This is a genomic window from Stutzerimonas stutzeri, assembly GCF_024448895.1.
Lineage (GTDB): Bacteria > Pseudomonadota > Gammaproteobacteria > Pseudomonadales > Pseudomonadaceae > Stutzerimonas > Stutzerimonas stutzeri_Q.
Map to the genome: position 1 here is coordinate 115,344 of NZ_JAMOIC010000009.1, position 57,671 is coordinate 173,014.

General features: G+C 58.4%; 52 protein-coding genes and 3 pseudogenes (2 of these 55 cut by a window edge). 34 read left to right on the top strand and 21 right to left on the bottom strand.

Annotated features, from left to right (window positions below; translation table 11 throughout):
* Both pqqF and NA619_RS12965 read right to left on the bottom strand, forming a co-directional pair.
* Positions 1-1,724: the 5' portion of a pyrroloquinoline quinone biosynthesis protein PqqF gene (gene pqqF, locus NA619_RS12960; protein WP_255962258.1), read on the bottom strand. The gene continues 814 nt to the left of window position 1, outside the view; the window shows 1,724 of its 2,538 coding nt (coding positions 1-1,724); its start codon is at positions 1,722-1,724; its stop codon lies off the left edge, out of view.
* A 104-nt stretch (positions 1,725-1,828) separates the two neighbouring features.
* Positions 1,829-2,788 (bottom strand): MerR family transcriptional regulator, encoded by a 960-nt coding sequence (locus tag NA619_RS12965; RefSeq protein WP_255962259.1) that lies wholly within the window; start codon positions 2,786-2,788, stop codon positions 1,829-1,831.
* Between the two features lie 93 nt (positions 2,789-2,881).
* Here NA619_RS12965 and NA619_RS12970 point away from each other — a divergent pair, with 93 nt between their 5' ends.
* The 5 genes from NA619_RS12970 (at position 2,882) to NA619_RS12990 (ending at position 8,008) form a co-directional block, all read left to right on the top strand.
* Positions 2,882-3,283 (top strand): thiol-disulfide oxidoreductase DCC family protein, encoded by a 402-nt coding sequence (locus NA619_RS12970; protein ID WP_255962260.1) that lies wholly within the window; start codon positions 2,882-2,884, stop codon positions 3,281-3,283.
* Positions 3,284-3,531: 248 nt separating this feature from the next.
* Entirely contained in the window at positions 3,532-4,089 is a 558-nt protein-coding gene (folE, locus tag NA619_RS12975; RefSeq protein WP_255962261.1) for a GTP cyclohydrolase I FolE, read from the top strand.
* Positions 4,089-4,460, top strand: a complete 372-nt coding sequence (gene folX, locus NA619_RS12980; protein ID WP_255962262.1) for a dihydroneopterin triphosphate 2'-epimerase — start codon at positions 4,089-4,091, stop codon at positions 4,458-4,460. Before folE ends, folX begins: the two co-directional genes overlap by 1 nt.
* 250 nt (positions 4,461-4,710) lie before the next feature.
* A complete protein-coding gene (locus NA619_RS12985; RefSeq protein ID WP_255962263.1) occupies positions 4,711-5,157 on the top strand; it encodes a PAS domain-containing protein in 447 nt (148 codons plus the stop codon).
* A 214-nt stretch (positions 5,158-5,371) separates the two neighbouring features.
* Positions 5,372-8,008 carry an EAL domain-containing protein gene (locus NA619_RS12990; RefSeq protein WP_255962264.1) on the top strand — a complete coding sequence of 879 codons (2,637 nt, stop codon included), beginning with the start codon at positions 5,372-5,374 and terminating at the stop codon, positions 8,006-8,008.
* A 46-nt stretch (positions 8,009-8,054) separates the two neighbouring features.
* On the opposite strand, the gene hemH is transcribed toward NA619_RS12990, so the two are convergent.
* Positions 8,055-9,080 carry a ferrochelatase gene (gene hemH, locus NA619_RS12995; RefSeq protein WP_255962265.1) on the bottom strand — a complete coding sequence of 342 codons (1,026 nt, stop codon included), beginning with the start codon at positions 9,078-9,080 and terminating at the stop codon, positions 8,055-8,057.
* Positions 9,081-9,151: 71 nt separating this feature from the next.
* Complete coding sequence (locus NA619_RS13000; protein ID WP_255962266.1) at positions 9,152-10,051, bottom strand: TIGR01777 family oxidoreductase; 900 nt, start codon at positions 10,049-10,051, stop codon at positions 9,152-9,154.
* A 198-nt stretch (positions 10,052-10,249) separates the two neighbouring features.
* Between NA619_RS13000 and NA619_RS13005 the strand changes: the two genes are divergently transcribed.
* The 7 genes from NA619_RS13005 (at position 10,250) to NA619_RS13035 (ending at position 17,010) form a co-directional block, all read left to right on the top strand.
* Positions 10,250-10,465 carry a TIGR02450 family Trp-rich protein gene (locus NA619_RS13005; RefSeq protein WP_255962267.1) on the top strand — a complete coding sequence of 72 codons (216 nt, stop codon included), beginning with the start codon at positions 10,250-10,252 and terminating at the stop codon, positions 10,463-10,465.
* A 138-nt stretch (positions 10,466-10,603) separates the two neighbouring features.
* Positions 10,604-11,566, top strand: a complete 963-nt coding sequence (locus tag NA619_RS13010) for a YbgA family protein (protein WP_255962268.1) — start codon at positions 10,604-10,606, stop codon at positions 11,564-11,566.
* Between the two features lie 2 nt (positions 11,567-11,568).
* Entirely contained in the window at positions 11,569-12,510 is a 942-nt protein-coding gene (locus NA619_RS13015; RefSeq protein WP_255962269.1) for a MerR family transcriptional regulator, read from the top strand.
* The gene (phrB, locus tag NA619_RS13020) at positions 12,507-13,934 is read left to right on the top strand and encodes a deoxyribodipyrimidine photo-lyase (protein WP_255962270.1); all 1,428 of its coding nucleotides are present in this window, start codon (positions 12,507-12,509) and stop codon (positions 13,932-13,934) included. The genes NA619_RS13015 and phrB overlap by 4 nt, the downstream gene beginning before the upstream one ends.
* Entirely contained in the window at positions 13,931-14,362 is a 432-nt protein-coding gene (locus NA619_RS13025; protein WP_255962271.1) for a nuclear transport factor 2 family protein, read from the top strand. Before phrB ends, NA619_RS13025 begins: the two co-directional genes overlap by 4 nt.
* 171 nt (positions 14,363-14,533) lie before the next feature.
* Positions 14,534-16,045: a methyl-accepting chemotaxis protein gene (locus NA619_RS13030; protein ID WP_255962272.1), complete on the top strand. Its 1,512-nt coding sequence runs from the start codon at positions 14,534-14,536 to the stop codon at positions 16,043-16,045.
* Between the two features lie 206 nt (positions 16,046-16,251).
* Complete coding sequence (locus NA619_RS13035; RefSeq protein ID WP_255962273.1) at positions 16,252-17,010, top strand: SIR2 family NAD-dependent protein deacylase; 759 nt, start codon at positions 16,252-16,254, stop codon at positions 17,008-17,010.
* Positions 17,011-17,038: 28 nt separating this feature from the next.
* Here the strand turns inward: NA619_RS13035 and NA619_RS13040 are convergent.
* Positions 17,039-17,356: pseudogene (locus NA619_RS13040) on the bottom strand (ATP-binding cassette domain-containing protein); the annotation flags it as partial.
* Positions 17,357-17,483: 127 nt separating this feature from the next.
* On the opposite strand from NA619_RS13040, the pseudogene NA619_RS13045 reads away from it, so the two are divergent.
* Positions 17,484-17,633 (top strand): annotated as a pseudogene (locus NA619_RS13045) (winged helix-turn-helix domain-containing protein); the annotation flags it as partial.
* A 19-nt stretch (positions 17,634-17,652) separates the two neighbouring features.
* Here the strand turns inward: NA619_RS13045 and NA619_RS13050 are convergent.
* From NA619_RS13050 to NA619_RS13060, 3 genes are all read right to left on the bottom strand, one after another.
* Positions 17,653-18,273: a glutathione S-transferase gene (locus NA619_RS13050; protein ID WP_255962274.1), complete on the bottom strand. Its 621-nt coding sequence runs from the start codon at positions 18,271-18,273 to the stop codon at positions 17,653-17,655.
* Positions 18,274-18,354: 81 nt separating this feature from the next.
* Positions 18,355-20,370, bottom strand: a complete 2,016-nt coding sequence (locus NA619_RS13055; protein WP_255962275.1) for a DEAD/DEAH box helicase — start codon at positions 20,368-20,370, stop codon at positions 18,355-18,357.
* Between the two features lie 116 nt (positions 20,371-20,486).
* Positions 20,487-22,379 (bottom strand): sigma-54-dependent Fis family transcriptional regulator, encoded by a 1,893-nt coding sequence (locus NA619_RS13060; protein ID WP_255962276.1) that lies wholly within the window; start codon positions 22,377-22,379, stop codon positions 20,487-20,489.
* 423 nt (positions 22,380-22,802) lie between these two features.
* On the opposite strand from NA619_RS13060, the gene NA619_RS13065 reads away from it, so the two are divergent.
* Together NA619_RS13065 and uvsE are read left to right on the top strand one after the other, a co-directional pair.
* Positions 22,803-24,632: an NAD(P)/FAD-dependent oxidoreductase gene (locus NA619_RS13065; protein WP_255962277.1), complete on the top strand. Its 1,830-nt coding sequence runs from the start codon at positions 22,803-22,805 to the stop codon at positions 24,630-24,632.
* A 145-nt stretch (positions 24,633-24,777) separates the two neighbouring features.
* On the top strand, positions 24,778-25,800 hold the full coding sequence (uvsE, locus tag NA619_RS13070) for a UV DNA damage repair endonuclease UvsE (protein WP_255962279.1): 1,023 nt from the start codon (positions 24,778-24,780) through the stop codon (positions 25,798-25,800).
* 13 nt (positions 25,801-25,813) lie between these two features.
* Here the strand turns inward: uvsE and NA619_RS13075 are convergent, their stop codons facing one another.
* Both NA619_RS13075 and NA619_RS13080 read right to left on the bottom strand, forming a co-directional pair.
* A complete protein-coding gene (locus NA619_RS13075) occupies positions 25,814-26,656 on the bottom strand; it encodes an ion transporter (RefSeq protein ID WP_255962320.1) in 843 nt (280 codons plus the stop codon).
* 725 nt (positions 26,657-27,381) lie between these two features.
* The gene (locus NA619_RS13080; RefSeq protein WP_255962280.1) at positions 27,382-28,452 is read right to left on the bottom strand and encodes a GGDEF domain-containing protein; all 1,071 of its coding nucleotides are present in this window, start codon (positions 28,450-28,452) and stop codon (positions 27,382-27,384) included.
* A gap of 1,005 nt (positions 28,453-29,457) precedes the next feature.
* Between NA619_RS13080 and NA619_RS13085 the strand changes: the two genes are divergently transcribed.
* The gene (locus NA619_RS13085) at positions 29,458-29,763 is read left to right on the top strand and encodes a DUF736 domain-containing protein (RefSeq protein ID WP_255962281.1); all 306 of its coding nucleotides are present in this window, start codon (positions 29,458-29,460) and stop codon (positions 29,761-29,763) included.
* Between the two features lie 66 nt (positions 29,764-29,829).
* Here NA619_RS13085 and NA619_RS13090 read toward each other — a convergent pair whose 3' ends face one another.
* The 3 genes from NA619_RS13090 to NA619_RS13100 are packed head-to-tail and all read right to left on the bottom strand — an operon-like array spanning position 29,830 to position 33,199.
* Positions 29,830-30,735, bottom strand: coding sequence for a plasmid partitioning protein RepB C-terminal domain-containing protein (locus NA619_RS13090; protein ID WP_255962282.1), 906 nt, complete (start codon positions 30,733-30,735; stop codon positions 29,830-29,832).
* Positions 30,735-31,649, bottom strand: coding sequence for a plasmid partitioning protein RepB C-terminal domain-containing protein (locus NA619_RS13095; protein WP_255962283.1), 915 nt, complete (start codon positions 31,647-31,649; stop codon positions 30,735-30,737). The genes NA619_RS13090 and NA619_RS13095 overlap by 1 nt, the downstream gene beginning before the upstream one ends.
* Entirely contained in the window at positions 31,646-33,199 is a 1,554-nt protein-coding gene (locus tag NA619_RS13100; protein WP_423836834.1) for a recombinase family protein, read from the bottom strand. Before NA619_RS13100 ends, NA619_RS13095 begins: the two co-directional genes overlap by 4 nt.
* Before the next feature lie 119 nt (positions 33,200-33,318).
* Between NA619_RS13100 and NA619_RS13105 the strand changes: the two genes are divergently transcribed.
* Both NA619_RS13105 and NA619_RS25225 read left to right on the top strand, forming a co-directional pair.
* A complete protein-coding gene (locus NA619_RS13105) occupies positions 33,319-33,675 on the top strand; it encodes a hypothetical protein (protein WP_255962284.1) in 357 nt (118 codons plus the stop codon).
* Between the two features lie 133 nt (positions 33,676-33,808).
* Entirely contained in the window at positions 33,809-34,054 is a 246-nt protein-coding gene (locus NA619_RS25225; protein ID WP_423836832.1) for a DUF1652 domain-containing protein, read from the top strand.
* Between the two features lie 109 nt (positions 34,055-34,163).
* Here NA619_RS25225 and NA619_RS13110 read toward each other — a convergent pair whose 3' ends face one another.
* Positions 34,164-37,262, bottom strand: coding sequence for an error-prone DNA polymerase (locus tag NA619_RS13110; protein WP_255962285.1), 3,099 nt, complete (start codon positions 37,260-37,262; stop codon positions 34,164-34,166).
* A gap of 95 nt (positions 37,263-37,357) precedes the next feature.
* On the opposite strand from NA619_RS13110, the gene NA619_RS13115 reads away from it, so the two are divergent.
* From NA619_RS13115 to NA619_RS13125, 3 genes are all read left to right on the top strand, one after another.
* Entirely contained in the window at positions 37,358-37,780 is a 423-nt protein-coding gene (locus tag NA619_RS13115; protein ID WP_255962286.1) for a hypothetical protein, read from the top strand.
* A gap of 348 nt (positions 37,781-38,128) precedes the next feature.
* Positions 38,129-39,583, top strand: coding sequence for a cytochrome-c oxidase, cbb3-type subunit I (ccoN, locus tag NA619_RS13120; RefSeq protein WP_255962287.1), 1,455 nt, complete (start codon positions 38,129-38,131; stop codon positions 39,581-39,583).
* Positions 39,580-39,795, top strand: a complete 216-nt coding sequence (locus tag NA619_RS13125) for a hypothetical protein (protein WP_255962288.1) — start codon at positions 39,580-39,582, stop codon at positions 39,793-39,795. The genes ccoN and NA619_RS13125 overlap by 4 nt, the downstream gene beginning before the upstream one ends.
* A 106-nt stretch (positions 39,796-39,901) precedes the next feature.
* On the opposite strand, the gene NA619_RS13130 is transcribed toward NA619_RS13125, so the two are convergent.
* Positions 39,902-40,609 (bottom strand): GntR family transcriptional regulator, encoded by a 708-nt coding sequence (locus tag NA619_RS13130; protein WP_255962289.1) that lies wholly within the window; start codon positions 40,607-40,609, stop codon positions 39,902-39,904.
* 155 nt (positions 40,610-40,764) lie between these two features.
* Here NA619_RS13130 and NA619_RS13135 point away from each other — a divergent pair, with 155 nt between their 5' ends.
* The 5 genes from NA619_RS13135 (at position 40,765) to NA619_RS13150 (ending at position 46,883) form a co-directional block, all read left to right on the top strand.
* Positions 40,765-42,522 (top strand): IlvD/Edd family dehydratase, encoded by a 1,758-nt coding sequence (locus NA619_RS13135; protein WP_255962291.1) that lies wholly within the window; start codon positions 40,765-40,767, stop codon positions 42,520-42,522.
* Positions 42,523-42,599: 77 nt separating this feature from the next.
* Positions 42,600-43,952, top strand: coding sequence for a gluconate:H+ symporter (locus NA619_RS13140; RefSeq protein WP_255962293.1), 1,353 nt, complete (start codon positions 42,600-42,602; stop codon positions 43,950-43,952).
* A 243-nt stretch (positions 43,953-44,195) separates the two neighbouring features.
* Positions 44,196-44,420, top strand: a complete 225-nt coding sequence (locus tag NA619_RS13145) for a DUF2188 domain-containing protein (protein WP_255962294.1) — start codon at positions 44,196-44,198, stop codon at positions 44,418-44,420.
* A 144-nt stretch (positions 44,421-44,564) separates the two neighbouring features.
* Entirely contained in the window at positions 44,565-44,927 is a 363-nt protein-coding gene (locus NA619_RS25230; protein ID WP_423836833.1) for a DUF6968 family protein, read from the top strand.
* Between the two features lie 243 nt (positions 44,928-45,170).
* The gene (locus tag NA619_RS13150; RefSeq protein ID WP_255962295.1) at positions 45,171-46,883 is read left to right on the top strand and encodes a potassium/proton antiporter; all 1,713 of its coding nucleotides are present in this window, start codon (positions 45,171-45,173) and stop codon (positions 46,881-46,883) included.
* Positions 46,884-47,544: 661 nt separating this feature from the next.
* Here the strand turns inward: NA619_RS13150 and NA619_RS25125 are convergent.
* The gene (locus NA619_RS25125; RefSeq protein ID WP_255962297.1) at positions 47,545-48,276 is read right to left on the bottom strand and encodes a hypothetical protein; all 732 of its coding nucleotides are present in this window, start codon (positions 48,274-48,276) and stop codon (positions 47,545-47,547) included.
* An 87-nt stretch (positions 48,277-48,363) separates the two neighbouring features.
* Between NA619_RS25125 and NA619_RS13160 the strand changes: the two genes are divergently transcribed.
* The 5 genes from NA619_RS13160 to NA619_RS13180 all read left to right on the top strand — a co-directional run bounded on the left by NA619_RS13160 (position 48,364) and on the right by NA619_RS13180 (position 51,293).
* Entirely contained in the window at positions 48,364-48,612 is a 249-nt protein-coding gene (locus NA619_RS13160; protein WP_255962298.1) for a hypothetical protein, read from the top strand.
* Positions 48,613-49,167: 555 nt separating this feature from the next.
* Positions 49,168-49,674: a RadC family protein gene (radC, locus tag NA619_RS13165; protein ID WP_255962299.1), complete on the top strand. Its 507-nt coding sequence runs from the start codon at positions 49,168-49,170 to the stop codon at positions 49,672-49,674.
* A gap of 216 nt (positions 49,675-49,890) precedes the next feature.
* Positions 49,891-50,151, top strand: a complete 261-nt coding sequence (locus NA619_RS13170) for a type II toxin-antitoxin system Phd/YefM family antitoxin (protein ID WP_255962300.1) — start codon at positions 49,891-49,893, stop codon at positions 50,149-50,151.
* Complete coding sequence (locus NA619_RS13175; protein WP_255962301.1) at positions 50,148-50,537, top strand: type II toxin-antitoxin system VapC family toxin; 390 nt, start codon at positions 50,148-50,150, stop codon at positions 50,535-50,537. The genes NA619_RS13170 and NA619_RS13175 overlap by 4 nt, the downstream gene beginning before the upstream one ends.
* Positions 50,538-50,747: 210 nt before the next feature.
* Positions 50,748-51,293 (top strand): DUF4256 domain-containing protein, encoded by a 546-nt coding sequence (locus NA619_RS13180; protein ID WP_255962302.1) that lies wholly within the window; start codon positions 50,748-50,750, stop codon positions 51,291-51,293.
* 118 nt (positions 51,294-51,411) lie between these two features.
* On the opposite strand, the pseudogene NA619_RS13185 reads toward NA619_RS13180, so the two are convergent.
* Together NA619_RS13185 and NA619_RS13190 are read right to left on the bottom strand one after the other, a co-directional pair.
* Positions 51,412-51,579, bottom strand: a pseudogene (locus tag NA619_RS13185) (VOC family protein); the annotation flags it as partial.
* 159 nt (positions 51,580-51,738) lie between these two features.
* A complete protein-coding gene (locus tag NA619_RS13190; RefSeq protein ID WP_255962303.1) occupies positions 51,739-52,398 on the bottom strand; it encodes a glutathione S-transferase family protein in 660 nt (219 codons plus the stop codon).
* A gap of 431 nt (positions 52,399-52,829) precedes the next feature.
* Between NA619_RS13190 and NA619_RS13195 the strand changes: the two genes are divergently transcribed.
* The gene (locus NA619_RS13195; RefSeq protein ID WP_255962304.1) at positions 52,830-53,333 is read left to right on the top strand and encodes a hypothetical protein; all 504 of its coding nucleotides are present in this window, start codon (positions 52,830-52,832) and stop codon (positions 53,331-53,333) included.
* A gap of 82 nt (positions 53,334-53,415) precedes the next feature.
* Here the strand turns inward: NA619_RS13195 and NA619_RS13200 are convergent, their stop codons facing one another.
* Positions 53,416-54,771, bottom strand: coding sequence for a PBS lyase (locus tag NA619_RS13200; protein ID WP_255962305.1), 1,356 nt, complete (start codon positions 54,769-54,771; stop codon positions 53,416-53,418).
* Positions 54,772-54,919: 148 nt separating this feature from the next.
* Positions 54,920-55,240 carry a hypothetical protein gene (locus NA619_RS13205; protein ID WP_255962306.1) on the bottom strand — a complete coding sequence of 107 codons (321 nt, stop codon included), beginning with the start codon at positions 55,238-55,240 and terminating at the stop codon, positions 54,920-54,922.
* Between the two features lie 240 nt (positions 55,241-55,480).
* Between NA619_RS13205 and NA619_RS13210 the strand changes: the two genes are divergently transcribed.
* Together NA619_RS13210 and NA619_RS13215 are read left to right on the top strand one after the other, a co-directional pair.
* A complete protein-coding gene (locus NA619_RS13210) occupies positions 55,481-55,921 on the top strand; it encodes a hypothetical protein (protein WP_255962307.1) in 441 nt (146 codons plus the stop codon).
* Between the two features lie 77 nt (positions 55,922-55,998).
* Complete coding sequence (locus NA619_RS13215) at positions 55,999-56,823, top strand: hypothetical protein (protein WP_255962308.1); 825 nt, start codon at positions 55,999-56,001, stop codon at positions 56,821-56,823.
* A gap of 810 nt (positions 56,824-57,633) precedes the next feature.
* On the opposite strand, the gene NA619_RS25130 is transcribed toward NA619_RS13215, so the two are convergent.
* On the bottom strand, positions 57,634-57,671 hold the 3' portion of the coding sequence (locus tag NA619_RS25130; protein WP_255962309.1) for a polysaccharide deacetylase family protein. 1,828 nt of this gene lie beyond the right edge of the window; only the last 38 of its 1,866 coding nucleotides appear in the window; its start codon lies off the right edge, out of view; the stop codon is at positions 57,634-57,636.

Below are 57,671 nucleotides of genomic sequence, written 5' to 3' on the forward strand. Positions count from 1 at the left end.
AGCATTTCGTCACCCCGCAGCGAGGCCTGTTTGTCGGCGTGACGCCTGCCCTCAACGATTGCTCGGGCAGGTGGTGCAGTGAAGAGCCCAATGATCTCGTCGAGAATGGACGGTACGGCCTCGGCATAGCCTTCCAGACGTAGCACCCAAGCGCTGCCAAAGTCTTCGAATCGCAGCGACACACCAGCCTGCCGCGCCGCCCAGATGCTTGGTTGGAGAGTCTGGGAAAGCGCATGCCACAGACCCGTTGGCGGTTGGCCATCGGTGAATTGCCATTTCAGGAACAGTGCGCCCTGCCCGCTTTTGTCTTGCGGCCCGCTCCAGCGCAATGCAGTCGGGAAATCGCGCGCCTCGTGGCGCTGGACGTCCAGGTTTAACCACGGATTACGCGCCGGCCTCTGCCACGCCCAATCGACCGGGCTCGACTGCTGCGGAGATTCGACCCCCAGCCGCAGGGAAAAGCCGCTGGTGTCGACGGGGTCCAGATCAATTCCGTCTGCCGTGAGGACCAGAGGAGCAGAGTCAAGCATCCCGGCCATGAGTGCCACAAAGGCTTGCCGAATCGCCGCCTTATCGCTGCTAGTGCTCCAGGCGAGTGGCTCTACCCAGTGCCGCAGCTGCGCTAACGGCTCGGCACCCTGCAGGCTGCGGAGACAGACGCGTCGATACTCATCGAAGCACGGCACCCAGTGTGCTTCCGAGGAGAAGAAGCGAAGCCAGTCGAGAACCGCATCGACGAGGGTGGCTCGTCTGCTCAGCCCCTCCTCTGTCGGCAACAGTTCGATCACCGCGACGCCCTGCCCCTCATGCCAGTAGGGCATGCGCAGCTTGACCGAGCGACACAACCCAGTCTCGCGCAGCCGCTGAGCGAGCCCCCCATGTGCTTCGGATGCGAGCCAAAGGCCCAGATAATCCAGAGCAAGCGCCGAGTGGCCCGATAGACCGTCAAGAACGAACGCCAGCAACAGCCGCGGTTGTGCATTGTCGAGCTGCAACCGAAGCCACTGATTACTGCTGCGACGCAGCGGTAAGACGCGCTGCGAAAAGCTGCTGCCTGATGAAAGCGTTGCATCAGCCCGTTCTGCCAATTGCAGCAATTGCTCGGCCGTCTGAGGCCCGGCCAGTAATAGCTCGATCTCACTGGCCTGATAGAAGCGTCGGTGATAGCCCGTCAGCGCCTGCTGGAATGCTGGATCCTCGACCGGCAAGGTATCGCGGTTGCCAGCGTGGAAACCGCTGAAGGGATGTGACGCCTCGATTCCGAAGCCGAGCGCGGCATCACAAAGCGTTTCGGCATCCTGGGCGCGCGCCTGGAATTCCGCATCCAGCACCTCGCGCTCACGTAGCTGAGCGTCTGGGTCGAGCAGAGGATTGGCAAGCATGTCCAGCAGCCGGAGCATCGCTTCCCGAAAATGGCTGGCGGGCAGTTGGAAGAAGAAGTCGGTATGTCGCTCACGCGTCGAGGCATTCAGCTGGCCCCCGCAACCCTGCACAAACGGCATCAGACTTTGCGCAGCGTGATAGTCCCGGCTACCCAGAAACAGCAGATGTTCGAGAAAGTGGGCCAGACCTGGGTAGGCTGTCGGCGCATCATGCGAGCCCGCATGCACGCGGATCAGCGCTGCCGATTGCGAGCTGGCCGTTAGCGGTAGCAGTCGCACCCGCAATCCATTGGTGAGGATCAGCTGGGCTGGGCGCTGAGCGGGGTCGGCTGGCGAGGGCATTGATGTGCGTTCCGTCTGTGGATCTGGAAGCATCGCGTCGCCACTGCGTGATCGCAATGCCCTTTCAGCATCCAACCCTGAGCTGCGCTCGGCAAGCGAGTTTGCTAGGTGTCCAGATGCCCGTCGAGGAACTGCAGCATACGACGCTGCATCAGCTTGCCGGCGTTACCCAGGCAGGCGATGGGTGATCCCCTAAGCCCTTCCTGAGAAAACTCGGCCGCTTCGCCCGCCATGGCCAGGGGGCAGTCGAGGCTCAGGGCCAATTTGGCCAGCTGTTTAAGCAGCGCAGCATTGGGCGGGACGTTGGAATACAGCACCAGTGCCCGAGGCCGCACCTTCTGGCACACCAGCGTCAACTCATCGAGTGGCTGACCGATGGATAACACGTTCACCGCGACCTGCTCGCTGGACAGCAGCAACCCCGCGATCATCAGTTCGAGCTCCCGGCACTGGCCCGGAACCGCGGCGAGCAGCACACGGCCTTCTGCCTGTGAGCGGCCGAGTTGCAGGCGCTGCAGTACGCGGGCACGCAGAAAGCTGTCGAGGAATAACCATTCGCTGGTCTGGCCGAATTCGTCCTGGCGCAGCAGCAACTGCTGCCATAGCGGCAACAGGACATCCTGGAAAACCACCGGAAGTGGATAAGTCGAGAAGATCTGTCCGTACACCTGATCGAGGCGGTTCTCGTCGAAGCTGCTCACCGCGCGCTGAACCTGCACCTGCCATTCACCCCACTCACCCGCCACCGCTTCCTGCTGCTCCGGTAGCGCTGACGCTCTGGTTGCCGCGCTGCGGGAGAGGATGCTGCCCACTTTGCTGACCGCAACACCACGTTCCGTCCACGCCAGGATGCTGCGCACCGACTCGACGTCGGCCATGGAATAAAGGCGGTGCCCACTCTCCGTGCGGGTGGGCTGAATCAACCCATACCGCCTCTCCCATGCGCGCAAGGTCACCGGATTGACACCGGTCAGGCGCGACACCTCTCGAATTGGGAAAAGCTCCTCACGCTTGAGCGGTTCGGAAGAAAGCAGCGTGGCAGCAGCACGGGCGGATTCGGTCATGACGCAGGCAGCTCATGCAAAGGAAGGCGGCATTGTAACTCAGGGCCTGCAGGCATAGGCTATACAAGAGCTATACAAATCGAGGGCTGTGCGATGCATCCGAAATTGCCGCTTACGCTCTATGTCGATGGCGCGTGCCCCCTCTGCGCACGTGAGATCATCTGGCTGCGACGCCATGCCACTGCCGACCAACTGGTGTTGGCAGACGTAAGCGCGCCCGGCTTAGTTTGCGATGGCCGATCAAGCGACCAGCTCAGGGAAAAACTACACGCGCGCACTGCAGACGGCGAGTGGCTGACGGGTATCGATGCTACCTACTGGAGCTGGCGCGCAGCAGGACGAGGCCGCTGGGCAGCGCCGCTGGGCTGGCGCCCGCTTCGACCGTTTCTCCTGCTGACCTATTGGCTGTTCAGCCTCGCACGCCCTCACCTTGGCTGGTTGCCCCATCCAGAAGGATCGAAGCGCTGTGCCGAGCGGTGCGACCTCGATTCCTGAGCCGCGTTACTGAAAAGCTCTACAACAGCTCGGCAGGCGAGATCTTCTGGCGCATGTCTGATGCAAATTCGTGCGCGATATTGGGCGTTCAATCGCCAGTTACCGGACGCTAGGCGTCTTTATTTCTTGTACAAAAAAATCATCTGGTATAGCTTTGCCATCACCGGTAGGAAGCTAGCATGCAGCTCTGCAGCAGTGACCGCCCAATTCCACGCATGGCTACTGACACGCTGTCAAAGGACCGCCTGATGAACGATATGCCCAACCATTTCCGCGAAATTCTCCTGGGTGTCGGCGAAGACCCGCAGCGAGAAGGGCTGCTCGATACCCCGAAACGTGCTGCCAAGGCCATGCAGTATCTGTGCAATGGCTACGACAAGAGTTTGGAAGAAGTCGTGAACGGTGCGCTGTTCACCTCCACGAACGATGAAATGGTCATTGTCCGTGACGTGGAGCTGTATTCGCTCTGCGAACACCACATGCTGCCCTTCATCGGCAAGGCGCATGTCGCGTACATCCCAACCGGCAAGGTACTTGGGCTGTCCAAGGTCGCGCGTATCGTCGATATGTACGCACGCCGATTGCAGATCCAGGAAAATCTGACCCGCCAGATTGCCGAGGCTATTCAGGAAGTCACTCAGGCAGCTGGAGTCGCGGTCGTCATCGAGGCGAAGCACATGTGCATGATGATGCGCGGTGTGGAGAAGCAGAACTCGTTGATGAACACGTCAGTAATGCTGGGAGCGTTCCGCGAATCCTGCACCACTCGAATGGAATTCCTGCAACTGATCGGAGGCAATCGCTGATGCCCAGACTGGAACCCGGTATGGCACGCATACGTGTGAAAGACCTGCGTCTGCGCACCTACATCGGTATCAACGAGGACGAAATCCTCAACAAGCAGGACGTGCTGATTAACCTGACTGTTTTCTACAAGGCGGTGGATGCCGTCCGGGATAACGACATTGATACCGCGCTCAACTACCGGACCATCACCAAGGCCGTGATCGCCCATGTAGAGAACAACCGCTTCAGCCTGCTCGAGCGCCTGACCCAGGAAATCCTCGACCTGGTAATGAGTCGACCCAGCGTCGAGTACGCCGAAGTGGAAGTAGATAAGCCGCACGCGTTGCGATTCGCCGAATCGGTTTCGATCACGCTTGCCGGTAGCCGTTGATAAGCCGCTGGCAGCAAACTCATCCATCTCAGCCCGGACGCGTAAGAATCTGAACACCCTTAATGGCGTCGGTCGGTAGAGCGTTCGGATCTGGCGGGGCCGGCGCGGTTCATATGCCACCGTCGATGCCGGCCCGCCAGTCGTCGGCCCATGGAGATATCAGCAAGCGAAACAGCCACGCTACAAAAGCGTTGTGCCGCGCCTGAAGAACTTGTTCTAGAATGCGGCGAAACGAACAAGAGACACCCAGATGATCAATGCCAAGCTGCTGCAACTGGTAATCGAAGCCTCCAACGACGGAATCGTGGTAGCCGAGCAGGAAGGCGACGACAACATCCTCATCTACGCCAACCCCGCTTTTCAGCGACTGACCGGCTACAAGATCGACGACATCCTCTATCAGGATTGCCGCTTCCTCCAGGCAGACGACCGTGACCAACCGGGCCTGGATGCCATACGCGAAGCCGTCCGGTCCAATACCCCATGCCGTCAGATCATCCGCAACTATCGAAAGGATGGCAGTGCGTTCTGGAATGAACTGTCCATTACGCCGGTCTTCAACGAAGGCGATCAGCTCACCTATTACATCGGCATCCAAAAGGACGTCACCCCTGAAGTCGAAGCCAAGCAGCGTGTGCGTGAACTGGAAGCCGAGGTTCAGGAACTCCGCGACAAGCTCAATGCACTGAAAGGCTAGCCCCCTCCTCCGGTCTCTTTCTGACCTCCGACATTTCAGTTCGACACATCGCCGCCGACACTCTGCGCACGAGGCCTGCAAACAAGCACGCCTCCACGTCGCATTGCGCGTGGAACGAGCTCCTCACTATGCAGGCGCCTCGTAAATACGAATAATAGCTATCTGCCATTAATCTACCGCCAACCCGGACGGCGGTTGTACTCGGACTGGCTCCTTGACCACCTATGCTTTCGTTGAAAACGCTTTCGTGTTGCTTGCACTCTGCTGGCTGCTGTCGTTCACAGCACGACATTGGGGGCAGAGCCACCAGCGGTGGGCGCAATGCACGGCCGGCGTCTGGTTCGGAGGGGCTTGCATCGTCGGCATGTTGATGCCGATTTCCGTTCAATCCGGAATCATCTTTGACGCACGCTCGGTCGTGCTGAGCATGGCCGCTCTGTTCGGGGGACCACTTGTGGCGGGTATTGCCGGACTATTGGCGGGCAGTTACCGGGCTTGGCTGGGTGGCTCGGGCGTCTGGGTCGGCCTGTTGAACGTTCTGCTGCCAATCGCGCTCGGACTGGCCTATCGGCATTACCATCGTCGCGGACAGGTCGGCATTGGCTTGCTGCAACTGTTGCCGTTTGGCCTGTTGCTGCATGCATGCGTCGTGGCATCGCTGCTGCTCCTTCCCGCTCCGTTCGTGAGACCGACCCTGGATCAGGTCGCCCTGCCGATGCTCCTGGTACTGCCAACCGCGGTGGTTCTGCTCGGCCTATTGCTGGCCGACCTTCTCAATCGAGCACAAATAGAGCGAGCGATGCATCTCAGTGAGGCCCGTCTGCGCGCCATCGCTCAGGCCATCCCGGATGTTTTGCTAGTGGTCGACGAAGACGGCCGCTACCTGGAAGTGGTCGCCAACGATGACACCCTGATTCACGGTACTGACAAAACGCTGGTAGGCAAAACGCTCGACGACGTCCTTCCAGCCCCACAGGCGCAGCGGTTTCGTGAATTGATTCAGCAGACGCTCGCTAGCGATTCCCCCGGTCTGCTTGAATATTCCGTCCAGACCAAGGACGGGCTAAGGGTCTTCGAAGTACGCGCCCAGCGCCTGCAGCTGGCGCAACCTTACAAACCGGCAGTGGTGTGCCTGAGCAGAGACATTAGCGACCGTGCTAATGCCGAGCAGGAGCGCCGCATCGCATCGATCGCGTTCGAGTGTCAGCAGGGCATGATCATTACCGATGCTGGAAACCGCATTCTGCGGGTGAATCAGGCATTCAGCGATATCAGTGGCTACAGCGCGGAGGAAGCGATAGGCAGGGACACACGCCTGTTAGCCTCCGGCCGGCATTCGCCCGACTTCTACCAGGCAATGTGGGAGAGTCTCGAGCGGAGCGGCGCCTGGCAAGGCGAGATCTGGAACCGCCGCAAGGGTGGCGAGGTGTACCCCGAGTGGCTGTCGATCAGCACGGTGCTCGACGCACAAGGCTGTGTCTCCAACTACGTTGCGGCGTTCACCGATATTACCGAGCGCAAGGCTGCCGAAGAACGCATCCACCATCTGGCCTTTTATGATCCGTTGAGTGGCCTGCCCAACCGAAGGCTGTTGCTTGATCGTGTCAGGCAGGCGTTGGCCGCTACCGAGCGCAGTCAGCACTACGGCGCACTGATGTTCATCGACCTCGACAATTTCAAGAACATCAATGACCTTCATGGCCACCAGGCAGGTGACCAGTTGCTCTGCATGGTCGCCGAACGGTTGAACCGTGAGGTTCGCAGCACCGATACAGTGGCCCGACTGGGTGGTGACGAGTTCGTGGTGATGCTCGAGGGTCTGGAATACAACGCCGAGTATGCCGCCGCACAGGCCGAGCACATTGGCGACAAGATTCTCTCGGCGCTCGCCCAGCCCTACCCGCTTGGCTCCCTCTTGCTGCATAGCAGTGCCAGTGTCGGCGTGGTGCTGCTCAATGCCGGCGAGGGCGACGCCGAGGAGCTCATGAAGCGCGCCGACATGTCCATGTACGAGGCCAAGCAAGCCGGCAAGAACGCGCTGCGATTCTTTGACCCTCGGATGCAGCAGGCGGTACAGGAGCGCCTGCGCCTGGAGGATGAAATACGGCGGGGTCTTGGTGCCGGAGAATTCGTGATCCACTTCCAGCCGCAGATCCAACGGCATCATGGCCTGGTCGGCGCAGAAGTGCTGGTGCGCTGGCAGCACCCGCAACGCGGCCTGCTATCACCCTTCCATTTCATTGGCCCAGCGGAACGTGCAGGGCTGATCGAGATGCTGGACTTCATCGTGTTGACCCAGGCGTGCGAACAACTCGCTGCCTGGGCTGGCCACCCTCGTTGGAGCAGACTGACACTGGCTGTCAACCTCAGCGCGAGCCTGCTGTATCAGCCTGACTTCGTCGCTCGCCTGTTGCAGATGCTGGGGCACAGCGGCGCCGATCCGCGGCTGCTCAAACTTGAAATCACCGAGTCACTGCTGCTGGACGACATGGAAGAAGCCGTTGTGCGAATGACGACCTTGAAAGCGCATGGGATTCGTTTTTCCATCGATGACTTCGGGACGGGTTATTCCTCGATGGCTTACCTGCAACAGCTGCCACTTGACCAGTTGAAGATCGATCAATCATTCGTGCGCCAGCTGGTGGATGACGCCAGCAGCCAGACCATCATCCGCGCCACCTGTGCGCTGGCAGCCGGGCTCAACCTTGAGGTCATTGCCGAGGGTGTGGAAACCGAAGCGCAGCGCCAGTTACTGATCGCCAACGGCTGCGAAATGTTCCAGGGCTACCTGTTCAGCCGCCCTGTGTCGCTGCTCGAATTCGAAGCCTTGGACCTCGAAGCAGTCGCATGACCGGCTGCGCATCACATGCTCGCAGCCAGCCACACGCAACGGCTCACTAGAGCGATAGAGGGGCGCGACGACACAGATCCACCAGCGCCTGCACCCACTGGTCATGGGTGTTCAGGCACGGGATCAATTGCAGTTCTTCGCCACCGGCCTCGATGAATTGCTCGCGACCACGATCTCCAATCTCTTCCAGCGTCTCAATGCAGTCGGCGACAAATGCCGGGCACATCACCAGCAGTTTCTTCACGCCCTGAGCAGCCAACTCTTCCAGATGAGCTTCGGTATAGGGCTCGATCCACTTGGCCCGACCGAGGCGCGACTGGAATGACACCGACCATTGATCCGCACGCAATCCGGCACGCTCGGCGAATGCCGCTGCACTCTGTATGCACTGTGCGCGGTAGCAACTCGCGAGCACCGGGCCTTCGGCTCGCTGGCAGCAGTCGGAACTCTTCAAGCAATGCGACCCTGTCGGGTCCGTCTTGTGCAGATGGCGCTCCGGCAGGCCGTGGAAGCTCAGCAGCAGGTGGTCGAACGACTGCGACAGATGCGGCTTCGCGCTGGCGACAAGGGCGTCCAGATATTCTGGCTGATCGTAGAACGGTTGAAGGATCGACAGCTGAATGCTGAGGCCATGATCGCGGATCACGCGCCGCGCCTCTTCAATCGCGGTGGTCGTGGTGCTATCGGCAAACTGCGGATACAGCGGAGCAAAGGTCACCTTGCCAATGCCCTGGTCAGCCAGTTTCAGCAGAGACGTCTCGATGGAAGGCTCGCCATAACGCATCGCGAGCTCGACCGGGCCGTCTTTCCAGTACGGGCGTACGGCGTCTGTCAGACGCCGGCTCAGCACTACCAGCGGAGAGCCTTCGGGCCACCAGATCGACGCATAGGCGTGTGCGGACTGCTCAGGACGCTTGATCAGAATCAGCGAGACCAACAAGCGGCGCACGGGCCACGGCAGGTCAATGACATAAGGGTCCATCAGAAACTGATTAAGATAGCGGCGCACATCGGCCACTTCCGTGGAGGCCGGTGACCCCAGATTGACCAACAACAACGCCTGCTCTGACATGCACATTCCTGACAACTGATTAAGGATCGCGCCGCGACCTGCTGGACGGCGGCGCCATTTTCACACAGCGGTTACGCCTTGCGCAGGTCCGCCAATGCCGCATCCAGGGTGTCGAACTGGAAGTTGTAGCCTGCGGCGAGCAACCGTGACGGCTGCGCTTTCTGTCCGCCGAGGATCAAGCCCGAGAGCTCACCCAACCCGACCCTCAGCGCCAAAGCCGGTACCGGGAGAATTGCCGGGCGCCCCAAACTCTTCGCATAGGCTTTGGCAAAGTCCGCATTGCGCTCCGGGTGCGGTGCGCAGGCATTGTAGGGGCCAGCTGCATCGCTCTGCCGTAACAGAAAATCTATCAGGCCGATCTGGTCATCAATGTGAATCCAGGGCATCCACTGGCGACCATTACCCTGTCTACCACCCAGGCCCAATGCGAACAGCGGCTTGAGTCGCTGCAGAAAACCGCCGTGTGGCGCGAGCACCAGCCCAGTCCTGACCAGCGCCACTCGGATACCAAACTGTTCGGCAACCATGGCGCTCTCTTCCCAGGCGACGCACAGCTGACTGGCAAAGTCATTGGTGACCGGCATGTCTTCTTCATTCAGCTCCCGCTCGCCACCGTTGCCATACCAACCAACGGCCGAGCCCGAAATCAGCAGCTTCGGCTTGTGCTCACGCATCGACAGCCACCCGACCAGTTGCTCAGTCAGCTTGATGCGGCTGTTCCATAACAAGAGTCGACGAGATTTGGTCCAGGGGCGGTCTGCAATCGGCGCACCGGCCAGATTGACCACAGCATCGAGCGATACCTCGTCGAGCTCGTTCAGCGCGCCGACTCCAGTGACCGCAGATCCGCACCGCTCATGAACCTCCTGCGGCGACCTGCTCCAAACCCAAAGACGATGGCCCTGTTCCAGCCAGCGCTTGCAAAGCGCTCGACCGATCAGACCCGTGCCACCAGTGATCAGAATGTTCATGGCGCCTCCTCTAGTCAGACGCAGCCCGCGCCGACGATCAGCCTGCAAGCGTGGAACCGATAGTACACCTATACATGTGAATAATGTTGTATAGCTTTGTACGGCAAGCGTAGCCTATGTCCACACATCACCGGAGCGGCTCTAAGCCCCTAGAGCAGGTTATACCTGCGATCACAGCCTCTCATTCCTGGAGTCGCCATGAATCGTTTCAACCCGGACAAGCTGCTGTTATCCAAGTGGACTGCCACACAACCGCAGAATAAAGAGAAGCACTTTCTCATTACCGAGCTTCAGCGCGACGAGGAAGGCGTCGTGCTCCAGGTCGAATTGCAGGCCGTCTACAGCAAGCGCAGTCAATGGCTGGACTGGCGCGAGCTGCGGGACGACCAGATCTGGCGACTTGGCTGGCAATAGATCCATGATGTTGTACAAGGCAACACTGAACCCTCGCGTTTCTTATACGTACTCTATTGACTTGTACAAGTAAGCCCCTATGATTGCCTCATGTTGTACAGACAAATTGATCTGTACAAGACACCATGAGGTCGTCCTATGCCCAATACCCCTCGCCCACACATCAAGGTTGGTATCAGTGCCTGCCTACTCGGCAGCCCGGTGCGTTTCAATGGCGGCCACAAGGAATCACGCCTGTGCAGCGAAACGCTTGCCAGCCACTTCGAGTTCATCCCGATATGTCCTGAGGTCGCCATAGGGCTTGGTACGCCCCGTGAGCCCATTCGGCTGGTTGGCGATCCGCTGAGCCCGCGTGCAGTCGGCACGGTGCATCCTGAGCTTGATGTCAGTGATGCGCTGACCGCGTACGGCAAGCAGATTGCCGCCGAGCTGGATGACATCAGCGGCTACATCCTCATGCAGAAATCGCCTTCCTGTGGCATGGAGCGGGTCAAGGTGTACCAGGCCAATGGACATCCCATCGATGGCGGCGGTTCGGGTCTATTTGCTCACGCGCTGATGCAGGCGCGCCCTGATTTGCCGATCGAGGAAGATGGTCGACTCAACGATCCGGTACTGCGGGAAAACTTTCTGACCCGGATCTTTGCTTATTCCGAATGGCATCGATTGCTGGAGACCGGCCTCACCCGCAAGGCGCTCGTCGAATTTCACTCGCGTTACAAGTACCAGCTGATGGCGACCGACCCCGTTCAATACAAGGCTCTTGGACAGCTGGTCGCGACGGTCGGTAACAAGCCGCTGGACGAGTTCGCGCCGGTCTATTTCAGCCAGCTGATGTCGGCTTTGAAAAAGACTGCTTCGCGTGGCACCCACAGCAACGTCCTGCAGCACCTTAGCGGCTATCTGAAGAATGATATCTGCGGCGAAGACAAGCAGGAGCTTCAACACCTGATCAGCCAGTACCGCCAGGGAATCGTTCCGCTGGTGGTGCCGATGACGCTGCTCAAGCACCACTTCCGCCGGCATCCGGACCGCTACGTGGCCACCCAGGTCTACATGCAACCGCACCCGGAAGACCTCAGCCTGCGCAACGGCATTTGAAAATGACCCTCACCGATGACGACGATATCGACGCAAGCTTTGCTGATGGCTGGTTTCCAATACGAGAGGTAGCGCGACTGACAGGTGTAAATCCGGTCACGTTGCGCGCCTGGGAGCGCCGTTATGGCCTGATCGTGCCACGTCGCACGCCCAAGGGTCATCGACTGTACGACGACACCCACGTCAAGCGGATCAACAACATTCTTAATTGGCTCAATCGCGGTGTTGCGGTAGGCCAGGTCAAGCAACTTCTGGATGCGCGTCAGACGCAGAATCTGGCCGAGCACAACCAGTGGGGCGGCATGCATGAGCAGATGCTGCAGGCCATTGGTGATCTATCCGAACGGCAGCTCGATGAAAGCTTCAACCGAGCCCTTTCGCTTTACCCGCCGCGCACCTTGTGCAAACACCTGTTGCTACCGCTGCTGTTGAGCCTTGAGCAACGCTGGGCAAACCAGTTCGGGGCCGAACTCGAGCGTGGGATGTTCAATTCCTGGTTGCGGACCAAGCTTGGCACTCGCGTGTACCACAGCAATCGTCAGTACAGCGGTACGCCGCTGTTGCTGGTGACGCTGTGCGACCAGCGTTTCGAGCCGGGTCTTTGGCTCAGCGCGTGGCTGGCCTCGAGCGCGGGCTGCCCGGTCGAAGTGATCGAGTGGTCGGTGCCGCTAACCGAACTGCCCCTGGCGCTTGAGCGGATAAACCCACGAGGGCTGCTGCTGTACGCCAGCCAATCGCTGGACAGCGGCTATCTCCAGCGTCAGCTGCCGCGGCTTACCGCCCCGAACGGCATGCCGCTGCTGTTGGTGGGGCCTGCGGCGAGCATCCATCAGGCGGAACTGCGTGACATGCCCGGTCTGACACTGGCCATCGACCCACTGGCGGCGCTCGAAGCGCTTCAGGCGAGCCCGCTTTTCGAGAATCCAAAAGGCTATCTGGAATGAATCAGCTGATGTGGCTGCGCACGGACCTGCGCGTTAGCGACAACACTGCATTGGACGCCGCCATGAGCGCCGGACCGACTATCGCGCTCTACCTGATCACGCCTCAGCAGTGGCAGGCTCATGATGACGCGCCGTGCAAAGTCGATTTCTGGTTGCGCAATCTGGCCGAGCTTTCAATCCGTCTGACGGACTTGAACGTACCGCTTCTGATCCGCACCGTTGCTGACTGGCAAGCGGCGCCCGGCGTGATCGCGGAGGTGTGCCGATCCCATGAAATCAGCACGCTTCATGTGAACGACGAATACGGCGTCAATGAACAGCGGCGGGACGTGGCCGTCGGTGAGGCGCTGGAATCAACACCTACCATCATGCGCAGACACCTTGACCAACTGCTGTTCACGCCCGGCTCCGTAACTACCCTTTCGGGCGGCTACTTCAAGGTGTTCAGCCAGTTCCGCAAACTCTGCTATCAGCGCCTAACCCATTCGCTCCCACCATGTCTTCCCGTACCGCCTCGGCAGGCACCGCTGCTGATCAAGAGCGACAAGGTGCCTGAAAGCGTTGAGGGATTCGCGCAACCGACAGAGCATCTGCGTTCACTGTGGCCTGCTGGAGAGGACGTTGCGCGCAAGCGGCTGGCCGTATTTTCCGAGGAGGCTTTGGCCGATTACCAGCTGCGCCGAGACTTCCCTGCCGAGCCCGGCACCAGCCAGATCTCGGCATACCTTGCGGCCGGGGTAATCTCGCCGCGCCAGTGCCTGCATGCGGCGCTCAGAGCCAATCAGGGTGAACTCGACAGCGGCAATCCGGGTGCAGTTACCTGGATCAACGAGTTGCTTTGGAGGGAGTTCTACAAGCACATCCTTGTGGGTTATCCGCGGGTTTCGATGGGCCGCGCATTTCGCCCAGAGACCGATGCCCTCCCCTGGCGCCACGCCCCCGACGAGCTTGCCGCCTGGCAACAGGGCCGTACAGGCTTCCCGATCATCGACGCGGCGATGCGTCAGCTACTGGCCACGGGCTGGATGCACAACAGGCTGCGCATGCTGGTTGCGATGTTCCTGAGCAAGAACCTGCTTATCGACTGGCGTGAGGGTGAGCGATGGTTCATGCAACACCTGATCGACGGTGACCTTTCAGCCAACAACGGCGGGTGGCAATGGAGCGCTTCGACCGGGACCGACTCGGTGCCCTACTTTCGCCTGTTCAATCCCATCAGCCAGTCCGCCAAGTTCGACCCGGACGGGCGCTTCCTCGAGCACTGGCTGCCGGAGCTGGCTGGTCTCGATAAACGAGCCATACATAACCCGGCAAAGCTGAACGGATTGTTCACGACCGTCGACTATCCGCCTCCAATCATCGACCTGTCGATGAGCCGTGAGCGCGCGCTGAGCGCATTCAGGCAGCTCGGGGAAGCCCCATGAGCGGAGACTGTCTGCGGCAGATCTGTGACCGGTTCGCGCAGCTGGATGCTGGTTCTCTTGGCCGCCTTGGCGATCTTTATGACGACAAGGTTCACTTCACCGATCCGCTACATGAGATATGCGGGCTGGATGAGCTGCGACGATATCTCGCTGAGCGATACGCAAACGTCACAGCGCTCGATTTCGAATTCTTCGCTTTTGACGAGGTGCGCCAAGGCGAAGGATATGTGCGCTGGGTAATGAGCTATCGCCACACCCGGCTCAACCGTGGGAAGCCGATCATTCTCGAAGGTTGCTCGATGCTGCGCTGGAACACCGAGGGCAAGGTGGTGCGCCATAGAGACTATTTCGACGCCGGCGCCCTGCTGTACCAGCATGTTCCGATCGTCGGCACATTGATCCGCGAATTGCATCAACGCATCGCATGACCGTCGCAGCAAGTCTCGGTTAGATGACCAAGGCGTGAGCTTTTCGAGGACCAACCCCCAGCCGCCTCCGGTTGATGACTGCAGACATTCTCGCCGACAGACGGCATGCGCCGTGACCTCCCCTCAGCCGATATATAAAGGCGCGTCCAAGCGCCCTCAGAGAGCTGTGCCATGAACGAAAAACCCCTCACCCTGCAAGACCATTATCGTAAAGCCGACCGGATCATGCTCGGTGTCTTGTGGTTCATGGCTGTCTGGTCGTTCGGCCTTGCCGCCGACAGCGGCACTTGGGGGCAGGCCCTAGTCATTGGTGGCGGCACCGCGCTGGCCATGACAGCCCTTCACGCTCTGATCGCCGGCGAACGCCTGATGCGATGCCTCATCGGCGCCGCGTTCATGGTGATGTCCGCGTTGCACATAAACCAGGAACACGGAATGCTCGAGATGCACTTCGGCATCTTCGCGCTGCTTGCCTTCCTTGTGTACTACCGTGACTGGCTGCCGATCGTTGTGGCTGCTGCCACGATTGCTGTCCACCACCTGAGCTTCTTTGCCCTGCAACAGCAAGGCGCCGGAGTCTTCCTGATGCCGGACGGCACCTGGAGTGAAGTCTTTCTTCACGCCTTCTATGTTGTGCTGGAGAGCGCCATCCTCATCTATCTGGCAATCAAAGCGAATATCGAAGCGCGTGAAGGCGAGGCCTTGCTCAGTACCGCCGCTGAGATCACTCGCGATCCGACACACATCGATCTACGCCAGCGCTGCTCGGCGAACGGTCCGGTTGGCAACCGCTTCAATCAGTTTCTGGATCAACTATCCGAGCTCGTCAGCGCTGTAGTCAGCGACACACGAGGGCTCGACCAAACCGCAGGAAGTTTGAACAAGGCTACCCGCCATTTGCGCGAAGGTGCGGACCGTCAGCTGGCTGAAACTGCACAGATGGTCGACGCGATGCATAAAATGTCTTCGGCCATCGAAGAAGTTGCGAGTAATGCGGACCGCGCAGCTCAGGCCGCCCAGGCAGCCAATACCAAAGCAGAACAAGGCCGTGCGGCAGTAGCAAACAGTCAGAACGAGATCGGCTTGCTTGCCAAGCGCATCGATGGCACCGATGAAGTGGTGCAGGACCTTGCCGTTCAGTCAGAACAGATCGGTCGTGTACTGGAAGTGATCCGCAGCATCGCCGAGCAAACCAACCTGCTGGCCCTCAACGCTGCCATCGAGGCCGCCCGTGCCGGCGACCAAGGTCGCGGGTTCGCTGTGGTTGCCGACGAGGTACGCAACCTCGCACAAAAAACTGCAACCTCGACGCGCGAAATCCAAGAGATCATCAGTCGTCTGCAGAGCAGTAGCCGCAAAGCTGCAGAATCCATGCAGGACAGCCGCCAGAGCGTGGTCCGTTGCGTCGATGACAGTCAGCAGACTACGGTTCTGCTCGAGTCGATGGCGAAGGAAATCGAAGCCATCAGCCACATGAACGAACGGATCGCCGCCGCCACCCATCAACAGACCGCCGTCTCGGCAGACATCTCCAGCCATTTGCACAGCGTTCAGCAGATCGCCGAGCAAAACGCCCTGGACGCCAACGAGCTGGACCAGGACAGTAACGGCCTGAGCACATTGGCGTCCCGCCTGGGGTCGCTCAGCGGACGCTTCGCGGTTCGTGAGGCGGCGAATCGCTAACGGGACAGCCGACCCTTTCGGCGGCAACTGCTAAGCGCCGCATCAACCACTATCGCGCGCGTGCTGCCCGGATAATCGAGGCAGCCCAGCGCATCCGACATTGCTTCAAAGCAGCACTCCGTTTCGCCACGTTGGCGTTCGTATGCATCGAATGCTATTTGTTGACGCCCCGCCAGGCCGTTCATGCCCGCAGAGGAGCCTCAACCATGTTTTCCACATCGCTCATCGAATCGCTTCGTAAAGCCCGACACGTAGTGGTATTCACCGGTGCAGGCGTCTCGGCAGAAAGCGGCATCCCCACGTTTCGTGATTTGCTGACAGGGCTCTGGGCGCGCTTCGATGCTGCATCGCTTGCTACGCCTGAAGCCTTCGAGACGGACCCGGCGCTGGTATGGGGCTGGTATGAATGGCGCCGCATGAAAGTGCTGCAGGCACAGCCGAATGCTGCACATCACGCGATCGCCGAACTGGCCCGTAAGGTTCCTCGTATGACTCTGATCTCTCAGAACGTCGACGATCTGCATGAGCGCGCCGGTAGCACTGACGTCATCCATCTACACGGCAGCCTGCACGCGCCACGCTGCTTCAATTGCGGCAAATCCCCTGACGTGCCCCTGGGCATGCCGGACGAACCGGAAGGCGGGCGTCGCTTGCAGCCGCCGCGCTGCTCAGCGTGTGGCGGGCTTCTGCGTCCTGGTGTCGTCTGGTTTGGCGAGAGCCTGCCGGTAGGGGCTTTGAACGCAGCATTCGAAGCGGCGGAGAATTGCGATTTGCTGATCTCCGTTGGCACCTCGGGCATGGTTTACCCGGCTGCCGAGGTTCCAGAGCTCGCGTGGCGAGCGGGCGCAGTCGTAGTACACATCAACCCACAACCGCAAGCCTGCCGCCATGATCGTGAATACGCGCTGGCAGGCCTCGCTGGTGAACAATTACCCAGGCTGGTCGACTCCTTAAGAAATACCTGAGATCACCCGCCACGCCAGGAAGCGACGATCACAAGTTGACCGAACCGATGAACTGTTTGAGTTCGGCTGTTTGCGGATTGGCGAAAAGCGCGTCGGGATGCCCCACTTCATGCACCTTGCCGTGGTGCATGAACACCAATTTGCTGCCGACTTCCCGGGCGAAACGCATCTCGTGCGTCACCATCACCAATGTCATGCCTTCGTTTGCGAGCTGTTTCACTACAGCCAGCACCTCATTGACCAGTTCGGGATCGAGTGCGGACGTGATCTCGTCACAAAGCAATACCTTGGGCGACATCGCAAGCGCTCGCGCGATTGCCACTCGCTGTTGCTGCCCACCCGACAGTGCGGTGCGCTTACAGCTAGCAGTGCATCAGTGCGACGCGCCGCCAACCTCAATCACCGATATCGGAATCCGAACCAAGCCCACGCAATCGATCAACCGAGCAAGACCTGAATTTGCGGTCGCCTCGATCCGAAAGCTGATCGAAGACGACGCCTATAAACCTGGCGATGCGCTGCCGTCACAACTGGAGCTGGCCGAGCGATTCGGCGTCAGCCGGGCCGCCCTGCGCGAGGCGCTCTCATCGCTCAGCGCACTTGGTCTGGTACGCATCCAGCCGGCACCCCGAACGGCCCTCCTCAGGTCAGCGGCGTCAGCACTGCAGCCTGATATGCCGGGCGTTGCCGCAACCGGTCGAACCAATCGCGCAGGTGCGGCAGATCCGGGCGCTCGATGGGCATCTCGAACCAGGCATAGGCGTAACAACCCAGCGGGATGTCGCCCATTCCAAGCGATTCACCTGACAGATAGGGTTGTGTGGATAACGCCTGGTCTGCGATAGCCAGCAGCCTCCCGCACTCTTCAAGCGCCGCTTGCACGGCAGCCATGTCGCGTTGGTCGGGCGCGGTACGCACCATGTTCCAGAACACCGGGCGGAATGGTGCTGCAAGCGTGGACGTTGCCCAATCCATCCATTTGTCCGCCTGCGCGCGTTGGGCCGGGTCCGTATTCCATAGCACGCCCTGCCCGTACTGTGCCGCCAGATACCGCACGATGGCATTGGATTCCCACAGGACGAGCTCGCCATCTTCCAGGCAGGGCACGAGTTTATTGGGATTTTTTGCAATGAAGTCCGGCTCGCCTACGATCCCGAAGACGCCGCCGGCATCAACGCGGGTGTATGGAACCTCGAGCTCTTCAAGGCACCAGAGCGGTTTTTTCACGTTGGTCGAGTTGCCGCGTCCCCAGAGTTTCAACATGCGCTTGCGCTCCAGTCCGTTCAGATGGGTGGAAAGCTTTCACCCTATCCGTAGAACGCTGCCGTTTACCAGCGCCGCGGACTAACGCGCCGTACTCCGATCAGCCAACAGACGCGTCGCACCCTGAGCTTTTTGCGTATACCAGAACACGCGGCTGACGCCGCGGGTGATTGCGACGTACGCCAGGCGCAGGTTCTCATCCGCCATGGCTTGGTCGTAGCTGTTGCGAAAGAAGCCGCTGTAGGCGTACAGCGCGTTGCGCAAGGGATGTCGCTCAGCCGGAAGGCAGTCATCGACAATGATCGCGACCTCTGCCTGCAGGCCCTTGGCGCGATGAATCGTGTAGGTCTTGACTGGCAGTTTGCGGTCCAGCTGCGACTCGATAGCACGCAAGGGTTCGTTGCGCCGGCTGAGCACCAGCACAGCATTGCGATCAGCATTGGGGCGCCCCGCTACGTATTCACACTGGGCTTGAATCACCTTGATCAGATCGGGAAGCCGGGCCTTGGCGTCGAAGCGCGTTACAAGCTTCACTCCGTGATCGCCTTGCTGCGTCGCCCGCGCTGCCTTGCTGACCTTGGCCTGCTTGAATGCGACACCACTCAGTACCGCCTCACCGTCACGGATGATGGGCTCGATGGAGCGGTAGTTGGTTTCCAGCATCAGCACCTGGCTCTTCTTCGATGCACCGCGGCCGGGGAAGTATTTATCGAAATCCATGAACAGCTCCGGTGAACTGCCGCGCCACCCATAAATCGACTGCCAGTCATCTCCGATGGCCATCAGGCTTACGGCTTCGCCCTGGCGAGACAGAGCGCGATGTAACGCTTGCAGCCATTGGACGATCTGTGGGGAGATGTCCTGAAACTCATCGATCAACAGATGACTGAACGGCGCCAGCGCATCGTTAGTTACAGCGGAACCTCCGGCTGCCAGCCGCTGGGTCAGCGATTGAAACGCGCCGTTGAAAGTAATAAGCCCCTGACTGTCGAGCGCCGCCTGGAAATGCTTCCAGAACAGGATCAACGCTTCTACGAATGTCCGCTCACGAGGTGAGCATTCCATCCGCGCTGGCTGCATCTGTTCGATTTTGATGCCGATACTTTCGATGAATCCGGCTTGCGCGTAGAGCGCCTCGAACAACGGCATCGGAGTGAATTCACCAGTCATTTTGAAGGCATCCAGCGGTGCCCGCGGGACGCGTGCTCCGTTAGCGTCGCTTGGCGCTGGCAGCTGCAGCAGCTCATGCACCAACCCACGAAACGCTTCGTCTTCGGTATAGCAGTCCTGATAAGCCTGTTTCAGGAGGCGCTGTTGTGCGGGCCGCAGTCGCGAAGCCGTCAGCGGGTTGTCCAGTTCCGTAGCCGAGGCGCCCTTTTCATCCATCTGCTCAAACCAGACCGGCTTACCCAGCACTTCCTTGGCCAGCACCGCCATCGCGGAGTGGAATGTCCGTACGCATTGCCAAGCACTTGCGGGATCGAAATCGAAATTCCAGAACCCGAGCACGCGCACCAGTTGTTCGCGCAGTTGCGCGCAAGACGCATTGGTGAAGGAAATGACTGTCAGCCGCTCGGGCGAAATGCCCATGTGACAAAGCATGAACACCACGCGCAGGACCAGCGTCGTGGACTTGCCCGAGCCGGCGCCAGCGAAAATGCGTGTCACCGGGCTGTCACTGAGGATCATTACCCATTGTTCTTCGGAGGGCGCACAGATCACGCCCGCCTCTACCGCTCTGCCGACACGCAGGCGCATCGCCTGGGCCTGCGAGCCATCGACCGGCATTTTTGCCGGCCCGTAGATGCCGTCGCTGGGCTGACGGCTTTTAACTTTAGGCTTGGAAGGCTTGCCTGGTTCATCTTCCTGCTGTTTTGGCAGGCGCCCGGACTTTTTGCTCGACAGCCGCCCGGCCTGTTTACCTGCTCGCTTGGCGGATTGCTTGCCGTCCTGTTTGGTACCTGATTTGGGGGTGGCGCTCGGCCACCGACGAAGAACCAGATCTTCTTCAGATTGAACGTAGGCTGAGGTACGAGGAAAGCAACGCGCCAGCGCTCCGGACAGCAGGAGTTTGTAGCGTTTAACAGCAGACAACATCGAAAAACCAACCAGAGCACCGACAGATGGATTGATATGGTAAGGGTTTTCTGCGGCCGGCAGGCTCTGGTGTGAGGAATGGTGGCCGCATATGCAGGCAGCCTCTCGAAACGCTGTCAGCTTCTGGTGATGCCGTACTTGTTCAACTTGCGATACAGCGTGTTACGGCTGATACCCAGTTGCTGCGCTACGCGAGTCATATGCCATTGCCGCGCCTCCAACACCGTCAGAAGCGCATCACGTTCGGCATCGCCCAGCGGGTCTCGCGTTGATCCGACAGGCTGTGCGAGCGGCAGAACCGCCTCGACATCCGCCGCTGCGATATAGCTGTGCTCGGCCAGTGCCGAAAGCGTGCGAAGTACATTTCGCATCTGCCGCACATTGCCAGGCCAGGCGTACGAAAGCAGCAGGCTCCGTGCTCGCGGCTCTAGCAAGATGGTCTCGCCGCGTGCTTCCTCCATCAACAAATGATCAAGCATGGCGTCACGGTCGCTGCGCTCGCGAAGCGGCAGCAGGTTCACTACCAAGCCGTTGAGGCGATAGTAGAGATCTTCGCGAAAAACGCCCTGAGCAACCAATGCCTGAAGGTCACGGTGGCTTGCACTGATCAGCCGAATGCTCAATTGAGTAGGCGTTTGAGCACCCAGCGGCACGATCTCCCGTTCTTCCAACACACGCAGCAAACGGGTCTGTAGGGCCAGTGGCATGTCGCCGATCTCATCGAGAAACAGGATGCCGCCGTTGGCCTGTTGCAGTTTGCCGCTCATGCCTTCTTTACGGGCGCCGGTAAAGCTGCCGCCGCGATAACCGAACAGCTCACTTTCAATCAGTGTTTCCGGGATGGCTGCGCAATTGAGCGCAACGAAGGGCTGCCTAGCTCGTGAACTGGCGCGATGCAGCGCCGAGGCAAACACCTCTTTGCCCGTACCTGTCTCGCCGTGCAGCAGCACCGGAACGTCCCGTTCCAGCACTCTGAGCGCCCGTTGAAAACTAGCGCGCACCGACGGGTCACCAAGACAAAGGCCTGCCGCTGCGCGCTCGATGTTTTGGTGTGGCGCAGATTGAATCACGCGTATTTTGGGGCCACGCAGTTGTCCCTGCAGCAATTGCCCAGCCTGGGTATGCAGCGGCCAACAGGCGCCAGGCTGCGGCGTAGCGCGCTGCAATAACTCATCCAGACGGATGTCTAGAACCTGTTCCAGTGACTGCCCCAGTAAGTGGGCTCGAGTGGTCCCGAGTAGGCTCATGGCAGTATCGTTGACGGCGCTGATCTGCCCGCCACCATCGAAGGCCAGCAGGCCTTCACTGAGCAATCCGATGTACTCGGGCTGCGCATGAAAGCGCAGCAGATAGGCGCCTTCGCAGTGCTGTAGGAAAAAGCAGCTTTCAATGAGTTTCGCTGAAAGATTCGTCAGCGCCATCGTGTGAAAACGACGCTGGTGACTTAACTCTTCCCGCGCCGACGAAACGTTCAAAACGGCCAGTAGCTCACCCTGCGGATCGAACACCGGGCTCGCCGAGCAGGTCAGCGTTGCATGACGCCCACGAAAGTGTTCGCCACGGCAAATGGTCAGGGCCTGGCGCTCGAGCAGGCAAAGCCCAACGCCGTTAGTGCCTTCGACAGCCTCATCCCACACAGCACCCAGCCAAAGTCCGGCACGCTGGAACTCCTGCCTTTCAGATTCGCTTGAAACACTATCGATCACGACCCCGCTGGCGTCGGTCAGCAGGATGGCATGACCATTACCACCCAATTGCTGATTGAGGCTGCTCATTTGCCAATGCGCCACGCCGACCACTTGCTGCAGTTGTTCCCTGTGCTCGCGCAGCCTCGTTTGCTCTACCACACAGGTCGCGCGAGCACTGGTGGGATCAAGGTGATGCTCGTCCAGGCAGCGTCGCCATGACCGGGCGATTGCAGGGTCAGCCGTCGGGCCATCTGGTGCATCCAGGCCTTCGCCGAAGCTGAGAACTCGATGGGCGTGCCGGGCGATGTGCGGTGACGTCATTTTTATTTTTCTCCGCGATATTTCAGGAGCGGTTTTCGCCAGCATAGGCCAATCGGCCACACACCGCATGCCGTCTCGCAGAAGACACAGACTGTCACGTCAGGCTGTGTCAGATCTGACACAAGCATTTGCCTCAGGCCTTCTTCAGTCTTCGTCCAACCCCTCTGGATCGCACCTTTCCTGCCATTGGCCCAGCCCTTGCTCTACTCGATGGGCGAACCGGATAACAACAAGATAAGGAGGTACCTATGCGTCGTACCCGACCCGTACGTCTCCCCTCTGCCCTTCCGCCTGGCTTCCTTATCAACTGCCACGGTCTTCAGCGATTTGACGGCGGCTAGCCTTGCTTTTATCCGACTCGCTATTCCACGCGGCGCAATCACGCGCAGTGTGCATAACAAGATCTTTGCGAAGGACGTATCCATGAACATCAGCATTGACACCATGGCCCCTACCCATGCGCCAACTGCCCAGCTGGCCGCCTGGGTCGACCAGCTCGGCAAGCGACTCACCCAACAGGACATACACGGCGCGCTCGAGCTGTTCGCCGAAGATTGTCACTGGCGTGACCTTGTTCTGTTCAGCTGGAACCTGGTGACTCTCGAAGGCAAGAGCGATATTCGCGACATGCTGGAAAGCCGACTGGCTCAAACCAAGCCTGAAAACTGGAAGCTCGAGGGCGAAGCGACATTGGCCGATGGCGTGCTCGAAGGGTGGATCAGCTTGGAAACCGACGTTGCCCGTGGCAAAGGTTACGTACGGCTCAAGGACGGCCTGTGCTGGACCCTGCTAACTACGATGCGCGAGCTCAAACACTTCGAAGAACCTATCGGACGTCGTCGACCGATGGGTGCAGAGCATGGCCACGGCCGCGCTGACACACGTAATTGGCTAGAAAAGCGCCGGGATGAAGAGGCCGCGCTCGGCGTTACTGAACAGCCGTATTGCCTGGTCATCGGCGGCGGCCAGGGCGGGTTGGGCCTGGGAGCGCGCCTCAAACGTCTGGGTGTGCCGTCGCTGATCATCGACAAGGCGGAGCGGCCCGGTGATCAATGGCGCAGTCGCTACAAATCTTTGTGCCTGCATGACCCGGTTTGGTACGACCACATGCCCTACCTGCCTTTCCCTGACCACTGGCCGGTATTCACGCCCAAGGATCAGATCGGCGACTGGCTGGAAATGTACGCCAAGGTCATGGAGCTCAATTACTGGGCCAAGACCAGATGCGTGAGCGCCAGCTTCGATGAAACGGCAGGTCATTGGACCGTGCAGGTATTGCGTGACGGCAAGCCAATGACACTTACGCCCACGCAGCTGATCCTCGCTACCGGCATGTCGGGCGTGCCAAACGTCCCGGTCTATCGTGGTGCGGAGAATTTTGCGGGGCAACAGCACCACTCCAGCGAGCACCCCGGTGGCAACGCTTGGCGCGGCAAACGGGCGGTGGTCATCGGCGCGAACAATTCTGCCCACGACATCTGTGCCGATCTTGTGGAAAACGGCGCCGAGGTAACCATGGTGCAACGGTCCAGCACTCACATCGTCCGTTCAGACTCGTTAATGGACATCGTCTTCGGGCCTCTCTATTCCGAGGAAGCCGTCGAAGGCGGGCTGACCACAGACAAGGCAGACATGCTGTTCGCCTCAATTCCATACAAGGTTTTGCCGGAGTTTCACCGTCAGGCATTCAATCAGGTCAAAGAGCGCGACAAGGATTTCTATGATCGCCTCGCTGCTGCGGGTTTCATGCTCGACTTCGGCGACGACGAGTCCGGCTTGTTTCTTAAATATGTTCGGCGTGGATCGGGCTACTACATAGATGTGGGCGCATCGGAGCTGATTGCGAATGGCACCATTAGGCTGAAAAGTGGGAGTGGCCTAAACGTGGAGCGAATCGAGCCCGATGCCGTAATACTTAATGACGGCAGCCGGTTGCCTGCAGATCTGATTGTCTACGCCACGGGGTATGGTTCGATGAGCGGGTGGGCAGCCAAACTGATTTCGCAGGAAGTCGCCGATAAAGTCGGGCGCTGCTGGGGGCTGGGCTCGGGAACGACCAAAGATCCAGGCCCCTATGAGGGTGAGCTGCGTAATATGTGGAAGCCAACGCAACAGCAGAACCTCTGGTTTCATGGCGGCAACCTGCATCAGTCCAGGCACTATTCGCTGTATCTGGCGCTTCAACTGAAGGCAAGGTTCGAAGGGCTAGACACATCGGTGTATAGGCTTGCGCCTAGCTACCACCGCGGCTGAACGCGCAACGAAACGGGACCTTCGGGTTCCGTTTGTTTTTCATCGCGTTCGTCAGATGTATCGCACTGCGCGCGCGCAGTGCGCACTAATCAGAACAGTCATCTTTCGCGCCCCGCTGCATGGCGCAGCCCAGCAATAGGTTGTTATGTACAGAATCGGTTTTGCCTGCATGTATCGTCACCCCGGCCACAGCGCATCGCTGAAAGAGCTGGAAACCATTGAGCGTGCCTTCAACCCGCGCTCGACCACGCTGCGCTGGCTCAACAGCGTGTCGCAGGAGGTGGCGCGGGAGAAGCTGAACGGCATCATCGAGCACAATCTGGCGGCGCAATTGCGGCTACTCGACTACGTCGCAACCCTGCCAGCGCCGCTGCGCATGCTGCGCCTGAGCAGTGACCTGATGCCGTTTTACAGCCACCCCGAGGCCGCCGATTTTTATCGTCAAACCGAGGTTCGCACGGTGATGGAGACCGGTTTCGCCCAAATCGGGGAACGCGCCAGGGCATCGAATATCCGTCTCTCGCTGCATCCCGGGCAGTACTGCGTGCTGGCGTCGGACAAGCCTCAGGTCGTCGAGAACAGCCTGGCGGAGTTCGAGTACCACGCCGACATGATTCGCATGATGGGCTTTGGACGACAGTTTCAGGACTTCAAGTGCAACGTGCATATCGCCGGTAAGCTCGGCGTTGAAGGCATCCGTTCCATCTGGCCTCTCCTGTCGCAGGAGGCACGCAACTGCATCACCTTCGAGAACGAGGAAAAGACCTACGGCGTCGATGACTGCCTGCAGCTCGCTGACCTCGCCCCCGTGGTGCTGGATATCCACCATTGCTGGATCAACGAAAACAGCTATATAGATCCGCATGACTCGCGCGTGGCGCGAATCATCGAAAGCTGGCACGGCGTGCGACCCACCATGCACTACTCGCAGCCGCCGGAGGGTCTGATGGAGCTTGGATTCGCTGCCGACGACAAGCTGGAAATACCGGCACTACTCGAAAAGGTCAGCAAACGCGACCTCTATAGCCACAGCAAGCGCATGTGGAACCGCTGGACGAACCTTTATGCACGCGAGTTTTTGGACCGTTTCGACATCATGTTCGAAGCCAAGGACAAGAACCTCGCAACGCTGGATTACTACCGCGACTACCTGGGTGAGTCTGTGTAATGCGGTTCAGTGATTAGGGGCGATGCTCACGTCGTAGCATTTCCTTAAGCTCGGCAATTTCGCTTCGCAGGGAGCGGACCTCCTCATGCAGGTCGGTCTCGATATGATCTCGTGCGGCATCAATGCTCGACTGCGTGGCTTGGCGGTCTGCATCGGTCACGGTCTGCATGGCGTTGACGATGATAGCGATGAACAGGTTCAGCATAGTGAAGGTCGCGATCAGGATGAACGGGATGAAAAAAACCCAGGCATACGGGAAGACCTCCATCAGCGGGCGCACAATTCCCATCGACCAGCTTTCGAGCGTCATTACCTGAAACAGTGTGTAAACCGAACGTCCCAGGGTTCCGAACCACTCAGGAAAGTCGGCAGAAAACAGCCCGGTTGCAATTACGGCTGACACATAGAAAACCAACCCCAGGACCATCGCGATCGAGCCCAGCCCCGGAATGGCGGACAACAGCGCGCTGACCACCCGCCGCATCGACGGCACCATCGTCACCATGCGCATCACTCTCAACACACGCAAAGCGCGCAGCACACTGAGCTGCCCGGACGCAGGCACCAGAGCGATGGCGACTACTGCAAAGTCGAACAAACTCCAGGGATCGCGGAAGAAAGCAGCGCGATGAACATAGATGCGCGCTGTTATTTCTGCGACGAACACAGCCAGGATGATTGTGTCGAGCAGAACAAGGACGTCACCCCAACGAGCCATGACCGAGGCGGACGTCTGCATGCCGAGGATGACCGCGTTGATGACGATCAACAGCAAAATGGTGCGCTGCACTGCTGGTCGCTCAATGAATTGCTCCAGACGGCCTTTCGAACGCGTTTCGGATGTTGCTAGCTGCATGATGCCTACTCGTGGTGACTTACATTGCCTCGGCACCGCTTGGCCTATCTGCCTGCGCGCCGAGATTCGCGGGCGCGAGTATGGCTCCGCGAATCGGGCCGGGGAAGCAGCGGAGCGCACCCGGGCGATTACTGATTGCAACCCGGTGTTTCGTTGCATGCTGGCGTTCAGGAACCCTGATTTCTTGGCATATCGCCGCCAGCCATAGACCGGCGCTCCAGAGCCACCGCAAGACTCATGCAGGCACGGGCGGCGTTTGATCTGCTGGATCACCAGCGGAGCAGGCAACATGTGACGCATCATGCTCGTTACAGGCCGACAAGCGCGCATGACAACCACGCACCGCATTTCGAGCCACGCCATAGACAGATGCGCTCAGCGTGACGTAGGCATGCCAGCGCAGCGATCAAAATTGTATTGGTTTCGAACTGCTGCTTTTGAGGAGTGAAACTAATTCGTTCGAGTCGCACCGACGGTTCATCGGTACTTTTCTGCATGGGCTCCCGGCAAGTGCAACTGCGTTCTCCTGCCGCACCAGACCGACCAAGCTGGACCTCGATCAGTAGGATGGCCACATCCAGAAAGGCATTGGCATTCACCCTGGGCAGACATTTTTGATCTTCTTTTTCGTGAACTTCATCCGCTGCTGAAGCGAAGCTCCCGACTGCCGCATTCGAAGCGGTCCGAATTCATTCCCACGCGCCGCCATAGCGAAGCTGAACGCGTTACGCCTGCTCAATACGGTTTCGACCGTGCATCTTGGCACGGTACATCGCTTGATCCGCTCGGCTCAGCAGACCCTCAAGCGTTTCATCGTCACGCCTGACGGCCACACCAACGCTGCCGGTAATGGATACTGTTTCGGGACCGCAAGCGATAGGCTTGTCAACGAGCGCCAGCCGCACGCGCTCTGCCAGCATCTGCAACTCCTCGGCCTGGTTAACCAGTACTAAAATTGCAAACTCCTCACCCCCAAGTCGAACGAGTAAGTCGTCTGCGCGCAGTACTGTTTTGAGCTGGCGGGCGGCCTGTACCAGTACCTGATCACCGAAGGCATGACCGTACCGGTCGTTTACAGACTTGAAGTGATCGAGATCGCAACACAATGCGCCCAGCTGCTTGGAGCTGGATTCCGATTCCTGAATCAGAATAGGCGCAAGGTAAGTCAGTCCGTCACGGTTCCACGCGCGGGTGAGCGGATCGGTCATTGCTCTCAACCGCTCGGCATCCAGTGCTTCGTACAGCGTGCGAATGTGCGTGCTCTGAATACGTTGAACTACGTAGCCCTCAGCGAGCGTTGCCAGGTCTTTAAGCATGGATTGCTCCGCACCTGTCAGATCGCGAGGGTGCGGATGAAGCAGACAAAACGAGCCCACCGGGAAACCGTTGACGACTATGGGATGGCCCGCATAAAGGCGCACCCTTGGCGCCGCTGAAACGAGCGGGTTGTCACTGAACCTCGGATCCTTAAGTGCGTCCGGCACGATCAGCGAATCGGTTTGCAAAATGGTATGGCTGCAAAAAGAAATATCGCGCGGCGTCTCGCTGATGTCAGTGCCTTGCCTCGCTTTGAACCATTGCCGATCTCGGTCTATGAGGCTGATCAGTACCGTTTCTACGCCAAAGGCACTCTGGGCGACACGGACCAATGTATCCAGATGCACATCCGCCGCCGTGTCGAGCAAATTCAGACAGTCGAGCGTGTACTGTCGTAGTGCCTCTTCAGGGTGCGCCGGTGCGATGAGCATTTCGGGTCCGAACAGTTGCTTTGATTTGATCCTAGCAGCGAAATCCAAACGAGGGTTGCGAGTGCGCCGAGCTGCTTGGAAGCGACCTGTGACTGCCCACCGCTACCCCTGCTGAAATGGCGTAGGCTTGAGCGTTTGACTGGACTGGGACACGCCGACTGCGCACAGACAGCAGTCATCACCGTGTACACGCGCACGCATGTACACAGCGAGCTTCGTTGGCCCAGCTTTAACGAAGCGAAAAGGAAAAAAGCAGGCACAAAAAAGCCCCTATTACGGGGCTTTCAGGGATTTCCGAGTCCTCATAAGAGGCCAGGAAACCATTAGATGGTGCGGACGGAGAGACTCGAATTATTAGTGTAAGCTACTGAATTTAAAGGTAATAAGTAAAGTCCAGCTGTGGTTAGGTACACATTTTCGTACACACGAGGGCACGCTGGATACGAGCGGTAAATCACTAACCTGCTGCTTTCTCCGCCCCTACGAGCTGCGCCTTCTTGACGCATCTTACGCCGACGTTCAGCTGTTCACTTCGGAAACGATTACCACCGCACCGCCATTGGATTTCCTTCTTAATACGCCCAGCCTAGATGGAGTTAGCCTCACTAGGTCGCTGTTACAGCCACGGTCGATGAACATTGGCCGCAGAGACTGTTAGCGCTTCTCGCACGCGAGCTTGGCTACATGAACTCATCCCGCAGCACGCTGCAGAGCTGTCCGTAACTCACCTCCAGATTCTCCTAAAGGCACAGGCTCGAGCAGCCACTTCGGAATGTGGCGAAGACCTGAGAGATGGCCTGGCCCAATTCGGTTGGTCAGCCCCTGCGTCCTTGGCTCGTCGTGAATCCTGGCGGGATCGGGCCTGGGCCCGCAACCGTTCGCACCAAACATTTTCCCCGCCGGCGAGCGGCTTCCTCGCGATACAAATTGTTCGGTGCTCACGGTCCTTCTCTACGTTTCGGCTGCCATGGCGGTGCGTACAGCCCTCACCCGCCGACCGGTTCACAACAAGGACGCGATGGGCGCGACCTTGATTCCGAAAGGAGTAACACCATGGCCAACATCGGCACCTTCACCCCGTCCAAAGATGGCTTCACCGGCACTCTGCGCACCCTTACGCTTCAAGCGAAGGTCAACATCGTTCCAAACAACAAGAGCAGCGACAACGCTCCGGATTATCGAATCGTCGCAGCCGGCGGGCACGAGATCGGCGCCGCTTGGGAAAAGCTCAGCCAATCCGATCGCCCCTACCTGTCGGTCAGCATAGATGACCCGGCACTGCCTGCTACCGTCTACGCTAACCTCATCGAGGGCGAGGACGGCAGCCACGCGCTAATCTGGAGCCGAAAAACCGAGTAGCAGTCAACCGCGCCCTGTCACGACAGGGCGCATCTATAAATGCGGATTATTAGGTCTGTGATTCGCTCATTCCCGTTCCAGGTGCCGTGCATCAGAGCTGACCGCTTCCATGATTGATACCAGTTCTTCCAACAAGTCGGCGTGGTGTTGCTGCAGATAAGCCGCGATCGCATCATTGCGCAGGATTCGCAACAAATACCCCTTCGCGACCACCAAGATCAGCATGGTCTCACCCAGAGTGTCCTCGACCTGCTTGTAGTCGTGCTGAAGATTCTCCATCTCCCGTTCCATCCGCGCGATGTCGAGCGCGTTGTTCTCTGCAGACGGTTTTCGTTGCTTGTCGACCAGCATTTCCGGTCGAGTCGCTGCTAGCACCATCTGTGCGTAATTGAGCGTGAAGCAATTGGCCGAAATCATCATTTCGACCGTTTCGATCTGCCGCATCGGCTTCATCTTTCTCAATACGCGAAATATGTCCTGCGCGACCATTCTGACCTTCAGCATCTCAACGACTTCTGGTGCGATGCCTTCCAGCAAATTGCGTCTGTGGTGGATGCGCTCGACACTTACACCCAGTACTCGGGCAATCCGGGCCGGATCAATCCCTTTCTTCAGCGCTGCAAGAATCATCTTGTGTTCTTGAATGGGCGTTAACCGGTTGATCTGACGGTTATAAGTGAAGCCTTCATCGTCGGTTGATATCAGGCACAGCGCATCTACCCCACCGAGCTCCTTGAGCGCCTCCAACCTGAGGTGCCCATCAAGCAGAATGTAGGATGCGACGCCTTGATCTAAAACCGGCTGAGGGTGAACGGCCAACGGCTCCACCACGCCGAGTTCTCGGATAGAGCTAAGAATGCAGGCGTACTTCTTGCTGCCCTGAATACCCTTGTCCACCTGGCGCGTCGGCAGGATGCGATCCAAACCGATCGCCACAACCTGCTGCTCGAAGCCCTGCTTCACCTGTCTCATCAGCAAGCCTCGCCATGGATACGATCAGCCAATGGTCGAGGCATATCCTGAATATCTTGATTGCGAAGCAGCGCGGCGAAATAGTCATCGGCCAGCAGTTTTCTCACGGCTGTGACGATGATCAGCAAGCGCTGCTCATTGATATCCGCCTTTTTGATCATCACCTTCTGGCGTCGGACTTCGGCCTGGTAGGTACTGAGTAGTTTTTGAGGCGTAGTAGGTCGATCCGTGTGCCCGTGCTGCCCATAGCGCTTACCAAGTGCGCTGCGCCTGTCGATCAGTCGTCGCACCTTGATCAGTTGCTCGCCCTTGAGCACGCCGGTCTCGTAAGCCTCAATCATCGCCTGCTGAATTTCGCCATCATCAGAACGGGCGATTTCCGCGGCGATTTTGATTGGCAGCCATCCCTTCTCTACCGCCGAGATCAGTCGCTCTTCTCCCTGGCGTAGCAACAGCAGGATGCAGCTGACATAGGTAGGATCCAGACTCGTCTTGGTCGCGATATCTTTAATCGAGTAGCCCCGCTCCGACAGAATCTGAATGGACATCAGCAGGTCGCGATTGGAGTGTTTTCTGCGAGCGAGATTTTCAACCAGGCTGATCAGGAAGCGATCCGCCTCGCTTGCGCTCACCACAATGCAAGGAATGCTCTCTTCTCCAAGTGCCTGGAACGCTTCGAGCCGCCCCTGCCCGCAGACGACCTCGAAGTGTTCACTGCCTGCAGTATCTTGGATGCAGGTCACCGTGATAGGCCGTTTGAGTCCTATTGTGGCGATGTTTTCCACCAGCTTGGCAAACACCTGCTTGTTGCGTACGCGAGGGTTGAGCACCCTGATTTGTTCCAGCGGGATAAGCCTTATGGTTGAGGCTCCGGAAATATGGAGCGGCTTCTTGGTCGATAAGTCGGTCGTCACGCTGCCCTCCTGTGCGCACTGCGGCGCGACAATTGCGCAATAATTTCCAGAGAATCGAACCGATAGATCTCTACGTCTGCGCGGTTGTTTTCGGCGACTCGCAATTGGGAAGCGGTCATGTCGACTGTTGGAAGCACGTAATAATCAATCGCGCGTTCCTCACCTTCGCTCATGCGCACCGCAACCGTCAGATCAGGTCCCAGCCCCAGATCAAACCGAATCTTCCATCGTCTGGCCCCTGCAGACGTGAATTGACATCGACATAAAACAATAGAGAGCCGGATTTCCTGGTTGATTGCCAGCATCCCAGTATCGGGTTCGATATCAACACGCCCGCCAACCGCGCGAATCTGCTCAATCGTCTGCTGTAGAAGGTCAGGATGTAGCAGGCGCAACCGTCTATTGGCTTCCAGATACTGATAGTCCCGGCCAGGGGTGTAGCCGATCAGTGAATAGCAGCGCAGCAGACTGCCGAATCGGTATTTGTAAGCACTACTCGATGGGAAGCCCTCTGCCTCGTCAATAACGAGCCCTGACAAGCAACCGCAGCGCTCATGAATGATTTTGAGCAAGCGAAGCATTTCTTCATCCGGCATACGATAAGAACGTGCATGAATGATTTCTTTCGCGGCCCTAAACTGCAGCTCGCTCACGATCGGTGGGTGGGTTCCATCGGCCCTCACCCAGTTCTCGGGGTCGTTTCTCGTCCGTGCTTGCTTGAGTTTGAAGGACGTACGATTCCACACGTTGTTGCCGATGTACTTTTCATTGATCAGCACCTGGTGAACAGCGCCACGTGTCCATGGCCGAGACCGATCGGTCAGAATGCCGCGAGCATTCAGCCGCTGAGCGATTTCGCCCTCGCTTCTGCCTTCGTCAACGAATAGGCGGTAGATTTGCTGGACGACGTCGACCTCCTCCTCTGGGCCGGGCACGAGTATCACTCGGTCAGTCTGAATGCTCTTGTGCTCGCCGAGAGCCAGATCGTATTTCGGAACCCCGGACGCATCGACTAGGTGACGACGCAATCCGTATCCGGCCGGACCTCCCTGTCGATAACCCATTTCGATCAGTCGCGACTGTCCTGCGAAAACCTTTACCGAGAGTTCCCGGCTGTACTCTCCAGCCATCATTCGCTTAACGCTTTTGATGATATTGGAGACGGGAGAGCCGTCGTTGCTGAACTGCTCGGCGCAATATTGAACCGAAACGCCCATCTGACGGCATCGGACCTCGTAGCTGGCGCTGATATCAGGGTCCTGAAATCGCCCCCAACGGCTGACGTCATAGACCAGTATTGTCGTATAGCTTGCCTGCCCACTTTCAACGTCGTGGAATAGCTGCTTCAGGGCATCGCGGCCTTCGAGTAGAAGCCCGCTTTTGCCCGCGTCCGTGTACACCCGCGTTATTTGCATGGCATGCGCGGCCGCGTAAAGCTTGATGGTGTCGAGCTGGTTTTCGGTTGAGTACTGCTGGTGTTCAGTCGACATCCGCACGTAGGCGGCTGCTAGCAACGGCCGGGGCATATCGCCTGCAGCGTCAACGGTGATAGTAGGCATCGACAACTCGCTCCCGACAGGATCATCGTCTCGATGACGGCATAGGTATTTGTTCAGTCGCCTCGAGCCGTCTTTAGCTTTCGAAACGATAGAAGACCGAGGGCGGAAAAATGAGTACGAAAACGGGCAAAGTTTTTCTGAATCATGAGCAGTACGCGGTGGACATCGCGACAGCGCTACGACAAGAGCTTGGCAGCACTCACCAGGCCGCCAAGACCTTAATGCGATGGACTAATGCAAACGAGCGGACCGTAAAGAATTGGATGGCGGGCGCAAGTGGGCCCCGTGGAGAACATCTGATCGCACTGATCAAACATTCGGACGTCGCTCTGGCGGCAACCCTTGCAATGGCCGACCGCCCCTTCGCAGGAACAGTTCTAGAGCTACCGCTGCTGCGAAGAAAGTTGCAGGCGGCCGTGGAAGGTATCGATGCCTTTCTTTATCTGGGTGGCGTGCAGGTGCGATGAGCTAAAAGACGCCTAACTTGGAGATCCGAACACCTCTGGACGATCGAACGCCTCACAACCTGAGCGGGACGCGCTTTACCTGCTGGCTGTTGGCCGCTACCGTGCCGCACTTGGACAACACGGAGGTTTTCCAGTGATAACGAGTCGTCAATCCTTGGCCGCACGCGTAGAACTTCAGCGCGCATTTTCGCCCCTTGCATGCAGTTATCTCCACGAACGGTCGAGCGTTCGACTGCGAGTTTATGAGCGTGACACTGGCCAGACGCAACTCATCGTGGCGGGAATACCGGTATCACAAGTTGCAACGAGCCAAGGTTTGGCGAAGCTGATACGGGAGCTGCGGGATGAGCTCGATGGATCAACATTCAGGCGTAGCTGAGCGGCGGTGTTCAGCAGTCCGGACCTATCATTATCGACACTCGATCGTACTCATTGCTGTCGGCATCGGATGAGCGAAGTGAGTCCGGACGCTTACGCAAAGATTCGCTTCACTGAAAATCACGGCTGCGAACATCCAAGCCAGTGAGCAGGTGGGTCAGGTTACGCATCCTACCGGCGATAATGTGCCGCACTCCGCTTTGATACTCCAGGCGTCCGTTGACCTGCATAAGCTGAGACTCCAGAAGTTCGCGCCGCTGACGCTCGCCGAGGTCGGCCCAGAACACGACGTTCATCATCCCGTGCTCGTCTTCCAAGGTTACAAAGATCACGCCGCTTGCCGTTGAGGGTCTCTGCCTGCCCGTCACGAGCCCCGCCACCGCGATATGACGGCCATGCTCGACACCGGCCAAATCACTCGAACTCTTGCAGCCCATTGATCGCAAAGTCTCCCGCAACAGGGACAGCGGGTGCGGGCCGAGGGTAGTACCTAGCGTTTCGTAATCGGTGTACAGATTCTCGGCTACGGAGGGTGCAGGCAACGCAAAATCGGCCTCCTCTTGACGCTCGGCTGCTGCGAACAAGGGCAGTTGCGGTTCGATACCGGCCACGCTCCATCTGGCCTGATGACGGTGCCCTGCGAGGCCTTGTAGTGCGCCTGCGTCGGCCAGCTGTGCACGAGCGCGGTTATCCAGTTTTGCCCGCACGCAAAGATCTGCAGTATCCCGGAAGCCCCTGCCTGCCCTGGCCGCCTCGATACGGCGCGCATCCTCTTCTCGAAACCCACGAATCATCCGCAGCCCCAGGCGTATGGCCGGCTGTTCGCCCTCGTCTGGCTCAAGCGTGCAATCCCAGTCCGAGTGGAGTACATCAGCGGCGCGCGTCGAAATCCGGTGCCGGCGGGCGTCCTGAAGGATTTGATCCGGGCTGTAGAAACCCATGGGCCAGCTATTGATCAAGGCGCAAGCGAAGGCTGCCGGCTCGTGGCACTTGAGCCAGCAGCTGGCATAGGTCAACAGCGCAAAGCTTGCGGCGTGCGATTCGGGAAAACCGTAGCTGCCAAAACCCTTGATCTGCTCGAACACCTTTTCGGCGAATTCGACCGGGTAGCCGCGTGCGAGCATGCCCTCCATCAGTCGCTTCTGGTGCGGCTCAAGCCCACCGTGGCGCTTCCAGGCGGCCATGGAGCGGCGCAGCTGATCGGCCTCCCCCGCACTGTAGCCTGCTGCGACGATGGCCAGCCTCATCACCTGCTCCTGAAACAGCGGCACGCCCAGAGTTCGCTCGAACACCTCCTTGAGGTCCTCGGATGGATAGACAACCGGTTCCTCACCGTTTCGACGCCTCAAATAGGGATGAACCATGTCACCAACGATGGGGCCCGGCCGTACGATCGCCACTTCGATGACCAAATCGTAAAAGGTCTTGGGTCTGAGCCTCGGCAACATGGCCATCTGAGCTCTGGACTCGATCTGAAACACCCCAACCGTGTCGGCCCGGCTGATCATGCGGTAGGTAGCTGCATCCTCGGCCGGAATGGTCGCAAGCGTCAGATCGCGCCGATCGTAGCGGCGCAGCAAATCGAGCGTTCGGCGTATGGCAGTCAGCATCCCGAGCGCGAGCACATCAACCTTCAGCAGGCCAACGGCATCCAGATCATCCTTGTCCCATTGGATGATCGTGCGATCGGGCATGGCGGCATTTTCAACCGGCACCAAGGTATCTAACGGCTGTTCAGAAATGACGAACCCGCCCGGGTGCTGCGACAGGTGCCGTGGAAAACCAATCAGCTCGTCAGTAAGGACCAGTACCCGGTGAAGGATCGGGCTCTCCGGATCGAAGCCCGCCTCGACTAGACGCTCGACCGGTGGCAGCCGATCCGTCCAGCGGCCACCACAATCGGCCAGCATCTTGACCTGATCAGGCGGCATGCCAAGCGCCTTGGCCACATCGCGGACCGCGCCGGCAAAATGGTAGGTGCTGGCCACAGCGGTCAATGCAGCACGCGCGCGTCCGTAGCGCTGGTAGATGTACTGGATGACTTCCTCGCGTCGCTCGTGTTCGAAATCGACGTCGATATCCGGCGGCTCGTTACGCTCTCGCGATATGAAGCGTTCAAACAGCATGCTCATGCGGGACGGATCCAGCTCGGTAATACCCAGGGCAAAACACACCGCCGAGTTGGCTGCCGAACCGCGTCCCTGGCAAAGAATCGATCGCCCACGAGCGAAATGAACAATGTCCCTGACCGTAAGAAAGTAGCTCTCATAGCCAAGCTCAGCGATCAGCTCCAGTTCGTTTTCAAGCTGAGCACGGGCCTTTTCCGGGATACCTTCGGGCCACCGCCAACGCGCGCCCTCCTCCGTCAGTTGCCGCAACCAGGCCGTAGGTGTGGTGTTTGCCGGAACGACTTCGTGAGGATACTGATAGCGCAGCTCACCAAGATCGAATGTACAGCGTCTGGCAATGCGCAGTGACTCTATAAGCGGTTCGGCTGGGTATAGCTCGGCAAGTGCGGCGACTGGCCGAAGGTGGCGCTCACCGTTCGGATAAAGGTAGTGACCCGCTTCGGCTACAGGGACATGGTGACGGATCGCTGTGATGGTGTCCTGCAGCGCACGCCTACCCCTGGCATGCATATGCACGTCTCCCGTAGCGACCAGCGCGATGCCGAGCTCATGCGCAACCGCTCCGAGCTGCGCCAGACGTGAGGCATCGTTTGGCCCCCGGTGAAGCTCGGCGGCCAGCCAGACCCGATCGGGAAACCGCTCAAGAAGCCATCGACCCTGTGCTGGGACTACCTCAACGGCCGGCACCCATAATGCAAGTAGCCCTTCAAGCGGTGCGGTGAGGTCGTCCGGTTCGAGCCTGTAATGACCCTTCTCCGAACGCCGACGCGCTAGCGTGATGAGTCGGCACAGTGCCTGGTATCCCGCCAGGTTCTCAACCAGCAGGACGATTTTGGGTCCACCTTCCAAGGTGATCTCACTGCCGATGATCAATGGCAGCCCTACGGCTTTGGATGCCTGCCAGGCCCTGACGATACCCGCCAGGGTGCATTCATCGGTGATTGCCAAGGCTGCATAGCCGTGAATCTTGGCTCGTTCGAACAGTTCGCGCGCACTGGACGCGCCTCGCTGGAAACTGAAGTTCGATAAACAGTGAAGCTCGGCGTAGCCGGGCGAAGCCGCTGCGATAGAAGAAACCATGGAAGGCAACACGATACTGTATGAATAAACAGTAGATCGAATTTGGATATCGCAGGTCAATTGAAAAACGAGGTGTGCGACGGTCGGAGGAGCGCATGTGCGGAGGAATCGAAGCGCGGGATGCCGAGAAGAGCTACAAGGTGTATTTCCCCTCACCCAAGGCGGCAATCCCGGTTTTGGGCGAAGGCGGTGAGGATCTCGGCTGGGTACGCTGGGGGCGGCGCAAGGGCGAGCCAGGCGCGAGCCCGCAGGGCGGATGGGCGAAGCTCGAAACCATCGAGCGCGGCGGATGGGAGCGCTACAACCCGCAGCGTGTCCACGGCCTGGTACATCGTTTCATGGAAAAGGATGCCGAGCGGGTATCGCACTGGTTCGACGTTGAGCCAGGTTACGCCTTGCAGTGCTTGCTCGTAGGCCAAGGAGATGATCGCAGGCTCTATGTTGTGACGAGCTCCCCTTCCCCCGAATACGCCTGGCTCCATGATCGCTGGCCGCTGGTCACCCCTATCCCCCAATGAACGCGGAGGCGATAGGTGCAAGCCTGGGCATCATTTTTATGGCAGGGCTGCAGACGTGCATAGGCTGCGCCAACGGTGCCGTCACCGGTGATTTACTCGATTGAGTGACGAGTTGCCTCGCTTCGTCTCGCCGTGGAAGGCGCGGACCGGATTTACATCCGCAGTTTCATAGCAATATAAATGCACTCAACTGGCATTATTATTCTTTTGCCGAATATAAGGATGGGCATCACACTCTCTTCCGCTCACCTCAGCGCCCATGACCTCAGGCAACGAGGTAGACCCCATCAGAGGGCAAAGCGATCACTAGGTGGGCAAACCATCTTCTTGCATGCAACGGAAGTATTCATGTCAAACGTGAGCGTCACCGCCTCTTCCATCGATACCTACAACTACCGAGTCGTTCGCCAATTCACCCTGATGACTCTGGCATGGGGCATTCTCGGCATGGGCTTGGGGGTGTTTATCGCTGCTCAGCTAGTCTGGCCGCAGCTCAATTTCGACCTACCCTGGACCAGCTTTGGCCGCATCCGGCCGCTCCATACCAACCTTGTGATCTTTGCATTTGGAGGCAATGCATTGTTCGCAACGTCCTTATATGTCGTTCAGCGCACCAGTCGGGCGCGGCTCGTCTCGGACGACCTGGCCCGTTTTGTTTTCTGGGGTTGGCAGACGGTAATTGCCGCCATGTTGGTGAGCTACCCGCTGGGCTATACCACGTCTAAAGAATATGCCGAAATGGAGTGGCCAATCGCGCTCTTGGTCACTGGCGTCTGGCTTGCCTACATGTATCTGTTCTTTGGCACCATCGCTAAGCGCACGGTCAGCCACATTTACGTCGGAAACTGGTTCTACGGGGCGTTCATCATTGTCACGGCGATGGTCCACATCGTTAATCACATGTTGGTGCCGGTCACACTTCTAAAGTCCTATCCGATCTATTCAGGCGCCACGGACGCGATGGTGCAGTGGTGGTACGGGCACAGCGTGGTTGGCTTCATTCTTTCGGTCGGATTTCTGGGCATGATGTATTACTTCGTACCCAAACAGGCCGAGCGGCCGATCTATTCCTATCGACTATCGATCGTGCATTTTTGGGCGATTATCACGCTATACATATGGGCCGGCCCGCATCACCTGCACTACACCGCACTGCCGGATTGGGCGCAGAGCTTGGGCATGGTGATGTCGATCATCCTTCTGGCACCGAGCTGGGGTGGCATGATCAACGGAATGATGACCCTATCTGGTGCCTGGCATAAGCTGCGTACCGACCCAATCCTTCGCTTTCTAGTAGTGTCTCTGGCGTTCTACGGCATGTCGACCTTTGAAGGTCCGATGATGGCGATCAAGACCGTCAATGCGCTGTCCCACTACACCGACTGGACCATTGGCCATGTACATGCCGGCGCCCTGGGCTGGGTGGCCATGATCAGCATCGGTACGCTGTATCACATGATCCCCAAGCTCTGGGGGCTGAAACAGATGCACAGCGTCAAGCTGATCAACGCACATTTTTGGTTGAGTACCATTGGAACCGTTTTGTACATCGCCTCAATGTGGGTTAACGGCATCACGCAAGGCCTGATGTGGCGCGCAATCAACGAAGACGGCACGCTCACCTATTCCTTCGTCGAAGCGCTTGAAGCCAGTCACCCTGGCTACGTGGTGAGGCTGGCTGGCGGCGGTTTGTTTGCCTTTGGCATGTTGCTCATGGCCTACAACACCTGGTGCACGGTGCGCGCCGGTAAAAGGGCGGTACATACGCCCCTTCAAAACCTCGCGAATACGGTGCAGGCATGATGCTTCTGGGCCTGTTGACCGTGGTGATCGTCGGTTGTGCGATTTTGACGGTCACGACGATGACCGACCACGATGCGCAGCAGACGGCGCTGCTACCCTTCGCCGACGACCCTGAAGCGGCGAAGACGATGAGCGAAGAAACCGGGTTGGTGTGCGAGAAGATCATACGGCCGGCTCCCGAACCGGCGCCGCCATATCATTTCGAGGCGTAGTTCGCCGACCGCTTAGACCGCGCCATCTGACCGGTGCAGATCGCTAGAACAGCTGCCTCTATCCAGGCGCCACGGCTTTGCGGCCATGGCCTCGAAGACAGACATCCTAGCTGTTGTGACTGGAGAGCGCGCCAATTGGCTTGGCACGTAACCTTTGCGCTTGAATGTAGGCATCCTTTGACGGGGCCAGATGCCCACGACATAGCGCCACCAAACACTCCCTATCGGCGCCACGCAGGGCATCAATCAGCTGCCAATGTTCCTGACGAGAGCGCTCCAACTGCGCTGGCATGACAATGGTCGATGACCGTATGGAATGCGCTCGCTGGGCATGGTTGCTGATGGCTTCGACAAGCACGGGATTGTCCGCAAGGCTGAAAAGCTCGCGGTGAAATCGCACATTTAGCCGAAACACCTGCCGAAGGTCGCCCTGCCTAACCGCGTCATCGTGAGCACTCTGGATAGCCAGTAGCGGCTGGAGCCGCTCTTCAGAAACGGGCAAGTTGATCAATCGCATGCAATGCGTCTCGAGCAGCTCACGAACCTCGTAAAGGTGCTCAACCTCCTCCACCGTGTACGCCTTTACCAGGGCACCGACGTTTCGCTTGCGTTCGACCAGCCCCATTTGCTCAAGCTCACCGAGGACGTTGCGAACGACGTGACGCTTGAGGCCGAATCGCGCCATCAACTCATCCTCAACCAGCCGCTCGCGCGGGTGAAGCGAGCCAAGCACGATCTCCTCCTCAAGCGTTGCGATCACCGATTCCGAACTGCACGGCCCCGCCGGGTGCGTTGATTTCTGCGTGTCATTCAAGGTGGCGTTCCAGGTTCACTTAACTAACAGCCCGACTATAGAGGGATTCTAAAGGCTGCTCAATGAACAGCCCGGTGCGGGTTGTCAGCGTGCACAAGTCATGGCTAAATGGCGTTCCGCGATTATTGATAATAATATCAACAAAGGTAAACCTTATGGTGGACAAGAGAACTGACGACGCCGTGGTCGTACCCACGGGGTTGCGCAAAGGCCTGACGAACTATGGGGACACGGGGTTCTCGCTGTTCCTTCGCAAAGCCTTTATCAAGGGCGCTGGCTATACCGACGATGCCCTGGACCGAACCATCGTCGGGATCATCAATACGGGCAGTGGATTCAATCCATGTCACGGCAATGCGCCCCAGTTGATCGAGGCGGTTAAGCGCGGCGTGATGCTCGCGGGCGGCCTGGCGATCGATTTCCCGACAATCTCTATCGGCGAGAGTTTTTCATCGCCCACAAGCATGTATCTGCGCAACCTCATGTCGATGGACACCGAAGAGATGATTCGCGCTCAGCCCATGGACGCCGTCGTGCTCATTGGTGGATGCGACAAGACCGTTCCGGCGCAGCTGATGGGGGCAGCCTCGGCAAATATTCCCACCGTTCAGCTGATCACCGGCTCCATGCTTACCGGCGGACACCGTGGCGTTCGTGTTGGCGCCTGCACGGACTGCCGCCGCTATTGGGGGCAGTATCGTGGACAGGAGATTGACGAAGCCGAGATTGTCGAGGTGAATTCAAAGCTCGTCGCAAGCGTTGGCACATGCTCGGTAATGGGCACCGCAAGCACAATGGCCTGCATAGGCGAAGCGCTCGGCATCGTGCTCCCCGGCGGCGCGACGCCGCCGGCGGTTACCTCCGACCGCATGCGGATCGCCGAACTCACCGGAAAGCAGGCCGTCGAGATGGCCCGGACCGGACTTACGCCGGACAAGATCCTCACGCCCAAGGCCTTTGAAAACGCCCTGCGCGTACTGCTCGCAATCGGCGGCTCGACCAATGGAATCGTGCATTTGACCGCGATTGCCGGACGCATGGGCTACGACGTTGATCTGGAGGCCTTTGACCGAATGAGCAGGGACACCCCGGTGCTCGTCGATCTGAAGCCGTCCGGTCAACACTATATGGAAGATCTGCACCGCTCAGGCGGACTGCAGACAGTGCTTCGAGAGCTGCGCCCGCTGCTTCACCTTGATGCGCTTACCGTTACCGGCCGCACCCTGGGCGAGGAACTGGACGATGTGCCGGCTTTTGCCCAGGAGGTGGTGCGTAGCGTAAATAACCCGATCTATCCGGTCGGCGGCATCGCGTTCTTGCGCGGAAGCCTCGCCCCAGAGGGGTCAATCATCAAGCAGTCGGCCGCCGATGCGACACTGATGGAGCATGAAGGCCGTGCGGTCGTCTTCGAGAACTCCGAAGACCTGGCACTACGACTGGATGACCCGGATCTTGACGTTAATGCTGACGACATCTTGGTGCTTAAGAACATCGGTCCAATAGGCGCCCCCGGCATGCCCGAGGCGGGTTATCTGCCTATTCCGAAAAAGCTCGCCCGTGCGGGCGTTAAGGACATGGTCCGAATATCGGACGGCCGCATGAGCGGCACCGCAGCCGGCACGATTGTGCTGCATGTCACCCCCGAAGCGGCATTGGGCGGCCCTCTGGCACTCGTACAGAGCGGCGACCGCATCCGACTGAGCGTATCTCAACGCAGCATTGATTTGCTGGTAGCCGATGAGGAATTGGAACGCCGTCGCGCCGCGCTCGTGTTGCCGACGCCCCAGAACGCCGAACGTGGCTACCGCAAGCTGTTCTTCGAGCAGATCACTCAGGCAGATGAAGGCTGCGATTTCAAGTTTCTACGCCCGCCAACCATGCAGGGCCGTATCCCCACCACCCCGCACGACTGACACCTCTCAAACCTTCCTGGCGCGCCGGTCTATACCGGCGCGCGTTTACGCTCCGCACAATAACAATTGGAGTTTGTATGGAAAGCAATGCCCTGATACTGACGGTCACTGCATCATCGATCGTCGCGCTGCTTCTGTTGATCGTAAAATTCAAGCTGCAGCCTTTTCTTGCACTGATCCTCGTGAGTCTTGGAGCGGGCCTGGCCATCGGCATGGCGCCACAGAATCTGCTCGATTTCGTGGTCAAATCAATGGGAGGCACGCTGGGCTTCGTTGCATTGATCATCGGCCTAGGCTCCATGTTTGGCGAGATGCTGCGCGTCTCCGGGGGCAGCGAGCGCCTGGCCCTGACGCTGATAAATAAATGCGGCGATCGCACTGTGCCCTGGGCATTGGGACTTGTTGGATTTCTCGTCTCGATCGCGGTATTCATTGATGTGGCCATCGTTATTCTGGTGCCGCTGATCTATGGCATCGCAAGGCGCACCGGCAAATCGCTGCTCTACTACGGCATTCCTCTGTGCGCAGGGTTGAGCGTCACCCATACCTTTCTGCCGCCTACGCCCGGCCCGATCGCTACGGCAAGCATTCTTGGCGCAGACCTTGGCTGGGTCATCATCTGGGGCGTGATTGCGGGGCTCCCGGCGATGGCTGTTGCCGGCCCGCTGTTCGGGAAATTCATCTCGAATCGAATCTTCGTACCGGTGCCCGAGTACATGGTGCAGGGCGAAAGCAAGTTCGATGACCCTAGCAAGCTTCCAGCATTCAAGGGCGTTGTTCTCACCCTGCTGCTGCCGCTGGCACTGATCCTCGGAAACACGTCGGCCGAAATGCTGTTGGCAGAAGGCAATCCGTTGCGCGACATATTGATGTTTATCGGTAACCCGATCATCGCGTTGCTGCTGACCACGCTCCTGACCTTTTGGGTATTCGGACACAATCGCGGCTACTCGGCCGACCAGCTGCAGAAGATAGCGACCAAGGCGCTGGAGCCGGCCGGGATAATTATCCTGATCACGGGCGCAGGCGGCGTGTTCGGCAAGGTGTTGGTCGAGTCGGGCGTGGGCAAGATCCTGGCTGATGCCATGCAGGACATGAACATGCCCCTAGTCCTTTTCGGCTTTACCACTGCGGCCATCATGCGTATTTCGCAAGGCTCGGGCACGGTTGCGATGATCACCGGCGCGAGCCTGACCGCACCAGTCGCGCAGCTGCTTGGCGCCAGTCCGCAAATGCTTGCCCTGTGCACAATCGCTATTGCCTGTGGCGGTGCCGCCTTCTCTCATGTCAACGACTCGGGTTTCTGGATGGCCAACCGGTACTTCGGCATGAGCGTCTCGGATACCCTCAAATCCTGGACCGTGATGAAGACACTGGTCGGGCTTACGGGGCTGTGCATATGCCTTGTGATTAGCTTGTTCATTACATGAACGCGATCGGTGGGGGGCAGACATGTCGTCAGCAATGGGCGTCTGTAACCTGGCCCGTTTGAGCGCAATAGACACCTAACCGATAAGCCCCGCTCGATGCGGGGCTTTGCTTGCCGGCGCTGTCTGGCTTGATGCCTATTTCGTTTTCTCAAGGACGTATTGAAAAAGCATGTTGCATCCTGTGTCCGAACGACCGTCGCGCTCTGAGCTCTATTGATACAAGACCGTACAGAGGACCACATCATGGACAATTATCATATCCTGCCCACTGACGCTGGCTGGGAGCTGCGAAAGGAAGGTGCAGTCAGAGCATCCAAGACAGCCAGCACGAAGGGCGAGCTAATCACGCTCATGGGGACCTTCATGGAAGGTAAGACGGCGTCGGTCAAGATCCATAAAAAAGACGGGGCGATTCAGGAAGAACGCACGTATCCAAGGGCAGCGGATCCTCGCCAGACCAAAGGCTGACCTGAGCATTTATACTTAATACTCTGCTTTACAGGCCGCTAGTGGGTCCATTGATTTAGTCAGGTGACATGATGGTAACCCCTCGCCCCGCACTTCCGCGTGCGCGATGGGATGACGACGGTTATACGAGGCCCCGGGTCAATAATGAAATCCCTTCCCCCAGTTCCGAATGCGTTCACCAGCGTGGTCGCCAGCAGATACTTTGAGCTGAACAATCCCAATAACTCAAAAGGTTTGCTTCTGGAGGTCGGCGCTCCTCTCCAGGACGTAGTCACCGTGTCCGGCAACGATTGGAGGTGTCCGATTCGTATCACTGAGGCCGGATTAGAGCAGGTGGTTTCTGTATGCGGGGTGGATTCATTCCAGGCGCTGCACCAAGCCTTCCGCTGGGTGACGGCTGAAGTACAGCGACGCGAGCGCGACACTGGGTTGCAGCTGCTCTTTCTTGGAATGCCATACGATCCCGAGACTCACCTACCTCAGACAAATGGATCTAACCCAAGTTAGCAGCTGTTACCGCGCCCGCCCCTTGTGCCTAATTTCTACTGCAATTGGCCAGCCATGCCACTTGCAGTAAGACGGCACCACCCCAAGCAGTGCTAATGATCGGCGTTACTCCGCACGAAAAAAGACGTTTGACCCCCACGAGTCGACCGTTGTATTGCGGGCGGTTGGATGTGCGCCGAGCGTAAAGTCGAATTTTGAATCAGGCGATGTATCTTTGATCAATGAGAGCCAAAAGGAACACTGATGTTCGCGATCGACCAACTGCTTCTGTTAGCCGCAATTCTGATCCTGTTTGGTGTTCTTTCCAGCAAGCTTTCGGCCCGCCTGGGTCTTCCTGTATTGGTTCTCTTCTTGCTCACCGGCATGCTTGCGGGCGAAAACGGGATCGGAGGCATTGCGTTCGACAATGCAGCTGCGGCCCATGCGCTCGGCACGCTTGCGTTAGCAATGATCTTGTTCGATGGCGGGCTTCAGACCCCGGTCTCATCCATCAAGATGGTCTGGAAGCCTGCGTCGGTACTCGCTACGGTCGGTGTAATCGTTACGGCTACGATCGCCGGCCTGGCGGCCGCGTGGATGCTTGGTCTGCCTGTCCTAGAAGGCATGCTGCTCGGCGCCATCGTCGGCTCGACGGACGCGGCGGCGGTATTCTCGCTTCTGAGGAACGCCGGGATCCATATCAACAAGCGCCTCAAATCAGTGCTGGAAATCGAGAGTGCCTCCAACGATCCCATGGCGATCTTCCTCACGGTGGGTTTGCTAGAGATATTGGTGAACGGCTTACCGATTGGATGGGGCCTGCTTCAGCTCTTTGTAATGCAGATGGGGATTGGTGCCCTGGTTGGTCTAGGAATAGGCTGGGCCGTCCTGAAACTGCTGCACCGTATTCAACTGGTAGCCTCAGGGCTGTATCCGGTTCTGGTCACAGCTGGCGGACTCCTGGCCTACGGTGTCGCCGCTAATCTGGGCGGCAGCGGCTTTCTCGCGATCTTTATCGCAGGCGTCATGATCGGCAATCAGAAGTTCCTGTTCCAGCGCAGCACGTTCCTCTTCATGGATGGGCTGGCTTGGCTCGGCCAGATCACCATGTTCGTTGTACTGGGATTGCTGGTTCATCCGGCATCATTGTTGGAGGTATGGTTCGAAGGTTTGGTGATTGCTGTGGTTTTGGTTCTGGTAGCGCGCCCTCTTGCCGTCGCGCCTGTACTGAAGCTGTTTGGATTCAATCTCAGGGAAACGGCGCTTGTATCTTGGGTAGGCTTGCGAGGGTCGGTACCTATTATTCTGGCCATTTTTCCGTTGCTGTTCGGCCTGCCAAACGCGCCTCTGATCTTTAACGTGGTTTTCTTCGTCGTGCTTATCTCAGCTACAGTCCAAGGATCAACGCTGCCTCTGGTTGCTCGCAAGCTAGGATTGACCGAAAAGCCGCCAGCCGCGCCGGCCGCCACGCTCGAAATTAGCGCTCTTCAGGACGTAGATGCAGAGATCGTGAAATATACCTTGGGCGACGATACGCGGGCAGCCGGCCGGCTGCTTTCGCAGATGGCGCTTCCTGAAGGCGTAGTCGTCGCCATGATCACAAGAGGGACTTCCGTCATTCCGCCTCGGGGATCGACGACTCTCGAACCTGGGGATCATTTGTTTGTTGTGCTCAAGCCGGAGAATCTAGCGTTCGTCGACTGCGTGTTCTCTCAAGCGCTGGAAGCAGCTCAAAGTGATTTGCCCGACCAAGAGCTCAGGCTCAAGGGCAGCACAAAGCTCGAGAACGTATGGTCATCGTACGGCATTGATTTGGCTACGGACAAAAGCCAGACACTCGATCAATTTCTGAAGGATGCGCTGGGAGCAGATCTTCGGCCCGGAGCGGAGCTTTTGGCTGGGACCGCGCTGCTCTCAGTGCGCGAGCAATTGCACGGACGTATTACAACGGTCGGAATTCGTGCATTTTCAGACTAAACGGCGCATTCAAAAAAGGGTAATGGCAAAAGGTCCAGTACGTCCCTGTACTTCCGGCTTCGCCACCATGCATCTTCTATCGAGCACCTCGCCGAAGCCTACCTGAGGCAGTGGCTCGTTCTCGCACCACGTCACAGCGTTATCAATGTTGTGGGCGGTAAGCACGTCCGCCTAGCTTTCAAATTTTCTACTGTCGTATGAACAGCAAGAAGATCGATAAGCGCGCGTTGCAACTACCTCATTCTGCGATTGGAGATTCTGACTCGCTAGATATTGCGGGTAATAGCTTCTTCCATTCGTGCGGAGCCTACGAGTTCTCGCTGAGCAGTGCAGTGCAGTGCAGTGCAGTGCAGTGCAGTGATTGGTTGGAGGATTTTCAGGTATTAAACAGCATGCACTTTAGGGCTGGGGTAACAAGAGCCTACACGGTGGAACCCGGACACCGACATGATCTTTCTGAACCCGTCGACTCGTCCGGTCCTCATGAAGGACAGCTTCTGGCCGATCGCGGTCATTCGGTGTCCGCCTCCGGCCCTAAGCCGGCCCGGACCATTGCAAGCTAGCCCGCAGATTCAGGTACTACTGCAAGCCGGGGGTTGGGGTCACATGTATGTTCCTGATCCGCAGTTTGCACGCCTGGCCTCCGCCATATGCCGAGCAGCTATTGCTGAAGCGTCACCAGGTTGCCGCTGCCGCTCTGGGTCGCGCTCAGGCTATTGCGAACGCCACGCTGAATCACAACTAACCGATTCATGCTCCATGACTGCGTGATGGTGGCCGCCTGGCCGACCCCAGACTGAGCGATATCGATCGCGTTACCGTTGCCCTGACTAATAGCCGTCACGTGGTGAGAGTGCCCGATCTGGCTCAGTACGAAATCAAGGCCGTCTCCTGTCTGTTCATAAAACAGCTCATTGTCATTGCCGAGCTGAGCCACCGATATCAGGTTGTCGTTACCCTCCTGCGTCATAGATTGGTCGCTACCATCAAGGGTGCCGTTAACCACATTGGCTGTGCCTGATTGGTAGATATCGATGTCATTGTCGTAGCCATATTGGCGGGCGCGGGTCAGGTTCGATTCGCCCACCTGAATGATGGAGGCAGTATTGTATTCGAGCGCCTGCTGGCTCAAGGCGTAGTTGTTATTGCCTACCTCGCTAATCGTGATATCCGAGTAATTATTGTGAAAATAACTCTGATCCGCGTGCGCTTCGTTGTTGTCGCCTTCTTGTCGAACAGCGCTCACCAACTGAGTACCGGACTCGAAGGTGCTCGCCCAATTCCCACTACCACGCTGATAGATTGAGGTCACGCTGGCTGAGCCAAAGGGCTGGGTCACGCTGGCGTGATTATTGCTTAAAATGGTCTCGAATGCCGCCGACGCGTTACTCACTAGCCTCTGATGAGCCCCTCCGGTGTTGCCGTTACCTTCCTGGTAGGTTGAGATCGATGAGTCGATACTGTCGACCTGAGAGTTGTAATGGTGGTTGTTATTGCCGACCTGCTCGGTGCTGGCCGCACTTCCGCTACCCCCGAGCTGCAGGACCCACGAACTGTCGCCATCACCCTGCTGGATGTCGACGAGCTCGCTCCCGGTGCTCACCTGTCGAATCACGGAAGTGTTGAAATCCCCTGCCTGAACATGGCCAATGCGATTGCCAATTCCTGCCTGGCTGATCTTCGCGTCATTGGCATTGCCTTCCTGAGTCAGCTCGAGGCTATTGCTTGAGCATGAGCAAATACAACCTGCACCGCCAAGATGGGGGCGTTAGAGAGTTTGACGAGCGTCATGACTAGTCACTCCGTATGGGTTACGCAGCAATCGAGGGACAGCGTTGGGCGATGCGAACAAGCACTTGAACGTAAGCTGGTAAAGGAACGCTCATGGTTGAAACAGTCCGGCCGGCAAGAATGATTTGACAACGGCGGGTGCGGCAGTAGCTGTTGAGTCTTTCGCCTGTGAAACACCTATAAAGCCGCCCGATAGGGCCCGGCCTTCCGGCCGCGTTGTCGAGCTTTCGGGCTCTCGTCCCTTCGGACTTTGATAGTGCCCTCCCCCTGGTCGGCTGAGGCCTGCGCGCTCCGTTTGCCCGTCCGTGCCAGAGAGTGGGTATGGGGCGTTCTTGCTGGTTCCTTCACCTTGTCACGGCGTGCTCGCCGTCAAGGGCTGCACGCGCAGGGCGCGTTTGCGGCCGAGGGCCGGCGGTGCCCCTGTGACCGCTTGCGCTGCGCCGTGCCGGGTCGGTTCCGGGCAATTTCGCCCGAGCAACCGGAGCACGATGCCATGGCACAGTTTTCATTTTCCTTCGACGCTTCCCTCCTCGTTCGAGATGATCAGGGTCACTACCTGCCTGCAACGGCCGAACAGATCCTTGAAGCGGCACGTCAGGTCGTCGACCAGAAGGTGCGCCGCGGTGCTCCGTTTACGTCGCCTGATATCGTCAAGGAGTACCTGGGTGCCAAGCTCGCTGGATTCGAGCACGAGGTCTTTGCGGTGCTGTTTCTAGACAGTAGAAATCGTCTGATTCGTTACGTTGAAATGTTCCGGGGGACCATCGACAGCGCCTCTGTGCATCCGCGTGAAGTGGTCAAGGAAGCCCTTAAGCTAAATGCGGCAGCCGTAATCTATTCGCACAACCATCCAAGTGGGCATCCGGATCCAAGCGAGGCGGACAAGGTGCTGACCGGCCGGCTAAAAGAGGCTCTGGGTCTTGTAGATGTCCGGACCCTAGATCACATCATCGTGGCCGGCCACGAGCGGGTGTCGTTCGCAGAATTGGGACTGCTTTAGGGCAGCGGGGGCTTCGGCCCCCTTTTTGTCCCATTGCAATCAGGCGCCATGGGCCGGGCTTTCAGACCATCGCCGTCCCCTATCAGCTGCCATGGCCCAATCGATTAATTGATTTGAGTGACCCAAAATCCCGGACCAAGTGATAGGAGCAGCACGCCGTTGCTGCCGTATTGCCTGAAAGGTAGACTAACCAGGTTAGCTAACCCGGAGAACGGCATGACGGTCGAGAAGAATCCGAACGATGGTCCCAAGACCGTCAATATCCATGACGCAAAGACGCACCTCTCGCAGCTGATCCTCGAGGCCAGTCAGGGTAATCCCTTCGTGATTGCGAAGGCCGGAAAGCCGATGGTAAAGGTAGTTGGCATCAACCAGGAACCCAAACCGCGGCTTGGCATGCTCCGTGGGGCTTACGTGGTTCCAGTGGATATCGATTCGCCTTTTCAGGATGAAATCGAGGCGATGTTCCAGGTATGAAGCTGTTGCTAGATACTCATATCCTCCTATGGGCGTGTGCCGAGCCCGCGTCGCTGCCTGCCGAAGCCGTCGATCTCATCGAAGACCGGAGCAACGAGCTGATTTTCAGCGCAGCCAGTATCTGGGAAGTCGCCATTAAGAGTGCAATGGGTAAGGCCAGCTTCCGGTTCGACCCGGCCGTACTCAGAAGAGCCCTGCTGGACGCCGACTACCGGGAGCTGGCCATGACAGGGCAACATGGCATCGCAGCGGCCGCACTTCCGCCCATCCACAACGATCCGTTCGATCGGATGCTGATTGGGCAGGCGCTTACGGAGGGTTTCGTTCTGGTAACCAAGGACCACGCCATCGCCAAATACTCCGGTCCGATCAGGCATATCCAGTAGCATCAAATGGGAAGTGTCGGCCTCGCCTAAACCGACTTGGCGACGCGGCTCCGATGCACAAGTCGCCAGCCGGCCAAGCTACAGATGCACCTATCTGGATGAACGGGATATAGGCGCCACCCATATTGCGCACTGACCTTGTAGCTAATATGTGGGCAACCTAAGAGCCATCTATGCTGTTGGTATACCCGCTTGTGGCACTGCACCGACATGAAATCAAACGAACGAGACAAGCTGCTTCAGATCCTGAAGGATCGCTTCGAGAACAATAGGAACCGCCATCCGGATTTCGCGTGGGATGAGATCGAATCAAGGATTGAATCCCGGTCCGACCTTCTGCTTTCGCTCAGTTTGATGGAGACAACGGGGGGCGAGCCGGACGTTGTTGCTTTCGATCATGCGCAAAGCCGGTACACGTTCTGCAACTGCTCAGCCGAGAGCCCGAATGGTCGTAGGAGCCTGTGTTACGACCAGGCGGCACTCGACCAACGCAAGGCCAACAAGCCTCAAGGTGGCGCCGTCGAGGTCGCGGCCGAAATGGGCGTTGAGTTGCTGGACGAACAGCAATACCGAACCCTGCAACTGTTCGGCGAATTCGACACCAAAACCTCCAGCTGGGTAACGACACCCAAAGGCATTCGCTCGCTCGGGGGCGCACTATTCTGCGATCGCCGCTACGGTGTGGTATTTACCTACCACAACGGCGCACAGTCGTACTACGCGGCCAGGGGATTTCGCGCCCTTCTCCACATCTGATCAGCGTCGCGCCTCGGTAGCAACCGTCTACGCCGGGCGGGGTCGGACGAGCTGACGCGGGTCTTGGCTGTAGCGTGATTAGCGAGCATCACGAGATGGCGCAATCATCCCGCTTGCATATCGTGAACTCGACAGTCAGGACATCGCCTTGCTTGCCGGCCGGATGGTCGCTTGGCGCGCGATGGACGGCCTCCACTGCGCTGTCTGCAAAGGTCTCGGCATAGAAAGTTGCCGCCTCGAGTGCGGTGCCGTCATACCAGAGGCAGATGGTGTTCTTGCTGGTCATCTTGAGGCTCCACTGATCACTGATAGATGAATGTAGCCGAGCAGGTAGCCTGCTGACGGCGGGACACAGCGTCCGTCGTTCGCTCGACGCTGTCGGACGCGAACGCTGTCAATCTGCCGCGCATAGGCGGGACGAGTCCGCTTGGGCACAGCCGGGGATCTACCCAGCCACCACCGCATCGCCGACAACGGCCTGGTTGTCCGGCGGCGCAGACGCCTCCGCGATGCGTGGCGGAGCCTTGGGTCGGGCGTACATGGACGTCAGATACGCTTTCAACCTCGGTGCGTCCTCGAGCAGTTGCTCTTCGTTCGCCCAGTCCAACGTATAAGCGGCGTTGAAGTCGGCTACGCTGACCTGATCGGCAACAATGAATGCGCGGTCCTGCATGTGACGATCGAGGACCGCAACCATTTCCAAGCATTCCTGCCTTGCCAGCTCGACATCCTGGGGCAATCGCTTCTCTGGCGGGTAAAGGAAGGTTTGACGGGCGATGCGCCACAAGGGCTGCTCGATCTCGGTCATCAGGAAGAAAATCCAGCGATACATCTGGGCCCGATCCTCCACTGACTCCGGGATAAAACCGGCTTGGGGATACTTCTCGGCCAGGTAGAGTTGAATCGCGGCCGATTCGGTTACCACCAGGCTTCCGTCGACCAGCACCGGGACCTTGGCAGCGGGGTTGAGCGCTAAAAAGTCTGGTTGTCGGTTTTCACTATCCACGATGCTCACGGGGTGCATTTCGTAATCCAGCCCTAGCTCGTTGAGTAACCAGATGGCGCGCAAAGCGCGGGTCGGGGGTGTTCCGTACAGTTTGATCATGGCCAGCTCCGTCGGGTTAAACAGACAGATTTCCGTCATTACCGATCTAGTCGTACAGCTCCCAATGAAATCGACACCTGCATCAAAATTCGTCGCGTTCGGTTTAGCCGGAGTTCTACGGGACGTGCCGCAACATGTCGGCCTTCATGTCGCACAGCAGCGCCCTGCCTCACCAGAAATCCGAAAGGTGCCAAGCGCGAGCGCGGCGGCCGAATCAGGTTCTGCGTTAGCGCTGCCCGTTATCGGCATGCCTACGCAGGCAAATGCAAACAAAGAGCTGTGTCTGAAAGCGCCCTTGGCCGACGAAGCTGCTCTAGGCTTGGTACAATTCGCAGCTTCCCCTTGGCCGACGAAGCTGCCCTAGGCTTGGTACAATTCGCAGCTTCCCCTGGGCCGCTGAGCTGGCTTAATCGAATAAGGAACTCACTGCCATGGCGTCCACGGATAAACAGCACAAGCGTGCCCAGCGGGCTAAGGCCAAAGCGCAGCAGAACCGTTCAGGCCGGAAAAAGGCCGGGCTCAACGCCTTGCATTCGCTGCTGGCCAATCCGCTGGTCAACGAGCCTTTCGATGATGTCGAAATCGACCTCAGCACCTTTGATTTCAAGGACATTGAAGAAAACGGCTTCGATCCGGCGCACTTCGACGATCTGTTCCAGGCGATGAAAGTTGGCGAAGGCATCAGCCTGCTCGCAATGTGCCTGATCTTCCTCCAGTACCCGGTGCTCGAGCTCGTGGTCGCTGAGGAATCCGAGGATGCTGCCATCGATTTCATGATGGGCTTGCTTATCGTCTATCGCAGTATGTTCCACGGCGACGACGAAGAAGCTGCGGTTAAATGGGTAGGCGGCGACACCTTCCAGCGCGCCTACAACGAAGCGTCGATGCTCCTGCAGAAGAAGTACAATCGCAGTGCCTCCCCTACTCGCGATTAGCCTGCAAACGGAACAGCCACCGCTGCCCCGCGGTCACGCCAAACAGTTCCTAATAACGGACCATCTGGCTGCCTCAGCTCGATTACCTGATGACACGTTGAACACTATCGCTGCGCAACAGCCCCCTGGAGACCAGGTGTTTCAGCTCGTCGCTGATCGCCTCGCGCTGCTTCTGGGGCGTCACCGGATCGACCATCAGATGCTGGCGATCACACCACAGCATCAATTGGCGCAGCCAGAAGGCTTGCAGTCCGTCCTTCGCGCCCAGGCGCGCCAGCAGGAATGCCAGTTGCTGCCAGCTGGGCAGCAGATGGAGCATTGCTTCACGGCGCGCCGGTGGCAGACCATGCCATCGCTGACCCAACATATCCTCCAGTTCAGGTGCCAGCCTTGACCAAGGTTGACTGCGTAAGCGCACGATTGCGGCATCAAATACACGGCCGGACGGATCATCCATAGCGTGGATGAGTTGAGGTAGATGCTCGTCACGCAATAGCCCCACCGCTGCGTGCCGGACGGTCGGATACGCCGAGCTCAGTGCTTCCATCAGCCACCTCGAGTCCAGCTCGACGTCAAGCTCCTTCGCTAGCCCAAGCACGCCTAGCCAACCCCGCTTCGTGCAAGGTCGTGCCTGGGTTAAACGCGTATGGAGCACCATTGCAGCATCAAGGCCATTCCGTGATGCAGCCCATCGCGCAAAACATCGGATGGCAGGCGAGGCATCCAGCAACGCCTCGCTTAACACGGCCTGTGGATCCTCGAGCAATGGCAGCAATGCACGCAGCACGCGCACGCGCACACTGGCGCCAGGTCGTACTGCCGCTTCGGCCAGTAAAGGCCGAGCCAGGGAAGGAGCCAACTCGCTGCAGGCTGATACGGCCATCAGGCGCACCGTAAGTTCTCGATGAGCGAGCGCAGCACTCAGGAGTGCCTCAGGCTCAGTACAGCCCTCCAGTAGTAACTCGAACAGATAGCGCGCAGCCCTACCCTGCCTGGTCAGGAAGTTTCGGTAGACCTCATCTCGGATGGCGGGCGTTTGCAACACGACGCGCGCGGCCATAAGCGTCGGGCCGTGATCAGCGCGTTGCCGCGCCCCCAGCGCAAGGAGTGGATCGAGAGCAAATAGCAACGCTTGCGTGTGGGATGCCGTCAGGTAGCGGTTCACTTCTGTTGCGGCGAGATCTCGTACCTGCGGCACCCAATCGTTGAGACGATAAATCAGGGCCACCAGCGCCTGCGGAGAAGGCGCGTGGCTGAGCTCCCTTACCGCCACCTCCCGCACGAAGCCATTGTAATGGCGGCTCAACTCCATCCACGTTGCACTATCGCCAGAGCTGGCGAGCAGTTCGAGCGCCTCGTTGCGCCGGTAGTCGGCCGGTGATCGGTTGGCCGCCTGCCTGCTCTTCAATCGATCCAGCCACCCTAATAATCCGCTCAACTCTAGACGCCTCTCACCACGTGAAAAGCCATTATCTACCTAGACATTGATGCTGATTGTGCGGCTGACCCCATCTGCGCGTCGTCTTGGCAAAACTGCAGGATCCAGGCCACTGCCCACGCTTGCTATGCCGGCAACCCCTACAGGCCTATATGAAAATCTGCCCAGATCTGCCGCGCGGCAAGCGGTTTCGGCCCGGCAGTTGCGCCAGACGTTGTTGCCACTGCACGCGGGGTGACGGGCCCACGCTAGCTTTTGCAGCCGCAGCCGTCAGGGCTTTTTCTGCCTTGGCAGCCGCCCTCAACTCGGCAAGGCTTGGGGCCTTGCGCACCGGTTCGCTAGCAATCTTCTGGACCGAGCGAAGGCAGAGCTTGCATGTGACCTCGGCGATTTCCGGAGTGTTTTTCAGGCTTGTCCCCGTGCGTCCACATGCAATGTTCGCCTCGGACGCGGAAAAGTGGATGGCCATCGTGTGTCTCCTGCGTTTTTTGGGCGCGGGATTCTACACGGTTGCGCCACGGCCGAAAGACATGGGTGCTAACCCGCCGGAACGGTACGCCCCCTCATCGTCCCTAACCGCTTGGCTGAATCTGCTTTGGCACGCCTCACAAAACTGAAGAATTGTGATCCGGGACCTTCCTGCCTCGAGTCGCTTGGCTAGCATGCGCATCCTTTTAAACCATTACGTCAAACCGCAAAGGAACTGCCAATGAAACGACCAATTCTGCTTGGTCCCCTCCTCGCGCTGGCTATGTTGTCTGGTTGTGTCAGCTACGAGCCTGAAACCTGGCTAAACAGGGGCCCGATCACCATAGACGCCAGCAGAACAGGGTATTGCTACACCGATGCCAACCTCATTGATGGCAAACGCATCTCGGGCACGCTTTGCGCAACGCCGACGTCTGGCTTCCTGATGAAGGGCGAACCTGAAATCCAGTTTGGCCCCTGGGGCATGAAATTTATGAAGGAGCTGGTTAGCAATACGACACAGGGGGTTGAGTACGACTACCAAGACAAGCGTGTTCGCCTTCAGTGTTCACCCGTGTTGGACAGTGCAAGTCAGGAAACGGGCCGTGACTGCACGGTGACGATGAATGCTCAACATCTGGTCAGCGCGACCTTCCTGTTCGTGCCTCAAGCGGCCCAATAAGCAGACGTTTGCCTTCGGAATTTCCCCAGCAGCGCGAACGCGCAACACCTAAACTCGTTACTCATGGATGACGCCGCATGCCTAGAAAACTGTTTCCAATCTGCCTAACCGCGTTCTTCATAGCCGGATGTGCGGGCAAGGCGCCAAGCAATGAACCCCTGTCGCTTGCACAGAACGAAGAGCACCTGGTTGGTATCTGGGCCATGGTGCCGCTGCGTAACGGCATCGCGAATGTCGTCGAGTACAGGGCTGACGGCAAGGCACTGCTGCACCCTTTCAACTGCGCAGAGTCGGGTCAGCCTGAAGTCGAGCAATCGGACTATCGGGTCGCCGATGACGGTCAGACGATCCACGTCAGCTCGCCGCATGATGAGTTCGATCTGAAGGTGCTGGAGTTCAACCGTCGCACAATGCGCCTCGGCCTGCATGTTGCAGGCTCCGGCCTGAAGTTTGCGTATCTCAAAGTTGAGAAAGCCGCGCCGCTGTGCGCGCTGTATCAGATGGACAATCTGCAGGCTAAGGCGACCCCTTATCAGCAGAGCGATTTCGTCCCTGCCCCACGTGTACCCGCTCGCCCGGACCTGGATCGCTTCATCGGTAAGTGGGCGATCGACACCGGGCAGGTGCAGATTGGAATTCGGCGCGATGATGACGGCCAAGCTTTTCTCTACCAGGCCAACAGCGAGAACTGGCGTCACCTTTACAACGCAGTGCACTGGGTGGGCGATGAGTTGCACTACCAAAGCTACGCGTACTCGGAAAAGGAGTCGCTATACCGACATCCTTACCACAAGTCACAACATGCGACGATCATGCAGGCGCAGCCCGACGGCCTGATGAAACACTCATTCTTTATCGGTGAAACCAGGCACGATCTTGTGCTGAAGCGAGTCTCCGATTAACGAAGCCACACGAGCGCGAGCTGACTGTCGGTCACCGGTGGTCCTGTGTTGCAACCCCAAATGCGCGTACTCCCTGGATTCGCGGAGCACGCGTGCAGGGTCCAAATCGCATTTATTGCATTGTAGATATGCAAACCGGCACGGTGCTCGAAAACGCTGTGCGTGCCGTTTAGACATGACGCCGCCGCGCGCAATTTTGCTGGCCTTGGGCAACCGTGCGCAGCTACGGGCGATGCTCCGTGATGCCCGCCAATCTATCGCGTCATCACTGAGCAACTTCGAGTCGCTACCACCGTGCTGAACAAACTGGCGCCGCCGCTCGGTAACGCGCGAGGAATAAAAAAACCCCGCCGAAGCGGGGTTCTATAGCATGCGGTCTTTCCATTTGTCCTAGGCACCGCAATCCTCGCGGCGATCCTTTGGCCATCCAGGCTCGGCGCGCGTCCTGCGTCAATGCGTGCGCACTATGGGGCTAGCGGCCAAGAGTATCTACGGCTTAATCACGACGCAGAGCGTAGGCGAATGCTTACAGCCGAAACATTTACGATGGTGCGCACTGTGCGCTGCCAAGACCCTACGGCGATAAGCGAAATCCTCATCGCAGCGTTGAGAATCACCAACTACAAGGATTATTCCCGGACTGTAGTCGAGAAGGTTACGGACAGGTGAAGCGCTGGTCCGAAGAGCCTGGGGGGCGGCCCTTGACCCGGGCGCACCGGAAGCATGGGGCCAGGCGTGGCTTAGCATGCTCAAGGAAATGAGTGTTGCGCCTCGATATGGGGAGCGATGACGCATGCGCCTTCGAGGTAACTATTTACCTAGGCTAATCGTCATGGTGCCTGCGGGAA

Bases quoted from the DNA above. Each gene is read 5' to 3' on its own strand.
- NA619_RS13180 (WP_255962302.1), top strand. From the start codon at position 50,748: ATGAAATCAAACGAACGAGACAAGCTGCTTCAGATCCTGAAGGATCGC.
- NA619_RS13000 (WP_255962266.1), bottom strand. From the start codon at position 10,051: ATGAACATTCTGATCACTGGTGGCACGGGTCTGATCGGTCGAGCGCTT.
- NA619_RS13215 (WP_255962308.1), top strand. From the start codon at position 55,999: ATGCCTAGAAAACTGTTTCCAATCTGCCTAACCGCGTTCTTCATAGCC.
- NA619_RS13030 (WP_255962272.1), top strand. From the start codon at position 14,534: ATGAACGAAAAACCCCTCACCCTGCAAGACCATTATCGTAAAGCCGAC.
- NA619_RS13060 (WP_255962276.1), bottom strand. From the start codon at position 22,379: ATGACGTCACCGCACATCGCCCGGCACGCCCATCGAGTTCTCAGCTTC.
- NA619_RS13160 (WP_255962298.1), top strand. From the start codon at position 48,364: ATGGTGGTTGTTATTGCCGACCTGCTCGGTGCTGGCCGCACTTCCGCT.
- folX (WP_255962262.1), top strand. From the start codon at position 4,089: ATGCCCAGACTGGAACCCGGTATGGCACGCATACGTGTGAAAGACCTG.
- NA619_RS13170 (WP_255962300.1), top strand. From the start codon at position 49,891: ATGACGGTCGAGAAGAATCCGAACGATGGTCCCAAGACCGTCAATATC.
- NA619_RS12965 (WP_255962259.1), bottom strand. From the start codon at position 2,788: ATGACCGAATCCGCCCGTGCTGCTGCCACGCTGCTTTCTTCCGAACCG.
- uvsE (WP_255962279.1), top strand. From the start codon at position 24,778: ATGTACAGAATCGGTTTTGCCTGCATGTATCGTCACCCCGGCCACAGC.
- folE (WP_255962261.1), top strand. From the start codon at position 3,532: ATGAACGATATGCCCAACCATTTCCGCGAAATTCTCCTGGGTGTCGGC.
- NA619_RS13145 (WP_255962294.1), top strand. From the start codon at position 44,196: ATGGACAATTATCATATCCTGCCCACTGACGCTGGCTGGGAGCTGCGA.
- NA619_RS25230 (WP_423836833.1), top strand. From the start codon at position 44,565: ATGAAATCCCTTCCCCCAGTTCCGAATGCGTTCACCAGCGTGGTCGCC.
- NA619_RS13195 (WP_255962304.1), top strand. From the start codon at position 52,830: ATGGCGTCCACGGATAAACAGCACAAGCGTGCCCAGCGGGCTAAGGCC.
- hemH (WP_255962265.1), bottom strand. From the start codon at position 9,080: ATGTCAGAGCAGGCGTTGTTGTTGGTCAATCTGGGGTCACCGGCCTCC.
- NA619_RS13065 (WP_255962277.1), top strand. From the start codon at position 22,803: ATGAACATCAGCATTGACACCATGGCCCCTACCCATGCGCCAACTGCC.
- NA619_RS13010 (WP_255962268.1), top strand. From the start codon at position 10,604: ATGCCCAATACCCCTCGCCCACACATCAAGGTTGGTATCAGTGCCTGC.
- NA619_RS13105 (WP_255962284.1), top strand. From the start codon at position 33,319: ATGAGTACGAAAACGGGCAAAGTTTTTCTGAATCATGAGCAGTACGCG.
- NA619_RS13175 (WP_255962301.1), top strand. From the start codon at position 50,148: ATGAAGCTGTTGCTAGATACTCATATCCTCCTATGGGCGTGTGCCGAG.
- radC (WP_255962299.1), top strand. From the start codon at position 49,168: ATGGCACAGTTTTCATTTTCCTTCGACGCTTCCCTCCTCGTTCGAGAT.
- NA619_RS13150 (WP_255962295.1), top strand. From the start codon at position 45,171: ATGTTCGCGATCGACCAACTGCTTCTGTTAGCCGCAATTCTGATCCTG.
- NA619_RS13055 (WP_255962275.1), bottom strand. From the start codon at position 20,370: ATGTTGTCTGCTGTTAAACGCTACAAACTCCTGCTGTCCGGAGCGCTG.
- NA619_RS13050 (WP_255962274.1), bottom strand. From the start codon at position 18,273: ATGTTGAAACTCTGGGGACGCGGCAACTCGACCAACGTGAAAAAACCG.
- ccoN (WP_255962287.1), top strand. From the start codon at position 38,129: ATGTCAAACGTGAGCGTCACCGCCTCTTCCATCGATACCTACAACTAC.
- NA619_RS13090 (WP_255962282.1), bottom strand. From the start codon at position 30,735: ATGAGACAGGTGAAGCAGGGCTTCGAGCAGCAGGTTGTGGCGATCGGT.
- NA619_RS13125 (WP_255962288.1), top strand. From the start codon at position 39,580: ATGATGCTTCTGGGCCTGTTGACCGTGGTGATCGTCGGTTGTGCGATT.
- NA619_RS13005 (WP_255962267.1), top strand. From the start codon at position 10,250: ATGAATCGTTTCAACCCGGACAAGCTGCTGTTATCCAAGTGGACTGCC.
- NA619_RS13115 (WP_255962286.1), top strand. From the start codon at position 37,358: ATGTGCGGAGGAATCGAAGCGCGGGATGCCGAGAAGAGCTACAAGGTG.
- phrB (WP_255962270.1), top strand. From the start codon at position 12,507: ATGAATCAGCTGATGTGGCTGCGCACGGACCTGCGCGTTAGCGACAAC.
- NA619_RS13110 (WP_255962285.1), bottom strand. From the start codon at position 37,262: ATGGTTTCTTCTATCGCAGCGGCTTCGCCCGGCTACGCCGAGCTTCAC.
- NA619_RS13205 (WP_255962306.1), bottom strand. From the start codon at position 55,240: ATGGCCATCCACTTTTCCGCGTCCGAGGCGAACATTGCATGTGGACGC.
- NA619_RS13015 (WP_255962269.1), top strand. From the start codon at position 11,569: ATGACCCTCACCGATGACGACGATATCGACGCAAGCTTTGCTGATGGC.
- NA619_RS13135 (WP_255962291.1), top strand. From the start codon at position 40,765: ATGGTGGACAAGAGAACTGACGACGCCGTGGTCGTACCCACGGGGTTG.
- NA619_RS12970 (WP_255962260.1), top strand. From the start codon at position 2,882: ATGCATCCGAAATTGCCGCTTACGCTCTATGTCGATGGCGCGTGCCCC.
- NA619_RS13190 (WP_255962303.1), bottom strand. From the start codon at position 52,398: ATGATCAAACTGTACGGAACACCCCCGACCCGCGCTTTGCGCGCCATC.
- NA619_RS13025 (WP_255962271.1), top strand. From the start codon at position 13,931: ATGAGCGGAGACTGTCTGCGGCAGATCTGTGACCGGTTCGCGCAGCTG.
- NA619_RS13075 (WP_255962320.1), bottom strand. From the start codon at position 26,656: ATGCAGCTAGCAACATCCGAAACGCGTTCGAAAGGCCGTCTGGAGCAA.
- NA619_RS13085 (WP_255962281.1), top strand. From the start codon at position 29,458: ATGGCCAACATCGGCACCTTCACCCCGTCCAAAGATGGCTTCACCGGC.
- NA619_RS13140 (WP_255962293.1), top strand. From the start codon at position 42,600: ATGGAAAGCAATGCCCTGATACTGACGGTCACTGCATCATCGATCGTC.
- NA619_RS13035 (WP_255962273.1), top strand. From the start codon at position 16,252: ATGTTTTCCACATCGCTCATCGAATCGCTTCGTAAAGCCCGACACGTA.
- NA619_RS12985 (WP_255962263.1), top strand. From the start codon at position 4,711: ATGATCAATGCCAAGCTGCTGCAACTGGTAATCGAAGCCTCCAACGAC.
- NA619_RS13210 (WP_255962307.1), top strand. From the start codon at position 55,481: ATGAAACGACCAATTCTGCTTGGTCCCCTCCTCGCGCTGGCTATGTTG.